This is a genomic window from Thermosporothrix hazakensis, assembly GCF_003253565.1.
GTDB lineage: Bacteria > Chloroflexota > Ktedonobacteria > Ktedonobacterales > Ktedonobacteraceae > Thermosporothrix > Thermosporothrix hazakensis.
Window position 1 is genome coordinate 1 of record NZ_QKUF01000003.1, and the last position, 57671, is coordinate 57671.

Here is a 57671-nt window from a genome sequence, read left to right on the forward strand (position 1 = left end):
TCCTCACTATCTTCGTGTATTCTCGCACAACGATTGTATTCTGTCAAGCGAAGGGGAACGTTCTGACTCTGATGGCTTCCTGCGCCATCCATCCCCCTGGCTTCAGCCAGGGGCCTTCTGCCGCTTTTTGGTAAACCCTTGTGAGCATGGTGGTTGACCGCCATGCTCGTTTTTTTGCCTGCGGGATATACATGCAAGTATCCAGGAGGACAGGCGCAATGAAGAAAGCAGTAGAAAGAGCGGGCCTCTAGAAAACGTGCTACTCTATGCCATAGACGAGTTACCTAATACATGGTAAAATGGCTGTTGTGTAACTTGTGAGAGAACGGATATTTGGTGAGGTTCTGGTTGTGGCGCGAGTACCGTCAGTGATCGGGGGCTTTTTACAGCTACAGGTATCTGCTCAAAACTCCTTGCAATGCATCGAGCTAGGATCGCCTGCCTGGTTTGAGTGGTTGGAAGATGAGTGCAATCGTTCGTTCTCCTTCAAAGATGGAACAGTCTCCTATACTGCGAGAAGAGAGCGCCAGCGCAACGGCTGGTACTGGTATGCATACCGCAAACAGTCAGGCAAGCTGCGCAAGGTCTACCTCGGAAAGAGTCCCGAACTTTCTGCTGAACGACTGCTTCAGGTAGCTACTCGCCTGGTTGAATCAAAAGAAGAGCAAGTATCCCCTGTCCCGGACGAGCATCATGAACCGGTAGGCCGTACTATCGAACATGATACCGAGTTCCTGATGGCTCATTTGACGCCTCTTCTGGGACGAGAAAAAGAACTCCAGACCCTTTGTGCGCTGTTACGGCGGCCTTCCGTGCGCTTGCTCACACTTGCCGGAATGGGAGGAATTGGCAAGACGCGTCTGGCGATACAGCTTGTGTCACGCTTGCGGGAAGAATACCCGGATGGCGCATATTTTATCCCACTCTCAACCATTACCGACGGCGTACAAGTGATCCTGGCAATCGCCGATGTGCTCGGATTGCGGGATGTTGGTGCCGAGCCTTTTTTAGAGTACCTCGCTCGTTCGCTGGAAAAAAAGCGCCTGCTCTTGCTCCTCGACAATTTTGAGCAGGTGATTACTGCTGCCCCGCTTCTGGTCGAACTGCTGGCACGTTGCCCTTATCTCAAGGTGGTAGTGACAAGCCGGATGGTTTTGCGAGTGAGGGGCGAATATGAGTTTCTGGTGCAGGCGCTGGCTGTGCCTACTGATGAGCAACTACATGATATCGAGCATGTGCTGACATACGGAGCGGTGGCGCTGTTTGTGCAGCGGGCTCGGGCTGTAAAAGTGGACTTTGCCCTGACTCCTGAAAATCTGCCGGCTGTTGTTGCGATCTGTCGGCGGCTTGAGGGGGTGCCGCTGGCGCTGGAACTGGCAGCGGCGCGCTGTAAGCTCTTATCTCCTCAGGCGCTACTGGCTCGTTTAAGTGGACATCATCGTATTCCGCACGGCACGACAGACGCTATCCTTCCCTATCAACAAACCCTGCACCTGCTTTCTCGCCCTGCGCAGGACTTGCCCGAACGTCAGCAAACCCTTCGCAATACTCTGGATTGGAGTTATAACCTGCTGACAGAGCGAGAACAGCGGCTATTCCGTTTGCTTTCACTGTTCGCGGGTGGTGGCTCCCTGGAAATGATTGAGCAAGTGTATCGCGCTATCGATGCGACGACGTCCATTCTTGACGATATCACCTCACTTGTCGACAAGAGTTTGCTCTATCTGATCGAGCAGGATGACTTTGAGCCCCGCTTCTCGATGCTCGAAATTGTGCGTGAGTACGGATTGGAACGGTTACATGAGACAGGAGAAATAGCCGTTACCCAACGGATGTTCGCTTATTATTGGCTGGATTTTACGTTGAGTGCCGAAGCACATATGACGGATGAGCAATTGCACTGGCTGAACAGGTTAAAGATGGAACATAAGAATATTCGTGCTGCTCTGCTGTGGTTTGCCTCGCAAAAAGATTGGGAGCATGCGCTTCAGATGGCTACGGCGCTCACCTGGTTCTGGTGGGCGAAGGGGTATCTGGGTGAGGGACGTCGGGTGCTGGAATGGCTGCTTTCAAGCTGCGAACAGGTGACGCCTCACACCAGAGCAAAGGCGCTGCTGGCTGCTGGCACACTCAGTGGGTTGCAGGGCGAATACAGGCATGCGGAAACGCTCTGTCTTGAGGCACTGTCTTTTTTTGTATCACATGGAGATCGGCGCGACCATGCCAATGCACTCTGGATGCTCGGGCATATGTCCATTATGAAGAGTGATTACCCGAGAGCGCAAGCCTATCTCCACGAAGCACACGGGCTTTTTGAAGAGCTGCATCACATCTGGGGGGTGGCCTCAACGCTTGAGCGGTTGGCCTCGCTGGAGCGTGACCGGGGCGATTATGGGCGAGCGCGTGAGCTGGCTGAGCAGAGTGTGGCGCTCTTTCAGCAACTCTCGGCTCCCTGGGGGCTGGCGCGGGCGTTCTGGATTCTGGGATTGATTTTGTTCTCGCTTGGTGATTTTGCCTTCGCCTCAGTACAGCTTGAGCACTGTTTGAAGCAGGCTCAACTTGTTGGTGATCGCAATACTCTGATCTTTGCCCAGGCACTTTCTGGCTGTATACAGATGTTTCAGGGTGAGGTACAGGCCGGTGAGGAGCGTGTGCGGATGGGGAAGCAGACGGCGCGAGAGGTCGGAAATAAGCGGGGGATTGTCTGGACTGTGACTATTCTCGGGTTGGGGGCTGTGCTTCAGGGTGACTATCAGCGAGCCCGAGAGCTGTTTGAGGAAAGCCTTTCGGTCCTTGCGCAGCTCAGCTTCGAGTATAAAATCTTTACAGCGCTGGGCTTGCGTGGGCTTGCAATGGTGATCGCGAGCCAGGGCCACGCGCTCTGGGCGGCGCGGCTGGCAGGTGCGGCTGCGTCCATTCAGCAGACGATCGGTGCGCCGGTGACACCTCCAATGGTTGAGGCAGTCATTGAGCGTTTTCTACTCCAGGCGCGGTTGCAGGTTGGCGAAGAGACCTTTTTGCAGGCTTATGCTGAGGGCTGTGCCATGCAACCGGCACAGGCATTGATCGCCAATGATGCTCAGTTGCGCCAACCTGCGGTTAGCACCCCAAAGGAAGCGGTTGCGCACACTGCCCTGACCACGCGCGAGATCGAAGTTCTGCGCCTGCTTGCGCTCGGGCTCACCAGTCCCCAGATTGCCGAGAAACTGGTGATCTCGGTACTGACTGTAAATACCCATGTACGCTCTATTTACAGTAAGCTCGGAGTGTCTTCACGGAGTGCAGCAACGCGCTATGCAATAGAGCACAAGCTGTTTAAGCTATCCTGATATCTCGACAAAGAAAAGCTCTTCTCCTCACTTCTACGGAGCCTCTCTCTCGATTGTCTTTTTGCTCGTGAGCGAAATTACCTTATTCTGGGGACGTAAAAGTTTCTGCTATCAGGTATATTTCTTGCATGTGCTAGAAACGCAGCAGTGGAAAAGCAAACAGGAATGTAAATGGCTGATTGCATAGAAAGAAGACACGGTGCATATCGAAATACCGAGTGTCTGACTGTCGTCGGGCGGATGTTGCAGGTGGGCGACTTCGTGCCAGATTGTACCCTGGAATATCTGGATCTCATTGATATGGTGGTACGCCAGACGCGCCTGACCGACTCACAAGGGATGATTCGACTGCTCTCGATTGTCAATTCGCTTGAACGTCAGCCCTGTCATGATGAGACGTTGCATTGGGAAAAATTGCGAGACAAGCTGCCGGCAGGAGCATGTATTTTTACTGTCAGCATGGATTTGCCTTACTCACAGGCCCGCTGGCAGGCTATGCATGGCGTGATTCATCAGACGCTCTCTGCCTGGAGAAATGAACAATTCGGCCATGCGTTCGGTGTGTGGCTGAAAGAATGGCGACTCCTACAGCGGGCTGTTCTGGTGATCGACCAGGAAAATCGTGTTGTCTACACCGAATATATTCGCGATCAGATGAAGGAACCTGATTATCAAGCGGCACTGGATGCAGTTCTCGGTGTTGTTTTTGCGAAGAGCGAATCGTTTGGTAGTGTAAAGGATATATAGATGCAAGAGACAACATCTCCGCAATCTGTTTCCCGCGTCTCTAAGCTTGCAGCAAACTGCAAGAAGGAGCTTGAAGATGCAGACTATCGATGCGCCAGAGGCAACCAGCTGGCGACCGTAGCCCTGTTGCGACTGGCGACCCATGAGCAGGATGAGCAGGCGTGGGGGGCACTTGAGCAGTGCTTCAAGCCGCTAATGCGTGCATGGCTGAGGCGGCATCCCCATGTGCAAGGAGCCTTGAATGTGCGCGATGAGGAGGAGACTATCATCACTGCTTTTGCCGAGTTTCGGCGCGTGACGCTTGAACGGCGTCTGGTGTTTTCGTCTCTGGAAGCTATTTCGCGCTGTCTGGGGGCCTGTTTGAATGCTGTGATCGGGGCGTTGGCACGATCGCGGCCCGTGGCTGAAGTGTATCTGCCCGAACAGCTCTATCAACGCCTGGCGGAACGAGAACGGCGGATCGCCTATCTGCTCTTTCACTGTGGCTTGAAGCCAGCAGACATTATGCAGGCGTGTTCATCAGAGTTCCCCGATGTGAATGAGATCTACAGGCTTGGCGCTGCGGTCATGCGACAATTTCATACCATCACCCATACATCCTAGAAATAAGCAACGAGGATCACAGCGCCGTGGTCCTCTTTCAATGCCTCGGTTCGACAGTGCTCCTCAGAACAGGTTATAATGTGCGCAAACGTACGCAGGGATTCCTGCTGTGTGTGGAAAACGGACGGGCGGCTTCTGGTCCCGTTCGGGTGCAGATTGTTGAAATATAGTGTGATATTGCGGTGATGGAGTTTTGCGACAATGCCTACCTCTGCTAACAGGGTTCGTTCGTTTGCGACGACGATTTTCACGGAGATAAACAATCTGGCTGAACAGCATCAGGCGTTAAACCTGGGTCAGGGGAAGCCTGACTTTGATACGCCCCCGGATATTGTTCAGCATGTGGTGCAGGCGCTCGAAAGTGGACACTTGAATCAATATGCGCCTGGTTTCGGTACGCCCGCTCTCTGTCAGGCAGTTGCTGACCATGCGGCCCGCTTCTATCAAATGGATATTGACCCCCGCCGAGGTGTGGTGGTCACGTCGGGAGCGACTGAAGGCTTGTTGGCCTCGATTCTTGGTCTGGTCGATCCCGGCGATGAAGTGATTGTGATCGAGCCTTTTTATGATTCGTATGTGCCAGATATTATCATGGCGAATGCCGTGCCGGTCTACGTCCCGTTGCATCCACCAACCTGGACCATTGATCCCGACGAACTCCGGGCGGCCTTTAACAAGAAGACTAGAGCCCTGCTGCTCAATACGCCGCATAACCCGAGCGGACGTGTATTGACATATGAGGAACTCTCGTTGATCGCACAGCTCTGTATCGAGCATGATGTGCTGGTCATTGCCGATGAGGTCTATGAGCACCTGACTTTCGACAACAAGAAGCATATTCCTATTGCCAGCCTGCCCGGTATGTTTGAGCGGACCGTTACCGTGAGCAGCGCCGGAAAGCTTTTTAGCGCTACTGGCTGGAAAATCGGGTGGGTTTATGGGCACCCGGATCTGATAACCGGCGTCTGGCGGGCACACCAGTTTATCACCTTCTCAGTCCATCATCCGACACAGGAAGCTATCGCCTACGCGTTGAATCTGCCCGATACATACTATCAGGGACTCCAGACAATGTATACAGCCAAGCGCGATCTGCTGTTGTCCTCATTGACTGCCTGTGGCTTAAAGTGTGCTGTTCCCGAGGGAACCTATTTTGTCATGGCGGACTATCGCGATGTATTTGAGGGAACGCCAGTCGAGTTTACGCGCTATCTGATCGAACAGGTCGGCGTGGCCTGTATACCTCCCGAGAGCTTCTATAGCGCTGAACATGCCTCCATCGCGCAGGGATTGGTACGCTTTGCCTTCTGTAAAACTGATCCAGTGCTTGAGGCGGTAAAGGAGCGACTGAGTAAGCTAAACGGGTGATGGCAGCGCGGATCAGGGGGATGAGGATAGCTCATCCCCGGCAGTGGGTTGCATCGATTGCCCGCCCTAAATACCGCGACCGCGCACCGGTAACACGATGCCGTTGACGCCATCTCCGGCCGATGAGACCAGAAAAAGCGCGGCTTCAACAATCTGCTCCCTTGAGACCCAACGGTTGCGGAACTCTTCTTCTGAGGGGGCTAACTCGTCCAGATTGGATTGAGTAGCAACAAGTCCCGGACCGAGTGCATTTACCAGAATGTTGTGCGGCTTGCCCTCTCTGGCAAGGGTGGCAGTGAGCGCATCAACGCCCGCTTTTGCACAGTTGTAGGCAAGGATGTTGGGGCCTGAGGCCAGTGCGTCGCCCGCCCGGCTAAAATTGAGTATTTTGCCTCCGCCCTGCTGTTTCATCAGCGGCCAGACGGCGCGGCTGCACAGGAACGTGGTGCGCAGGTTGTTGTTCAGTTCTTGCTCCCAGTCTCCAAGCGTGAGCTCTTCAAAGGGTCCATAGGTGGTCAGGCCGCCCGCGAGATTCACCAGAATATCGACTCGACCATAGGCCTCAAGCGTGCGCTGGATCAATGTCTGTGCGCCTGCTTCTGTTGTCAGGTCGGCTGCTACTCCGAGAACAGTTGCGCCGGATACCTGCAATTCGTGGGCGCGTGCGGCAACGCGTTCAGCGCTGCGCGAACTGATCGTCAGACGTGCACCTTCTCGGGCAAAAGTGGAGGCGAGGGCAAAGCCGACCTGCCCCGATTGGCTGACCCCGGTAATAATAGCTACTTTTCCTGCCAGTTGCATAGGCTGCTTCCTTTCTGCTTAGCGTGAGAAGGCGTAGCGCAAGAAAAGGTGGCTCTCGCTGCGTTTGAGCGAAACAAGTGTGCCCCAGAGAGGTGCATCTGGCGCGAAGTGGTGTCCGCTGACCAGTCCGGGGCGACCGTCTCCGTCTTCACGTCCGGCAATCTGAGGTGCCAGTGTGAGGAAGAGTTCGTCCAGACAGCGAGCAACAAGAAAATCATTCAGGAGATGTGCACCGCCTTCTATCAAGAACAGTGTACCGGGCTGATGAAGCCGAACAGCAGAGATCATCTCATGTGGATCGAGAGGGCCGCGTTCCTTGAGAGCGGCGATGCTGACCGTGTGGGGAAAAGAGTGTTTGCGCAGGCGCTGTTCCCCTTCCTGAGTGGTCAGGAACAGCACCGGTATTTTCCCCTCGTGCAGAACCGGGGCAGTTGGATCAATATCGCCGTGAGCCGTAATGAACACATTCAGCGGATAGCGGGGCTTCTGCAAGCGCTCGCGGAGCTGAGCGAAGCTGTCCGCATACTCAGGACAGGATTCCTCAGCTGCCAACCCTGTCAGGTTCTCCGCACGGAGTGTGCCCGCTCCAAGAATAACCGCGTCAGCCAGCGAGCGCAGGACGCCCATTAGCAGACGATCTTGCGCGTTAAAGCCGCTGATGTCGCCCCCTCCCATGTGCCCGGGTGCGTTGAGCGAGACGACGCCATCCAGGGTTGTCACAAAATTGGCAATCAGGGCAGGAGAGTGATTCGAGGCAGGCAGCGTGAAGCTCCCGACCAGCGAATCAAGAGGAGGGGGAAATGATACGGCTGCTCCTTGCGTGACATCAAACAGCGTTTCAAATGGTGTGAAGTGCTTCATGATCGAATCTGACAGGCAGAGAAGAACTCGGAGCGGAGTTCTGGATTGGCTTCATATTCGCCGCGCCAGCTTGTGGTACGAGTCAGTGCCGATGTTTCTCGTACGCCACGCATTGCCATGCAGAGGTGATTTGCTTCCAGATAGACAGCGACACCATGTGGCTGTAGGATCGTTTCAAGCGTGCTGGCAATTTGCTGTGTCAGACGTTCCTGAACTGAGAAGCGCTTGGCGAAGACGCGTACCAGGCGAGTCAGCTTGGAAAGTCCGATAATATGTTGATTGGCGATATAGCCAACGTACGCATGACCGAAGAAGGGAAACGCGTGGTGTTCACAGAGCGAGAAGAAGGGAATTGGTCCCTCTATCACCTGGCTGCGGCGGCCATCAACACCATCAGGATACTCCGCATCAAAGACTTTAATCAGCTTGGGATCACCATCATAACCCTCAGTTGCGTCAAACATCGCCTTGAGGAAGCGCTGTGGTGTCTCGCGAGTGCTTGGGGTATTGACGTCCATCCCCATAGCGGCAAAAATCTCTGCAATATACCCCTCGAATTTCTGCATGTCTTCAACAGAGATATGACGATGCTTGAGATGGATGGCTTCTTGAAAGTCCAGATCGTCAAGATCTATATTCAGTGTCATTGTTTTCCTCTCCTGGCCGAAGATTCCCCCCTCTCTGGTCGCGACAATCTCCACTTTCTGGTATCGGCCTGATTGACAATATCTGAGTTTAATTCAGTGTATGAAAAATGAGGGGCATTGTCAAGAAAGTCAAGTAGTTCTTTGACTTTCTTGAGACCTGTACAATAAGAAGGACGATACCCTTGCTCACCTGTACTCGGTTAGAACGAGATGAAGCAAGCACCCGAATAGTGGCACGTTTTGGAATGAAAACTCGTGTCAACGATGAATAATGCGATAAAAGGATTGCTTGCTCGACTTGGAAAGGAGTAGAAAGGTATGGGCGATGTAGCGTCTATTGAGTCTTTCCTTATCTTTGTCGGGATGGTGGTTCTGGTTGCGGTGCTGTTTACAGTTGGTCAGTGGCAGTGGTTCCGCTGGCAGCGTGTACGTGATGTACGGCGTACAACGAGGCACGCAAAGCGGAGTGCCCGCCCGATGAATATGATTGAGCCACAGTTCGTTGATCCCTATACAGTGAGCGATCCGTTTCAGTACAGGTATCGTCGGCTCGATGACGATTCGTTTTATAGCGATGATACCGTTCCGGTTCCAATTCCTTCGCAATATTCTCGTTATTGCAGATATGAATGAAAGCAAATCAACTGCTTGTAGAGATGGTTCCTCTCTTGATCTTCCTTCGTTGCACTATCAGGAAATAGGCGCTTCTTTGTGATAAAGAAGGAAGCGAGAAATTTCCTGATAGTGTTCTCTGTACAAGCCCTGCCTTGAAATGGTAGAATGCTTGTAAGGAGCATATCCCCGGGAGACAAGGCGGCCTCCCTGAATGTTCCCCGTACCCAGAAGCCTCTACTCTGTTGTTTGTTTTGAAGTCAGGAATAGCAGGGATTGTTCTTTTGGGAATGTGGTATAGCCAACCGCATGTGCGTATCTTCACGCGGTTGGGTTTCTACGATGAATGAAGTATTGGTGTATGCCGATACACTTTCTGCAATTGAGAGGAACTAGTATGGCTCGTATTAAATTCGCGTACATTGGTGGTGGAAGTACACGCGCTGCTGGAACAATGGCGTCCTTCATGGAGCAGGGGGAGAACTTCAATGGTTCTGAAGTTGTGCTGATCGATCTCAATGAAGACACGCTTAAGGTTGTGCAGAAGATCAGCGAGAAACTTGCTCGCGCGAAGGGTCTGGATATAAAGGTCTCAATTACAACGGATCGCCGTGAGGGCTTGAAGGATTGTGATGCGGTGCTGACCAGCTATCGCCCTGGTGGCTTCGAGGCGCGTTATCTGGATGAGAGTATCCCGCTGAAACACGGTATTATTGGGCAGGAGACCCAGGGCCCGGGCGGTTTCTTTATGGCGCTGCGCTCTCTGCATATCATGAAGGGGATTATTCAGGATATGGAGGAGGTCTGTCCGAACGCCCGCCTCTTCAACTATACAAACCCCATTAACCTGATCTCACAGGCGGTGACAAAGCATAGCAGTATTCCAACTATCTCTTTCTGTGAGGGCCCGATTGTGACTAACGCGGGCTATGCCAGTTGGGCTGGATTGGACCCCGAGAAACTCGATGCAGTCTCCATCGGCCTGAATCATGGCTCCTGGACGGTTCGTCACCTGTATGAGGGACAGGACTTTATCCCCATGCTGGCCGAAGCATATGAGCGCAAGCGCCAGAACGGGGAGCTGGAACAAACATCACCCTGGATGCGGCGTCTGGTAGAACTGGCAATTCAGGCCGAGTCGCTGCCGAGCCATTATTTCCAGTATTACTACTTTACCAACGAGATCTATCAGGAATTGCTGAACAAGCCAACGACACGCGCACAGGATATTATGGCCTCCGTGCCTGATTACTGGGCTCACTATCGTGAGGAGGCGGAGAAAGAGGTTCCGCACCTTGACCCGGCTCGTTCTCGTGGCGGTATCCATGAACTGGAGCTGGCACTTGACGTGATGGATGCAATCTACAACGATCGTAAGGAAGTCTGGTATGTCAATGTGCCGAACAATGGCGCAATCAAAGAACTCCCCGATGATCTGGTTGTTGAGCTTGTAGGCTTTGTTGATAAGAACGGCGTACAGCCATTGCAACAGGGAGCTCTGCCGCGTCATTTGAGTGGTCTGGTGAAAGAGCTTGGTGAATACCAGTATCTCACGGCTGAGGCTGCATGGGCCGGTACCCGTAAGGATGCGATCAAGGCGCTTGCCAGTAACCCGCTGGTTCGCTCCTTCGCGAAGGCTGAGGCTCTGTATGACGAAATGGCTGCTGCGCACAAAGCTTACTTGCCCGAGCGTTTATTGCACTAAACCTTTGGAGGGGTTGAGGCATGAAGTGCGTACTGGCAGTTGATGGCGGCAATACCAAGACCATTGCACTGGTTGCTGCCCTTGACGGTACAATTCTTGGCTATGGCCGTGGAGGTTGTGGCGACATCTATAACAGCGGTGGCGACATCAAGGAGTCGTTGGCGAACATTGACTATGCGGTGACAACAGCGCTGCGGATGGCTCAAGCAGAGCCAGCAGATCTGGTAAGTGGTGTCTTTAATATGGCAGGCGCTGACTGGCCCGAAGATTTCGCTGTCTTGCAGGCCGCGATGAGTGAGCGCCTGTACGGACGCGAGATCCTGATCCAGAACGACGCCCTGGGTATTCTACACGCAGGAACCACCGGTAATGTCGGGGTATCTGTGGTTTGTGGAACTGGTGCGGCGACGGGGGCTCGCGGTCCTGATGGGCGTGTCTGGCATAGCAGTTTCTGGCAGATTCAGGCTGAGGGAAGCGTTCAGTTGAGTCGTAAGGCGCTGGAACGGGTCTTCCTGGCCGAACTCGGGCTGGAAATCCCTACCAGCCTGACTGCTCGAGTGCTGGACACATTTGCCGTTTCCTCCATCGAAGAACTGCTGCGTCAGATGACCAGTCGGGATTTTCGAGGCAAGCGGCCACGTAGTGAGAGCCTGACACCGGTGCTGCTGGATGAGGCTGAAGCCGGGGATGAGCTGGCCTATCGGCTGGTGCGGGATCACGGCTATGCGCTTGGTGATATCGCGAATGTCGCTGCTCGAAAGGTGGGCATTGAGGGAACTGCATTCCCGCTGGTGCTGGGCGGTGGCGTGTTTCGCCATCCTTCGTCTCTGTTAGAACGTGCCATCGTAGAGCGAGTACGCACTGTTTCTCCAGAGGCATGCCCGGTGCGAGCACGCTATGAGCCGGTTATAGGGGTGCTCTTCTCGGCTCTGGAGCTGGCCGGGATTGCCCTTGATCAGGAGCTTATTGCGCGGCTGGAACCGACAATTCCAGATCATTCCCTGTTCGATACCGTGAACGGGCGCTTATAGAGCCATAGAAAAGCAACAGAGAGTGCAACACTAATCTTGCGCTCTCTGTTTTTCTTTGCCTCATTTCAGAGTGATTTGTCCGATCAGGACACAGTGGTCACTCCCCCGCGAGGAACAGTCTGTTTTCAGGCTGAGAGGCTGGATATTCGGGCTGGCAAACATATAATCGATGCGGAGCAAGGCCCAGAAGCGGTTGAGTTGTCGAAGCCCCCAGGAATGCCCGCTTCCGTTGCCTACCAGTCGATGCATATCTTGCAGCCCGTTCGAGAGATCTTTGTATGCCACCTCACGGTCTGTCGTATTCATATCACCGAGCAGCAGCACATGCTCTCCCTGTTTCAGGTGTGACTGGATAAATTTTTGTAGCTCCTGAATCTGGCTATCCCGGCGCTTTGGGCAGAAGGTACAACCGTAGACAGTATTGACGGCAGAAATCGGGTGGGCATTCACCACGAAGAGCGTGCGCCCCTGGCCGAGATCGAGTCGTGCCCAGAGAATGCGGGGAATGTCCCAGATAGCTCGCGAGCCGTCGGGGGCCTCAACTTCTCCGTAGTCGAGGATCGGATATGTGCTCAGCAGAACTTCACCCGGAGGCACTCCCTGATCAGGCCGATAGAGGTGGTAGGGATAGCGTGTGAGCACATCGTCTGCCATATCGATGCCCCGCCAATCTGCTTCTTGAAGCGCAACAATTTGCGGCTGTTCTGTATTGAGCACGTGGCGAAGTGACCCACTACGCGCGTTATTACCAAGAAAATTCCAGGTCAGAACGGTAATAGGCTTCTCACCTGCTGCTCCGGCCCCGAAAGCGAGGTGAGGGCTATAGAGCAGTCCAAAGACCAGTATGGCGAGCAGAAACACGATGCGCAAAAAGGCGGTTTGTCTGAAAAAGAGAAAAGGGAAAAGAAGTAGAAAGGGAATAAACAGGTAAGGCGCAAAGATAGAGAAAAGGGCAAGTACTCCATCTCGTTGCTGTAAGATAGATTGTAAAAGCAAGAGAAGGATCAGGAGACCAAAGTACACATACGTTGCGATTGTAAATGCTTTAAAGCGATGTTTTTGAAGAAGGGTTGTGAATAGAGTCATAGAAGAGACATCCTTTTAGGGATAGAGCTTTTTTCTGTCTCGCAGTGATTCTCCATCTGGTAACGTATGTTATTCCTCACGGTTTGTCAAGATGGTTCCGCATAATATCCATCTCTCCTGCTCTGTCTGTTTACCCTTGTCTGCTCGCCATCCAACAGGACTGCTCAGGCCTTAATTGCCTGAGTGCCCGTCAGTCAATTTCAGGAAGATTTTCTCAAGATCCTGCTCTGCCTGATATACTTCATCAGGGATAAGTCCTTGCTGACTCAAGAACAGGTAAAGATCACGGCCACGCCCGTTAGGGGCCTGGGTGACGATCTCCCCCTTTTCGTTGTTGTAGGCTCCCTGACCCCATGACTGCGCGCGGATTGAGGCGAGCGCCTGCGGCATTGGGTCGATCTTGACGATGAACTCCCCATGTCCGCGGGTCAGTTTCTCAACTGCGGTCTCAGTAATCAGTTTGCCAAAGCTGATGATCGCGACATGGCTACAGATTTGCTGTACTTCTGAGAGCAGGTGACTGGACATCAGAATCGTTTTGCCCTCTGAGGCGAGCCGATGCAGGAAATCGCGCATTTCGACGATACCAGCAGGGTCAAGGCCGTTGGTTGGCTCGTCCAGAATCAACAGGGCAGGATCATTCAGCAGGGCGATAGCAATGCCCAGGCGTTGCCGCATACCAAGCGAATAGGTTTTGACTTTGTCTTTCTGCCGGTCGGCAAGGCCGACAAGTTCAAGGATCTCATCAATGCGTCGAGCAGGGACGCCTCCCAATGCCTTTGCAAAGACCTGAAGGTTGTCGCGAGCAGACATATAGCGGTATAATGCGGGCGTCTCAATCAAAGCTCCTACGCGGGGTAGTACTTTCGACCTATTTTCTCGAGCATCCTGTCCAAGAATTTCAACTCCGCCCGAAGTAGGTGTAATAAGGCCTAAAATCATACGAATGGTGGTCGTTTTGCCCGCACCGTTTGGGCCCAAAAAGCCGTAAATCTCGCCTCTTCTAATATCAAGATTGAGCTTGTCAACGACGACGCGTTGCTTGTACTGTTTATAAAGGTCTTTGGTGCGCAGAACAACGTCAGAAGAGCGCATAGACGGGGATGCAGAGGTCGCAATGACCGTTGATTGGTGATATTGTTGCATCATGTTGTAACAGAATCCTTTCTTTTCTCTAAGGATTATTTCAGAGTGATCTCAGGGTCGTGGGGTAGAATAACTTCTGTCCCTTTGATCTCGCTTTTTGCGTTTCTTTGGCGCTAATGTGCCCCTGCAAATAGGATAGGGGAGCGGTGTCGCAGAGGTATCACATATTTGTCTCAAAATTGTCTCAACGGGAGTTGAGTGGGAGCAGGATTATTCTGACATCTTGTCAGCTCATATGAGAATTTGATAAAACAATTAGGAGTCGATTATTCTATATGTGACTATAAAATGATAGATAGTAACACTGTATTTGTGACCAAGCAGCCTGTTCTATCGTTTTCGTTGTTGGTATCATTGCTTCATACACTCTTTGTTGCTCTGTATCTTTCAGGGGGTTACAGCCCTCTTCTTTTGTTGCTCTTGAAACGAGGCTGGAGCCTGCTAGCAAGACTTTTATCCTATTTGCTGTTCATTCCGAGCAGTTTTCTTTTTGTCTGAAAGTATATAAATTGGTGGATAGGAATATTTCGATATACTGGAATAGTCGCTACTGTGCTATGTGTTGTAATGTTGTGTATCTAAATGCTTTGTTTCCGTATAATGGATAGCGTTAATAACGTAATTTCTCTAGTAAGTAATGCTGATGTTCATGCCTATACTAATGGACGACTTGACAAAAGCTTAAATCACTGGTAAAGTATCCTTAGAGGAGAAGATGCAGTTATGTAACGTGCCGTCTGGCGTACTGAATAATGTCTGTACGATTCTTCGACGGTGGCTCTTTTTCCTTTACGCTTAGTATAAGTACCTGCCCTTCCTTCTATCTTGGAAAGGTTTCAGGTGCAGAACATTCTAAGCATGAGGAAATGTGGATGAGTGTGGATAGTAGCCATTTTTCCTCTATCTGGTACTCATTCTGACTATGCTCCTTTACAAGTTTCTTACAATGTTATACAATGCATACACAATGTTTTCTTGTGTATGTTTTCTGGCAATTTTTACCGCGCATGCTTGTCGCAACAGCGATAGCAGTGGTGCATGTGCGGGATACAAACCTTAAAGGAAGTGAGTAGATAACAATGAGTGAGCTTTTAACTGTTTCAGAAGTGGCCCGCATTCTTCGTGTTGACGATACTACCGTTCGCCGTTGGGTGAAGCAGGGAGCCCTTGAGGCCGTCGTTCTGCCTCATGTGAATGCACGTCAGGCATATCGCATTAAGCGTGAGACCCTGAACAAGGTGCTCGGTTCCAGCACCTCCACCACGGCAACCGCCTGAGTTGCAGGAAGAGGGCGCTAACGGGAACTCTCCCGGGCGCATGTGGGCATTGGCTACGGGGAGAGTAGCCGGATGTCTGACTCTTTAAGCTCGTAATTTGTGAGCGTCTTGTACGCTCATCGCCTATACAACTTTTTCGCTGTTTCTTGCAACGAGGTCTGGGTGGTCGAAGAGGGGCTCTCTCTAGAGGCATCCCCTCTCGCCTGTTTTCTATCCGGGTATGGGAGTGATAGGTCTAAATGTGCAAATATGGTAACACTTCGCGAGCAAAGCGTTCGATTTGGACTTTACGCTCCGGCCAGCGAGGGGCCATAAATTGCAGGGCCAGATGTGCTACCCCGATATCCCGGTACATACGGAGCATTTCGACCAGTTGTTCTGGACTTCCGCGTAAGACCTCCGGATCCTGGGGGACCGCCTGAGACGTTACTTCTATCGGGCGACAGCAAGCAAAACAAATATGGGCAGGATCGCGACCAGCCTCGGCGCTCAAGTGCTGTACAGTTGCGAATCCTGCCTGTAGCTTTTCTGGCGTAATTCTGACAAAATAGGGAAACCAGGCATCCCCAAAGCGGGCGGCTCTGCGCTGTGCGTGGATCCCTTCCCCGCCAACCCACAACGGCACCCCTTGCATCGGTTTGGGGAAAAATGCAATATCCCGCACCTGATAGTAGCTCCCCTCAAAGTTGATATGCTCCTTCGTCCAGAGTTGCCGCACAAGCTCTAGCTGTTCATCGGTCATCCTGCCTCGCTCGTTGAAAGGAACACCGAGTGCCGCGAACTCCTCGCGCATCCAGCCAACTCCTACCCCCATAATCAGCCTGCCATGTGAGAGACAATCGATAGAGGCGGCCACACGCGCCCAGTAGAGCGGGTGACGATAGGGAAGCACCAGGACACTGATCCCCAGGCGAATATGGTGCGTATGTCCGGCCAGAAATGCCAGGCAGGTCAGCGAGTCCAGAAATGGTTTATCTGGTGGAACGATAAAATGCCGATTCTCGCTGTATGGATAGGCGGTGGTGATCTCCCAGGGCGTGACAACCCTATCTGCCGACCAGATCGCGGCAAACCCCAGGGCTTCGGCGCTCTGTGCTGCTTCAATCAGTGTTTCTGGTCCGGTTGCGCGTCCCGAAATTGGAAGAAAAACGCCAAGTTCCATGTCTCCAGACTCCTTTCTTGTGACAGGTCTGCAAGGGGCTTTCTATCTATGTTTTACTACTGAGAGAACTCTTTTCTGTCTGGTTTCTTGCCTTTTTGCCGCTTGCCTGTAGTAAAGTCTTTCTGTTGAGAAAGCGCCATTCTCTTTTCTTTCTGTCTTGAAATATAGCATTCTAACGGGAGTTGGCAGGCATAAAAACAGGGTTATGCAAAGAGACTCGGAAAAACGTTTTCTATCGCCCCTAAAAGGCCAAAAATGGTTGTGTTTGTTCGGCTTCGGTACTGCTACACCCCTTTCCTCTTTTTCTGGCAATTTGAGGCTCTACGGGCCATTCTGAGAGGGAACCCCTGAAACGGTGAATATTGACCGGATAGGGAAACGGAGATCCGATCGTTCTGAACGTCCTCTATCTCTCATTCGCGGCGCCTCTCCTTCGGGAGTGGCATTGTTGCACTTCTGTTTCTAGCATAGCATAGAAATGCTGTTCTCTTCAGATGGGGTGATAGAAAAAGAAAAAGCCGCGTTATCGAGAAAATGGATAACGCGGCTTGAGGTTGTGAGGGTCAGGATTGAGCGAGCAGGTTGTTCAGCCGATTGACAAAGCCGACCGGGTCTTCCAGTGGCTCGCCACTGCTGAGCTGTGATTGCTCAAAGAGCACATGCGCCCAATCTTGAAAACGCTGTTCATCTGTTTCTTGCTTGATCTTCTGAATAATGGCATGTTGCGGGTTAATTTCCAGAATCTGCTTGTCCTGAGGAAGCCGTTGCCCGTTGGCCTCAAGCAGGCGTTTCAGGCTTGGATCAATGCCATACTGATCAACGACAAGACAGGCCGGGGAACTCGTCAGGCGGTTCGTGGTGCGTACATCTTTGACTTTATCGCCCAGAACTGTCTTGAGCCGCTCAATCAGGTCTTTCGCTTCGGAGGCGGTCTTCTGCTGCTCTTCCTTCTCTTTTTCGTCAGTAAACTTGCTCAGATCAATCTCGCCTTTTGAGACTGATTGGAGCTGTTTACCGTCAAATTCGCGCAACTCGGTCTCAATAAAGTGATCGATCGGATCGGTGAATAGCAGGACCTCGATACCCTTCTGTTTGAAGATTTCCAGCAGCGGGCTGCTCTTGGCCGCGGTGTAGCTCTCGGCGATCAGATAGTAGATCTTGTCCTGCCCCTCTTTCATGCGTTTCACGTAGGTTTCGAGTGAGACATCCTGCTTGTCGCTCTCAGAGAAGGTGCTGGAGAAGCGCAGGAGTTTGGCCAGCGTATCGCGATTGCTATGATCCTCAATGATACCCTCTTTGAGCACGCGTCCGAACTCTCGCCAGAAGGTCTCGTACTTCTCCGGCTCTTTGGTTGCCATATCGTTCAGCAGGCCCAGGATCTTCTTGGTGGCATTAGAGCGCATCAAATCGATCAGGCGGTTCTGCTGCAAGATCTCACGCGAAACGTTCAAAGGTAGATCGTTTGAGTCGATGACACCACGTATAAAGCGCAGGTAGCGGGGCATCAGCTTTTCAGCGTCGTCCATAATGAAGACGCGGCGTACATAGAGCTTGACGCCATGATGATGTTCGCGGGTCCAAAGATCGAACGGAGCCTGCCCGGGAACATAGAGCAGCATTGTGTATTCCTGTGTGCCCTCCATCTTGCTATGCAGATAGGTGAGAGGGTCACTGAAATCGTGTGAGATATGTTTGTAGAACTCTTTGTATTCCTGATCACTGATCTCGCTTTTTGAGCGGGTCCAGAGCGCAGACGCCTTGTTGACGACCTCTTCTTCGCCCTGTTTCTCTTTGTCCTCAACGGGCATATAGATCGGGAGCTGAATATGATCGGAATACTTGCGAATAATGGAGCGAAGCCTGTAACCATCGAGGAACTCGCTCTCGTCCTCGCGCAGATGTAACGTGACCTCAGTACCACGGGTCGGTTTCTCGACGGTTTCGAGGCTATATTCGCCTTTTCCATCTGACTCCCAGCGCACGCCTTCGCTGGCAGGTGTACCGGCTCGCCGGGTGGTCAGGGTGACTTTGTCTGCCACAACAAAGGAGGAATAGAAGCCTACGCCGAACTGGCCGATCAGATTTGCATCCTTCTGTTTATCGCCGGTGAGCGACTTGAAGAACTCTTTTGTGCCAGAGCGGGCGATGGTGCCAATGTGTTCGATTACCTCATTGCGGCTCATGCCGATACCGTTATCACAGATAGTGATCGTGCGGGCCTCTTTATCATACGAGACGCGGATCTTGAAATCGGCATCCCGCTCATAGAGCGAGGGATCAGAAAGCGCATCAAAACGCAACCGGTCGATTGCATCCGAGGCATTTGAAATGAGCTCGCGCAAAAAGATCTCTTTATGGCTGTAGAGAGAGTGGATCATCAGATCCAGCAGTTGCTTGACCTCAGCCTGAAAGCCAAGCGTTTCCTTTTGAGCCTCTACCGTCATGTACAATACCTCCACCGTAGCTTTGAGAGCTGTATTTTTCGATGTCTTTATGTAGGGTCAGGGTGAACTGTGGAATGAACAATGTGACCCCTACAGATGCACAGGGCATCTGCGCGGGGCCACGTGCGTCTGATCCGACGGTTTCTGAACCGGTAGCTAGTATGTCAAAGGTTCTGGGTTTAGTATTCGGGCATGCCTGCGGCAGCCGCGGGCTTCTCTTTTTCTGGAATATCAGTAACCAGCGCCTCGGTGGTCAGGATCATCGCGGCGATGCTGGTTGCGTTCTGTAGAGCAGAGCGAGTCACCTTGGCCGGGTCGATGATACCAGCTTCGACCATATCCACATAGGTATCATGGAGGACATTATAGCCGAAGCGCTCATTGGAGTGCTCGCGCTGGTAACGATGGACACCTTCAACAATGACCGAGCCGTCTTTACCGCCATTCACAGCAAGCTGACGCAGAGGCTCTTCAAGGGCGCGACGCAGAATGTTCACGCCGGTTGCAGCATCACCCTCAAGCTGTAACGTATCCAGCGCCCGAATTGCGTTCAACAGGGCGACTCCGCCTCCGGGGACCAGACCTTCTTCAACAGCAGCGCGGGTCGCGGACAGGGCATCCTCAACGCGCGTCTTGCGGTATTTCAGCTCAACCTCGGAGCCTGCGCCAACCTTGATAATGGCAACACCACCGGCCAGCTTTGCCAGACGCTCCTGTAGCTTCTCGCGGTCATAGTCGCTGGTGGTCGCCTCGATCTGGGCCTTGATCTGGCGCACGCGGGCCTGAATGTCTTCTGTCTTGCCGTGGCCCTCGACAATGGTCGTCTCCTCTTTGTGGGCAACGACGCGGCGAGCCTGCCCGAGATCGTTGATGGTGGCGCTGTCGAGGCGGCGGCCCATGTCCTCGCTGATGACGGTTCCGCCAGTCAACACTGCGATATCCTGAAGCATGTCCTTGCGGCGATCACCGAAGCCGGGCGCCTTGACGGCCAGCACGTTGAGAATACCGCGCAGTTTGTTGACAACCAGGGTTGCCAGAGCTTCACCGTCGACATCTTCCGCAATGATGACGATATCGCGTCTGCCACTCTGCGTCAGTTGTTCCAGCAGGGGCAGGATATCCTGAATGGCGCTGATTTTCTTGTCGGTAATCAGGATGGCGGGATTCTCAATCACGGCCTCCATCTTCTCCGTGTTGGTGACGAAGTAGGGAGAGATGTAGCCACGATCAATCTGCATGCCTTCTACGTACTCGGTCTCGAAGTGGGTACTGCGAGACTCTTCGACAGTAATCACGCCATCTTTGCCGACTTTATCCATGACCTCGGCGATCAGCTCACCGATTTGCTCATCAGCGGCGGAGATAGAGGCGATCTGCGCGATCTCTTTCTTGCTCTCGACAGGGATCGCCATCTTATGAATGTACTCTACAACGGCTTCGGTGCCCCTGTCGATACCATATTTGAGCTGCATGGGGTTGGCACCGGCTGCCAGATTCTTCAGACCCTCGGTGACGATAGCCTGCGCCAGTACGGTTGCGGTGGTGGTGCCGTCTCCGGCGACATCGTTGGTACGGGTGGCAGCTTCTTTGAGCAACTGGGCACCCATGTTCTCAAACGGCTCTTCAAGCTGAATCTCTTTTGCGACAGTGACACCATCATGCGTAACGGAGGGAGCGCCGAATTTCTTATCCAGAGCAACATTACGGCCTTTCGGGCCAAGCGTCACCTTAACTGCTTCGGCCAGGATGTCGATGCCCTTTTTCAGTGATCGACGGGCTTCATCGTTGAAGACGAGTTGCTTCGCCATAAATAGTTATTCCTCCTGAACACGACGTTCTAAACAGAGCATTGCGCTTGTCAGTATGACGACGTGCTAAACACAAACAACTTCTACCTTATCCCAGAACTGCCAGGATATCGCTCTCCCTCATTACAAGGTACTCTTCGTTCTCGATCTTGACTTCTGTTCCACTATATTTCGCGAACAGTACCTGATCCCCTTCCTTGACTTCCATCGTAACGCGAGTCCCATTCTCCAGCAGTTTCCCGCTGCCCACTGCAACGACTGTACCCTGCTGGGGTTTCTCTTTCGCGGTATCAGGAAGAACGATACCACTGCGGGTGACTTCTTCTTTGGCCGCAGGTTTCACTAAGACGCGATCACCTACAGGACGAATAGTAGGCATGAATTCCTCCTTTTGCTTCAATCGATGTTGAAGCGTGCCTCAATTTTCTTCTCTATCTTCATTGTAAAGGAGAAGGTGAGGAGGCAACCGGTTTAGTTATGGATCTGGTGAATACTTTCAGCGTTCCTGATCGACAGACGGCATCACTTCGAGGATGCCTGCTGTTCCGCAATACTATATAGCATATGGAATATTAGAAAGCCGTAAGAGAAATATTAGAATAATGTTGGAATTTCTTCTCCCGGGAAATACTCCGCTTCAAGCTCCCTGACTATAGTCCTGTGCTCACTGAGAATTTCTAGCCAGGAAGCATGACCGGGCCCCAAAGATTTGTTATGCTTACCGGGGGCTCGTTGACGCAGATAAATACTGTGATGTTTCCGCCTCCACCATGACGTATTTTGCTGGTATGTAGAACGTAAAGAAACATATTGAACTGATAACACGTGTACAGATCAAACAGGGGAGTCTTTTTGTATGTCTGGTGTACGTGAGAATATAGCCGCTAAGGGTGTACTGGCGTATAATAGCGAGACAAATCGGCTGGAGCTGGATGGATATGAGTTGCAGCGGGGCGAATCTATCGAGATTCATGTTTTGGGATCCTGGATCCCGGGACAAATCGCTCTGGATTCGGGCGGCTGGTATCTATTTACGCTTGACCATGTGGGGATTCGGTTGCATAGTGGCTTGCCTGCACGCTTTTGTGACTCGCGGCGCTCGCTGGTAACAAAGAATGATAGCCTCCAACCCTCCTTTACTCCGCCTCCCTATGTGCTGATAGTCGATGATGACCCGGGCCTGCTGGATGCTTTGCCGCGCACCGTCTCTCTGCGTATTCCGGGCATTCGTATCGATATTGCCTCATCCTCGACCGAGGCTTTACGCCTGATACATGATAATCGTTACGATGCGATCATCAGTGATATCAAGATGCCGGGGATGGATGGCTTCGAGCTGCTGGAGCAGGCACGTAAGGTACGACCTGAGGTCCCTGTGCTGCTGATTACCGGTCATGGTGAGCATGATCTGGCGATTCGAGCGCTACGCGGTGGTGCATATGATTATATCCCCAAGCCCGTTGATCGTGATACGCTGATCGCGGCATTGTTGCGAGCAATTCAGGCATGTCAGTTACGGCGGCGGGTGGAAGAGCAACAGTTAGCGCTGGAAATCCATGCTCGCTCGCTTGAGTTGCAGGTACAACAGCGAACCCATGAGCTGTTTGAAGCCAATGCTACCAAAGATAAGGTTATCAGTCTGGTCAGCAGTGATTTGAAGGTGCCGCTTGCACGCTTAAAAGAGATGACCCAATTGATTCGACGCAAGCTCAGCAATGCGGACGTCGCCGAACTGGTCAGCCGGGGGTTTGCAGATATTGAGAGTCATCTTGAGCGGACCGAGGAGCTGGTCCAGGAGCTTCTGAACACATCTCGCATTGATGCAGGAAAGTTTATCGTTCACCGAGTACGTCAGAATCTGGTTGAGCTTTGTCGTACCTTCCTTGAGGAGTTCTGCACTGAGCAAAATGCATGTGTGACCTGTCAGTTTCTGGGTATGGAACTGGAAGCGGATGTAGATGCCGATCGCATCGCGCAGGTGTTACGCACGCTGCTCTCGAATGCATGTAAGCATGCCTCGAAGGAAGCTCCCATTACGATCACACTTCAGCAGTCGGGAGACGAGGCGATTATCAGCATCCGGAATGTGAGGAACGTGGAGGGGCCTGGCTCAGGGCTCTATGTTGCCCGGAAGATCATCGAGCGCCATGAAGGGCATCTGGAGATTCAGAGCTTTCCCCATGATCGCTGTGCCTTCTTCCTGATCCTGCCTTTACCTGCTGACGTACCGATGGCGCAACAGCAAGCTTCCCCGATGTTGCCGCGCACGCTTGCGGTCTGGACACTATCCGAACAGCTTCATGAGGAGGCATCTGGAACAAAACCTTCTCAACCGCCTGTATAACACGTCCCTCCTGGAAACAATTCATCTTTGTCTGTAGAAAGCCTCCGGCTGTGAGGAGGTTGAATATATCTGTCTTTTTTTTCCTTTCTTTCCTCACTTCCTGCCCCTCTTCTGAATTGCATCGGTGTATTTATGTCTATTAAAATTGCAATGCCCTGCTATTGCTTTGTGATGTTCTTTCTTTGCAAAGAAAGTAGATCAGTTCATTGCATTTTCTATCAATTTATGCTACAAAGTAGGGTATTATTATATGCATGGCGGTAAGGCATCTGCTTTACGCCCTGGACGGTTTGTTTCCGTTGAAATTGTGGAGGTTCTCCTATGGACGATGCCGTCTCTCGAAGCGAACGTCCTGTCACAGCCGCTACACAGGACTGGCAAGCGATCGAGCAGGACAATGATTTTCGTGCACTGGTCCGGACAAAACGCAATTTTATTCTCCCCGCAACCGTTTTCTTCCTGGTCTATTACTTCGCTTTTTTGATTATTGTTGGCTACGTTCCTGAATTCGCGAATGCGTCAGTACTGGGCAATATTAATGTTGCCTATCTGTTTGCCCTCTCGCAGTTTATTGTGACCTGGCTCTTAATGGGACTCTACGTCTGGCGTGCCGGGAAATTCGATGCGATGGCGCAGCGTATTCTTGAGAAAGTACGTGGAGGGCAGGCATGACAAAAGAGATGCAGACCCTGCTGATGTTTGGGGTCATTGTTGTGATCACACTGGTTGTCACGTACTGGGCCTCTCGCCGTATGCGTACGACCACCGACTTCTATGCAGCCGGGCGGCGCATTGGTGGGCTGCAAAATGGTTTGGCCGTTGCTGGTGACTATATGTCCGCCGCGTCGTTTCTAGGAATCGCCGGGTTGATTGCTTTCTTCGGATATGACGGCTTTATGTACTCGGTAGGCTTCCTGGTTGCCTACCTGACCGTGCTGTTTCTGGTCGCGGAGCCGCTGCGCAACACTGGAAAGTTTACGATGGCCGATGTGCTTTCCTTCCGTCTACGTCAGCGCTCAGTGCGCACTGTGGCGGCGCTCTCAACGCTTGCGGTTACGTTGATCTATATGATCGCGCAGATGGTAGGAGCGGGTTCACTGGTTAATATTCTGGTGCCGACGCTTGACTATAACCTTGCCATTATCATCGTTGGCGTCCTGATGATCTGTTATGTGGTCTTCGGCGGTATGCTTGCGACGACATGGGTGCAGATTATCAAGGCCGTGTTGCTGATGGGAGGAACGTTCCTGCTCTCATTACTGGTGTTGTCGCATTATAACTTCTCTATTTCGGCCTTTTTTGATGCGATCAACCATGTGACGGGTCAGTATTGTACCGCTGGTGGTGTATTGAAGAATGGTCAATGCACGGTGGGCGTGCCTGTGACCAAAACGTTCTTGCAGCCGGGACTGAAATATCACGGCACCTTTGGCCAACTTGACCTGATCTCTCTGGGTCTGGCGCTGGTGCTTGGCACTGCGGGCCTGCCTCACATACTGATGCGCTTCTATACTGTGCCCAATGCACGCACGGCTCGCTCGTCTGTGGTCTGGGCAACTGTCTTAATCGGCATTTTCTACATCTTAACGACATTTCTGGGATTTGGTGCGGCCCTGCTGGTGGGAAAGGAGCACATCAAAAATCAGAACCTTGCGGCACCGTTGCTGGCTGAAAGCGTTGGTGGACCGATTTTCCTGGCCTTTATTGCGGCAGTTGCGTTCGCGACGATTCTGGCCGTGGTGGCCGGTCTGACCATTGCGGGCTCTTCGGCTTTTGCACATGATATCTGGGTCAACGTGATTAAGGGTGGCAAAGAGAACGAGCGCGAACAGGTGCTTGTCGCGAAGGTCACGGCGGTGGTGATCGGTTTGGTCTCCATCGGGCTGGCGCTGCTCTTGCGCAATAGCAATGTCGCTTTCCTGGTAGGGCTGGCGTTTGCGGTTGCCGCAAGTGCGAATGTGCCGGCGATTGTGCTCACCCTGTTCTGGCGGCGCTTTAATACTGCCGGGATGATAGCCGGGATGCTGGCTGGACTGATTTCCTCTATCCTGCTGATCGTGGTCAGTCCGGCAATTATGGGGATTGATCCTCCTGGTACGCCTGCCAGTGCTGCGCACCTGATTCAGGCTCCGGCCCTGTTCCCGCTGGAAAATCCCGGCCTGATCTCGATCCCGCTTGGTTTCCTTGTCGCTATTGTTGTTTCTCTACTGACACGTGACGAAGCGGCTCGGGAGGCCTTTAGCGAGACGAATGTGCGAGCAAATCTTGGCATTAATGCTGAGGAGTAGAGCGCCAGAGGCTCTTCTATGTACCGGCCTGTCCTACCCGGCAGGTCGGTTTTGCTCTTTTTCCTATAGAAATATGCTCGTTTGCTCGGTAGAATGTGATACTATTATCAGTAGCGCTCCTGTTTTTGCGATTTTAATCCTTGACAGATAACCTTTTATCTTGTGAGAGCGGTAGAAAGGAGTTACCACATTCTATGGTTTCTTCCCACACAGAAGTAACGAGCGATCAGTATAAGCCTCGCAAAGAAGATCGGTTTAGTTTTGGCCTCTGGACAGTAGGGAATCGCGGGCGTGATCCCTTTGGTGATTTTGTGCGTCCCGAGCTTGCCCCGGTGAAAACAGTACAGAAGCTTGCCGAATTGGGAGCCTGGGGGGTCAGCTTCCATGACAACGACCTTGTTCCATTTGGAGCATCTGCACAGGAGCGTGACCGCATTGTCCGTGAGTTCAAGAAAGCACTCGCAGACAATGATATGGTGGTGCCGATGGCGACCACAAACCTCTTTTTCCATCCGATATTTAAGGACGGGGCCTTTACTGCGGTTGATCCTGCCGTGCGGGCCTTTGCTTTGCAGAAGACAATGGCGGCGATCGATCTCGGTGCTGAAGTTGGCGCGAAAACCTATGTCTTCTGGGGCGGGCGCGAGGGCGTCGATGCGGAGGCCTCAAAAGATCCGGTGGAGTCGGTTAAGCGGATGCGTGAGGCGCTTAATTTCCTGATCCAGTATGTGAAGGATCAGGGCTATGAGATGCGCTTTGCTCTTGAACCCAAGCCCAATGAGCCGCGTTCGGATACTTATTTGCCAACCATCGGACATATGCTGGCCTTTATCAACACGCTGGATGATCCCTCTATGGTTGGCGTGAATCCGGAAGTGGCTCATGAACATATGGCTGGCTTGAACTTTGTGCATGGCGTCGCTCAGGCACTGGACGCGGGCAAATTGTTCCATATTGACCTGAACGATCAGAAGGGCCCGCGCTATGATCAGGATTTCCGCTTTGGTAGTGAAAATATCAAGAGTATGTTCTTCCTGGTCAAGCTGCTTGAGGAGAAGGGCTACACGGGCGCACGCCACTTTGATGCGCACGCCTATCGCACCGAGGACGAGCAGGGAGTCTGGGATTTCGCGCTCGGTTGTATGCGAACGTACAATATGTTAAAAGAGAAGGTGCGCCGTTTTAACGCTGATCCTGAGATCAAGGCCCTGCTACAGCAGTTGCATGGTGGCGATCAGACATATGGTGGCCTGTTAGGGGAATACAGCAAAGAGAAAGCGCAGAAACTGAAGGGGACTCAGTTCGATGTTGATGTGCTGGCAAATCGCGGGTATCAGTATGAGAAGCTCGATCAACTCACGATTGAAATTCTTCTGGGTACTCGCTAGCAGGTAGGCGCTTCCTGACAGTATTGTATTTTCCTGCGAGAAGGCGTCCAAGAGCGAGGCTGGACGTCTTCTTTCTCTCATCATCGGTCGAGATATTGCATAATAAACAGCAAAATGAGATGATACAGCATAGAAGCAGGCGTCTTTGTCAGGGAGGTATCTTTTGTTATGGTAGTGCCATCAGATGAGCAGATAAGACGGGAGGAACAGGCCGCCGATATGCCTTCAACCCCTACATATTCAATTGTTGCCCCTGTTTTTGATGAGGAGGAGACGTTACCCCATTTTTATCAGACAGTGGTGAACGTGATGGAGGAGGTTGGAGAGCCGTTTGAGCTGGTGCTGATAAATGATGGAAGCCGTGACGGGTCGTATGAGATTATGCGTCAGCTCCATGCGCGTGATGGGCGGGTTCGGGTGATTAACTTCTCCCGCAACTTCGGACACCAGATCGCGATCTCTGCCGGGCTGGATTATGCCCGAGGCAAAGCTGTGGTAATTATCGACTCGGATTTGCAGGATCCGCCTGAAGTTATCCCTGAACTGATCGAGCGCTGGAAGGAAGGAGCTCAGGTCGTCTATGCGCAGCGAAGCCATAGACGCGGTGAGACGTTTTTTAAGCTCTGGACGGCGGCGCTCTTTTACCGTTTGATTGAACGCATTACCTCTGTTCGGATTCCTCGTGATACCGGTGATTTTCGCTTGCTTGATCGGCATGTCGTTGATGTCCTGGTCCAGATGCGGGAACAGCATCGCTTTATGCGTGGGCTTTCTGTCTGGGTTGGATTTCGTCAGGTCATGGTGCCCTATGAGCGGCATGAGCGCTTTGCTGGAACTACCAAGTATCCTCTGCGCAAGATGGTTAAGTTCTCGCTTGACGCGATTACCAGTTTCAGTCATTTGCCTTTGAAGCTGGCGACCACTTTTGGCTTTATTCTGGCAATTATCAGTCTGCTTGGTATTCTGGTGGCGGCTGCTATTCGCCTGTTTACCGGGCAGATTGTGGGTCAGGCGTCAACTCTGATCCTGGTCCTCTTTATGGGGGGCATTCAGCTCATCTTCCTGGGCATTATTGGTGAGTATCTCGGGCGTATTTATGATGAGGTTCGCAGGCGTCCGCTCTATATTGTGAGCGAGGTACTTGATTCAGAAGAAGGGAAGAAATAAGGATGTGGGAGAGCCAGTAGAACAGCTCTCCCAATTGTTTACCTTTCCTCACGGTTGATTGCTCCAATGGCCTTACTGACATCGGAAGGCTTATTGTAGTTTTGCTCAGGAAGCCGTTCCAGCACATCGCAAACATTCTCATCTGCCTTGTTCTTTTTGGCGCAATCAACGAGATCCTTTTTACTGGCCGGATAATTGACCCCTTTCAGAAATTTCTCGGCCTGAATCGGGTTTATCTTTGCCATATCGGTTTCTCCTTTTCTGCTCTTCAACAACTGACACGGTTCTCCTTTTTCCTGTCACGATCCCGTGTAGAAGAGCGTAACAGGGAGAACTCATGCAGTTGGTAGAGAGATGCCAAAGTGCTGAAGTAGCGCCTGATGATAGGCATTTCGATCTGCTATCGAGTATTCGATCCGCTCTGTTCCTCTGGTGACAATGAGGCGGTCGTCACGCAGCGTAATGCGCCCATCAGGCGTGACACGAGAACAGACAGCTCGCTGAGTGAAGTGAGATTGTGGGGAGGTCTGTTGATACTGACACATCTCGTTAAACGCTTCCAGCGGCTGTGGTTCTAACGTGAAGCGATGTTCAATGTTCCAGTCCTTGCCGAGCGGACGCCGATACAGCACATAGTATGGCGTTTCTCCCTGCTCGATACGATAGCTGCCGTTTGCCTGTTCCTGTTCCTCGTCGAGGACAAAGCGAAGCGGCTCAAGGAAGCAGTCTCCAAAGCCAACATCAGCCAGCCAGTCTTCAGGGCTATCAACACAGCGAACTCGCAGCAGCATATGGTCAAAATCGGGGCCAAAGGAGCCCTCTCCATTGCTCACCCCGGCGGAAAGTCGATCTACTTCAAATCCAAGCGTACTTAATAACTGCGCGAACAGACCATTGAGCTCATAGCAGAAGCCGCCCCGTTGCTGCTGGACGATTTTCTGATACAGCGCCGTTTCATCCAGCACGATGGGCCTCTTGATGTGGATATCCAGATTTTCAAATGGAACTGTTTCCAGATGCTTCCGATGTAGTTCGCGGAGCACGGCAGTTGTGGGCTCAAGCGAGCCCGTATAGCCGATACGTTGACAGTATGCAGTGATATCAAGAGACATATATTGACTTTCCTTCCTGAATACAAAGAATTCTGCTCACACTATATCAGAGAAAAAATCCTGTTCCTACGGACAAAAGGACAGAGATGCATCTTTGTTTACGCCATCAATGTGAGTGCAGAATTATCAAAAATGATAGTAAAATAAGAGTATATGAAGCGAGGTAAAGGGATGTAAGAAGGGAAGATGCCATGAACGAGCCAGAATGCTATTGTCAGATCTGTGGAGCTGCCAATGCTGCAAATGTTGAAAGATGTTTTGCCTGCGCTCAATTGCTGCGAGGAGAGGCAGAGAGACTGCTACAGCAGCGCTATCGCTTGCTCGAACAGATCGGGAGTGGTGGGTTTGGGGCTGTGTATAAGGTTGCGGATACTCGTATGCATGGGACTATCCGTGCGCTCAAGCAGGTCAATTTACGAGGCCTGACCCCGGAGCAGGCAATTGAGGCCACAGATGCATTTCATCGAGAAGTGCAAATTCTTTCTCTGTTGCGGCATCCGCATGTACCCCGTCTCTATGACCACTTTTATGATGCCGAACACTGGTATCTTGTGCTTGAGTATATTCAAGGGGAGACGCTCGAACACTATCTCGAACGCAAGCGCCCCCTTCAGGCCTTTGCCCCATTCCTTCCGCTTCCCGAGATTCTGGATATAGCGCTTCAGGTTTGCGAAGTGCTGGAATACCTGCATGCGCGGCAACCGGCCATTGTGTATCGTGACCTCAAACCCTCGAATATCATGCTGACCCGAGATGGTCACCTCTATCTGATCGATTTCGGGATTGCCCGTCGGTATAGGCCTGGGCAGGAAAAAGATACCATCCCGTTTGGCTCTCCAGGCTATGCCGCGCCCGAACAATATGGCAAAGTCCAGACGACACCGGCTTCGGACATCTACAGTCTGGGGGCTCTGCTCCATTTTCTGCTTTCTGGCGATGACCCGGCGGAACATCCCTTTCAGTTTACCCCGTTGCGGCTGGAACAGATGCAGAGGCTGGCGTCTCTGGTGATGCAGATGGTTGAGCTTGAAGTGCAGCGTCGCCCTCAACAGATTGCCGATGTTCGGGCACAATTGCTCTATTGCAGTGACCATGCACTTTTCGCATTGCCTTCACAGCGGCGGGCCCTCCTGTCAGGGTCATTCTCATCGCCGATTGGATCGGGGAAGCAGGTGCAGCAACTTGTCTATCCATCGGCACTGGCAGCGAGCACACAGGCGAAAATAAAAGTGCTGTGCCGTCGGCTTATCATTCGGGGTGTGCTTGCTGGAACAGCAGTCGCCTTGCTGGCAAGCTCTCTGGGCTCATCCTGGTTTCAGCTACCGATAATTCCTCAGCAGAACGACGCTGGAAAAACGCTCTACCTCAACATGGCGCTCGCGCCCGGCGGAAGCTATCTTGCATATAGTACGGACATGGGCGAAGTGATACTGAAGGATTTCAGGAGCGAGTGGGAGCATGTGCTGTTTGCCGAGCGTTATTTTCTTCTTTCGGCGTTGAACTGGTCCGCAGATGGGAGGTCCCTTGCTTCAGCAAACACAGGTGGCTATGTCTCGATCTGGGAGGCGGCCACCGGTAGACAGCTTGCTTACTATCAGGCGCGTGTAGATGGAAGATCTGAGGAGATGCGGACACTGCTAGCCTGGGCTCCCGAGAATACCATGCTTGCGGCTGCCCATCTGCTGGATAAAAGCCTCAAGCTCTGTGTGTGGAATATCAAGCGGCAGGAGGTGACGGTGCTGCTTGAGGGGACAGAAGCAAGTGAGTTAGTGGCGCTTGATTGGTCCCCTGATAGCTCACAATTGGCGCTTGGCTATCGCAATGGTCTGGTGCGGCTGCTTGACGTTGCCAGCAAGACAATCGTTGCCTCCTGGCATACCATTAATGATCCAGCCTCTCAAAGTGTGTTACGAGCCATTCGCTGGTCTCCTGAGGGCAGATATCTGGCTGTGATGGGACCGGAGCAGGCATTAGCGCTCTGGAATGTTCATACAGGGGTGCGGAGTCTGGGGATTATGCCCGGTGTGATAGATGGTTCTCTGCTGTTGTGGTCTGCAAATGGGCGCTACCTTGCGGCGGTCTTTCTACCCGACTATCTGCTGCTCTGGGATACCGCTTCGGGGTTGACCTTCCAGACGCGACGGGTGCCGGGACTGCAAGCCATTGCCCTGGGCAAGGGGACGGATGAACTTCTGCTGATGTATAAGACATTGCAGCTTGAACGCTGGAAATATGTTTGAAGGTCAGGCAGGGAAAAGGGACCTCCTTTCCCTGCCGCTTTGCGGGTTATGCCTGAAGGAAACTATCGCCATGCTCTTCATAGAGGTGCTGCGCATTGACCGGCTCAAAATCGCCTTCCTCGGTGCGCGTGTACTCGGCGCGGATCTCGCCGCGAGAGATCGCCAGCAGGCCTGAGGCCAGACGGTCAACATCATCTTTGGTGTTGCTCAGGCTGAAGCTGGCACGTACCATGCCGGGAAGATCGACCGGAAGCCCGGCAATAAGGCGGTCTCGTGCTTCTGCTGCGTCCTCCTCGGAGATACCAAGCAGGTGAGCCACATAGAGATGAGCACAGAAGCAGCCGCTGCGTACGCCAACACCCCATTCGTTTGCCAGAATAGCCGCGACCTCTCCATAATGGCGCCCTTCCATGTTGAAGCAGATCACACCAAGTCTGTCTTCTGCCCCGCTCAAAAAATGCTCCCAGGAAGGGCCATAGAGCTTGAGCCCGGGAATCGCTTGCAGTCGCCGAATAGCGTATTCTGTTAGCTCACGCTCGTGTTCCGCGACGCGATCCATGCCATAACGCATGAGCTCTTCGAGTGCAGCCGCCATTGCGACCACACCAATGACGTTCGGAGACCCCGCCTCTTCCAGATCGGGGCCGGTTGCCCATTTGATGCCCGAGTTGGTGACAAGACAGGCGGTGCCGCCTCCAACAAGCATCGGTTCCCCATCAACAAAGAGTGTTGCTGGAACAACCAGCGCACCAGTGCCATAGGGCGCATAGAGCTTATGTCCTGAGAAGGCCACAATATCGATGGCATCGGCAGTGCCCGGAGTGCCCATATCCAGGGTGCGGTGGGGTGCAAGCTGTGCGGCATCGACGGCGATCAATGCGCCATGTGCGTGAGCAAGCCGCGCGGCGCGCCGAATATCGGTGATCAGGCCGCTGACATTGGATGCTGCGGTAATAGTGACAAGACGTACCTTGCCATTATGATGCTGAAGCCGCTGTTCCAGGGCCTCCATATCAAGACGCCCTTCCGCTGTGACATCAATGATCTCGTGGGCGCGACGGAACCAGGGAAGCAGGTTCGAGTGATGTTCCATACGAGTGCTCAGGACCAGCTCATCCGGTTCAAGCTGGATGCGATGGGCAAGCAGATTGATCGCTTCGGTTGTATTGCGCACAAATATTACGACATGTGTCGCAGGGGTAGCTCCAACAAAGCGCATCACTGCATCTCGAGCCTTTTCGTAAAGGTGAGTGGAGAGGCGGGATTTATAGCCAGAGCCGCGATGGACGCTGGAATACCAGGGAAGAAAATCATCTACCGCCTGCCGAACTTTGATCAGTGGTGAGGTGCTGGCAGCGCTATCGAGATTGACATAACGTACTCGTTCGCCGTTGTAAAGAGGAACTTCTGTCTTCACGCCTACCACGCGTGGTCGCTGTGCATTGGGTCGTTTGGTTTGCCGGGTATCCGCTGTCATTGTCATTGGTGCGTTTCCTTCCAAAATATACTTGTTCCTTCTTTTGGGGGGAGGGAATGCTTCCTTGTATCGAAGTATACTCTATCCAGTATTGAAATATCAAGTATCACTTCTATGTGAATTGCATAGGAAGTAGAGTTGATAGAGTTGATAATGTAAGTCAGCTTTTGCCTGTCCGTCCCTGCCTCTGATTCGAGAAAAGGTAGAGGCAGAAAAAAAGACACAGGAACAAGCGATTTTCCTGTGTCTTTTGCTCGTCTTTGCAAGTTGCAGGCTATGCCTGCTTGAGCGTCGCCTTTAAGCGGATATCGACGGCGGCCAGCGCTTTTGAAACCGGGCAGTTCTTCTTTGCATCTTCGGCGATTTCCTGGAATTTTGCCTCGTCGATGCCCGGGACAACAGCAACGGTTTCCAGCTCAATGGGGTTGATTGCGAAGCCCCCATCTTTTGGCGTGAAATGGACGTTGGCAGTCGTCTGGACGCTGGTTGGATTGTAGCCAGCCTTGCCCAGAGCCGCGTTCAAGGCCATTGAGTAGCAGCCTGCGTGCGCTGCCGCGATAAGCTCTTCGGGATTTGTGATGCTGGTATCATCACCCATGCGTGAACGGAAGGAATAGTCGCCCTCGAAGACACCGCTTCCGAGCTTCATATGTCCCTTTCCGTCTTGCAGGGAACCTTTCCATTCAGCGGTTGCTTTACGAATTGCCATAGTGCAAAATCTCCTTCACTATTAAGCTGATATATCAATAGGAGAGTTCAGGCATAACTACTGTATCTACTATATCACGTCATGAGTTGGAACAGCTATGGCATCCACCGAATGGGAGAGGCGCTAGTGCTGGGTGTCCTCCCGGAGCGCCAGCAGGCCTAGTGTATAGGTCAGGCCGTCTTCAAGCAATCCCGCAATGGGATCGGGAATGTGTGTCTTTTTCGCCAGAAATGAGCGAGCATGGGTTCCCGCATACGCGCCCAGACCTGCACCCAGCGCTCCTAATAGCGCCGAGGGCAGCCGCAACTGCCCGGTGCCTCGACCGAGACTGTATCCTCCGAGAGCACCAAATCCCAGTCGCGCGAGCAAGGGCAGCCCTTTTGTACGTGGGGGCAGGATAGGCAACTTATCACCGATGAGCTCGCCCGAGGCAAGTAAGGTTGTCAGGTTGCGGGTAAAACGAGAAGTAAGTAAGGTGATGAGCTGATTGTCCGATTGAATCTTCCGGGCTTTTGTCCATTCCAGAAGGACGGGACCCGCCATTGAACGAAGTCCGATAGCGAAGCCAAGCAACGCAGACCGTAGCAGTGTCTTTTGCGGCGTGAAATGTGCATATGAGGCCTGTTTCTTCATACTCTCCCCTTCCTGTTCTTGAGATCAGCTGCTGATTTTCTCCTGTCAGGGGCTAACACGTCGCTCAAGGTGTTGCTGTTTCTGTGATTCTAAAAATAGAAACTCGCTCTCCAATTGAGAAATACGTGCTGCATTTGTTGAAACGTATGTGCGTTAATCGGAAAAGACGAAAAGAGATAGACAGAAACATTGACAAAAAGGCCTCTCTGGTGTATTTAAACCATATTGGGTGTATGAGCTACATGTATCTCTCTTTCTTTGCGAAATGAATATATTTGTATTGATGAGCTTTGTGAAATTTTTCTCTGTAATATCGTATTAGGTAAAGTTAGACTTGCTTTTGGAACAGGAGGTAAGAGAAGAAGCAGAGAAGATGAAAGGATTTCATTAACATACTGCAGGGATAATGCAATCTGGCGGGCTGAAAGCCGCAGTGTTTCCGAAGGAGGATAGAATGCTTCAAACGCCCGGACGACGTGTCCCCATTGTCTCCTTTTTCTCTTTTATTGCTGTTGTACTTCTGTTTACAGGCTGCGCTCCACAAGGAACACCCACCACAAACAAGCCCGGCGGCCCGGTACAAAAGGGAGGAACCTGGGTCGTAGACCTGTTTAACGAGCCCGATTCCTTAATTCCGAATGCCTCTTCACAGACCTTTGCCTATCTGGTGGATCAATCCCTCTATGCCCCCTTGTTTGTGGGTGATACCGAAGGCCATATCCAGCCGGGAATTGCAACCGAGCTGCCGACAACCGAGAATGGTGGGATCAGTTCCGATCTCAAAACCTGGACCTTCAAACTACGTCCTGGTCTGAAATGGTCGGATGGGCAGCCTCTGACCGCTGAGGATGTTGATTTCACCTGGCGATTGTGGATGAATCCGAAATTCGCCGCCGCTGATACAGTTGCGTTCCGTCTGATCGAGTCCACACAGATTTCATCTGACAAGCTCTCGATTACCTTTAAGCTCAAAGAGCCATACGCGCCGTTTATTGCGTCCTGGACTGATGGCTATCATGCTCCCATGCCGAAACATCATTTTGAGAGTATGGATCCCTCAGAGATCAAGAAAGCGGAAGGCCTCAATCCGAAGGTAGTCAGTGGGCCCTTCAAGATGAAGGAGAGCAAGCCCGGCGTTCAGTATGTAGTGGTGCGCAACGAGAACTATTATCGGGCAAGCGAAGGATATCCCTATCTGGATAGTGTGGTCTTTCGAGCTGTCCCGAACCAGGATACGATTTTGAAAGACCTGCAAGCGGGCACCGCTGATTCAGCCTGGTTCCTGGATGTGACCAAGCTGGATGCATATAAGGCATTACAGGACTATGAGGTTGTGCAGTACCAGTCCTCGTACTATGAGGCGATTCACTTCAACTTTAATAATCCCGCACTGAAGGATGTCAACGTGCGTAAAGCGATCAATATGGCGATTGATCGTGATGAGCTGGTCAAAACGGCGCGCCTCGGGCAGGGAAAGCCGCTCTGTGTTGATCATGGTCCGGCCTATGATCCTGGCTATCAGCCTGACATTCAGTGCCCGAAGTTTGATATTGATGGGGCAAACAAGCTGCTCGATCAGGCAGGATGGGTCAAGGGAAGCGATGGGGTCCGGCAGAAGAACGGGCTCCGGCTGGAATTCCAGTATTCCACCACGGCTAAGAATCGCTGGCGTGAGCGTGACCAGTTAATTAACCAGGACAACTTCAAGAAGATTGGCATCAAGGTGAACATCTCGAACTATCCGGCGAATACCTTCTTTGGCTCGCTCCTGCCTGAAGGCAAGCCTGGCAAATACGATCTCGCCGAGTGGGGTTCTAGCTATAGCAATGACCCTAATAACTCGTCAATGTACGCCTGTAGCCAGATTCCGCCGAAAGGCCAGAACTACAACTTCTATTGTGATCCTGAGTTTGATAAATTACTTGCTCAGCAGGTAGCGACGGCTGACAAGGAGAAGCGGCAGCAGATCTTTAACCAGCTTCATCAGAAGATGATTGATGACGCCGTTATCGCGTCGATGTTTGCCCTGGTTGATCTGGCCGTCCATAAGAAAGGGACAAATAACTATAAACCCAGTCCATTTGGGCCTTCTGAAACCATTAACGTCTGGGAATGGTGGTGTGATGGCGGTAAGTGTCCACATTCCTGAGTGTACGATTTGAATTTCCTGCTGTTTCCTCAACCCGTTGTGTCTCCGGTCGGTGCCATCCGCCCGGGGGCACACTCTAGTATCGAATCGTAAACCTGTTCATGGGAATGGTCAGAAGCGATTTTCACCCGTATTCATGGCCTCTTTGCCCTTAATGGGCGGTAGGAGCGTGTGACAACGCTTCGCATTCCTTCCACTCCTCTCTCATCGAGGAGGAGGCTTGCGACAGTCCTCAAAGACTGCTGAGGGTTGAAACTGGGAGTAAAAAAGTATGGGCCGATATATCATCAGGCGTTTGTTACAGGCAATTCCTCTGTTGTTACTGCTTTCCATCTTTATGTTTGCGCTGATTCACCTGTTGCCCGGTGGACCCGAGGCTATTCTGGTGAACCCGAATATGGATGCAGAGGGACGCAAGGCGCTGCGTGCCAGTCTTGGGCTTGACGACCCACTTCCTATCCAGTATTTGAAATGGCTTGCGAACGCGGTGCGGGGTGATTTTGGCTTCTCTTTCTTCACCAATCAGCCCGTTTCGACGGTTATCGCGGAGCGCTTCCCCCCGACAATAGAGCTGTTTCTGCTGGCGCTGTTGCTCTCGCTAATCCTGGCGATTGTGCTTGGTACCATTTCCGCGTATCGGCAGGGTCGCTTTATCGATTATGCGATTACAACAGTGGCCTATTTTGGCATCTCCATGCCAATTTTCTTGCTTGGTCTGCTGATGCAGGAAATCTTCTCTCGCCGCTTGCAGTGGCTTCCCCCTTCGGGCATTACGACGGCTGGAATGTCCTATGATGCATTTAACGGCTTTCTGGACCATATGCTTCATGTCGCAATGCCGATGCTGGTTCTGGCGATCACCTTTACGGCCCGGTGGAGTCGCTATATGCGCTCAAGTATGCTGGATGTGATCAAGCAAGACTACATGCGTACAGCTCGTGCAAAAGGTCTGGCAACAACGCCGCTGCTGGTTCGACACGCGTTACGCAACGCGGTCATCCCGCTTATCACGGTGGTTGCCATTGATTTTGGCAGTGTGGCCGGGGGGGCGACGATTACGGAGGGCGTGTTTGCCTGGCCCGGGATGGGTCAGCTCTTTCTCCGCTCATTGGATCAGCGTGACTTCCCGGTGTTGCTGGCGATTCTCATGCTGAGCGCTTTCTTCGTCATCCTTTCCAATCTGCTCGCTGATATCCTTTATGCAATTATGGATCCCCGCATTCGCTACTCGTGAGGAAGGTTCGCCCAGGTACGATGAGAGGAGAAGGTATGATGGATACTCCAATAGAGAAAGAAAGAGAAGACGAACTGGAAGCCCTGTTAGAGGTTACTCCTGCTCTGGCACAGAAGCGCAGAAGCCAGGCCAGAATTATTCTCGATCGCTTCCTACGCAATCGTACAGCAACGATCGGGGCGTCTTTTCTGATCCTGCTCTTTCTGTTTTGTTTTATCGGCCCTTTCCTGACCGGTCACACAAATCCGAATCAGCCCAATCTGTTGACTCCTGACGCGGCGCCAAGCCTGGCCTATCCCTTTGGGGCAGACGACGTCGGGCGTGATCTGCTGGCACGGGCCGCAGTAGGTGGGCAGGTGTCCTTGCTGGTCGGACTTGCTTCAATGCTGGTTGCGATTCTGCTAGGAACGGCAATCGGCGCAATTGCGGGCTATTATGGCAAACTGCTGGATAATATTCTGATGCGCATCACTGATGTGTTCCTGGCGGTGCCGACGTACCTGTTGCTGTTTGTGCTCTCTGCCTCGTTTACGAACGGGTCGGTCTATAGCATCATCGTGCTAATCTCCATTTTCGGTTGGACAACGGCGGCACGTCTGGTGCGCGGCGAGTTTCTGGCCCTGAAGGAGCGTGAATATGTGATGGCGGCACGAACAGTAGGCGCGAAAGACTTTCGGCTGATGTTCCGTCATATTCTGCCCAACGCCATTGGCCCAATCATTGTCAATGCAACGCTTCTGGTCGGTCAGAATATTATTCTTGAGTCGGTCCTGAGCTACTTTGGCTTCGGGGTACAGGCTCCTTTCCCGAGCTGGGGTAGCCTTATCAGTGATGGACAGGGGCAGATTAACACAGATCCCAAGCTCGTCTTCATTCCCGGTATCCTCATTTTCCTGACTGTGTTGAGCTGTAATCTGGTTGGCGATGGCTTGCGCGATGCCTTTGACCCGCATATGACAGAGCGTTAGGAGCGAGAGGTGAGAACATGGGCAAATATCTGCTTGAGGTACAGGACCTCAAAACATACTTCAAGGTGAAGCAGGGATATGTGCGGGCTGTTGATGGGGTCAGTTTCGCGATCGCACCGGGGGAACGCGTGGCGATTGTTGGCGAGAGCGGTTGTGGGAAAAGTGTCACGGCGCTCTCGATTATGCGGCTGGTGGCGCAACCTCCTGGAGAGTATAAGGGGGGGAGCATTCTGTTTGAGGATATGGATCTGCTGGACCAGCCCGAGAGCGTGATCTGTAAGATTCGCGGGGCGAAGATTGGTATGATCTTTCAGGATCCGATGACCTGCTTGAATCCAACAATGACGGTAGGCAAGCAGATCGCGGAGGGGCTGCGTCTGCATCTGAAAATTCGTCCTGATGAGGCGCGGAAACGAGCAATTACCCTGCTGGAACAGGTAGGGATCCCGGCGGCAGCAGAGCGTTATCACTCCTACCCGCATCAGTTCAGTGGGGGCATGCGGCAGCGTGTGATGATCGCGATCGCGCTGGCGTGTAACCCGAAACTCCTGATTGCCGATGAGCCGACCACAGCTCTGGATGTTACCGTCCAGGCCCAGATTCTGGAATTGATGAACGGGATCTGCCGCGAGTTCGGCACCGCTTTGATGTTGATTACGCATGACCTGGGCGTGGTCGCGGGTATGACGGATCGCGTAGTTGTGATGTATGCCGGGAAGGTCGTTGAAGAGGCTCCCACAGAGGAACTGTTTGCCAATCCACGGCACCCCTATACGCTCGGGTTGCTGGAATCAGTGCCACGTCTGGATCAGGTGAGGGACGAAGAGCTTCGCACGATTGAGGGTGCGCCTCCCGACCTGCTTGCGCCTCCGCCTGGTTGCCCGTTTATGCCGCGCTGTGCTTTTGCCCGAAAGCAGTGTCTGACTATGCCTCCACTGGATCCTCTCCCCAAAAACGAGCAGCATCGTAAGGCCTGCTGGTTTGATATCACGGATCCAAAAGTGCGGGAGTATGCTGAGCGGCGACGGGCAGCTATGGAAGCGCTCAAGGCGAAAGCGCTGGAAACGACCGGGAACAAAACGGTGACGAGCTAAAGAAGGAGCGTGTATGATGGCTGATACGCTGGTTGAGAAGCAAACGCTACTGCAGGTGGAGAACCTGAAATTATACTTTCCGCTCTATCGTGGACTGATTTTGCAGCGCGTCACCGGGCATGTGCGGGCCATTGATGGCGTCAGCTTCAGTATTGAGCGCGGCCAGACGCTCGGGCTGGTCGGCGAGAGTGGTTCGGGCAAGACGAGCGTGGCGCGAGCGCTTGTGCGCCTCTATAAGCCGACTGAGGGCCGGATCTATTTTGATGGCAAGGATCTGGCTACACTTGAGGGCGAGGCTTTACGCAACATGCGGCAACGCATCCAGATGATCTTTCAGGATCCCTACGCGTCGTTGAACCCGCGCTTCACGATTGCCTCATTGATCGCGGAGCCAATGGTTATCTACAGGTACGGCTCGAAGCAAGAAATACAGGATCGTGTGCTAGAGCTCTTGCGGGTTGTGGGGCTGCGTCCCGAGTACGCTGATCGCTATCCTCATGAGTTTAGCGGCGGACAGCGGCAACGCATTGCGATTGCTCGGGCGCTGGCTATTCAACCCGAAGTTGTGATCGCTGACGAACCGGTGTCGGCGCTGGATGTCTCGGTTCGTGCTCAGGTCTTGAATCTGCTGCGCCAGTTACAGCGGCAATTCTCCCTGACCTACCTGTTTATCTCGCATGACTTGAGTGTGGTGCGTCATTTCGCTGATCGTATCGCTGTGATGTATCTCGGTAAAATAGTTGAGCTTGCTGACCGTGACGAGCTTTATGCCGTACCCAGGCATCCGTATACGAAGGCGCTCCTTTCGGCGGTGCCGATCCCCGATCCGAAGGTAGAGAAGCGAAGAAGCCGGATTATCCTGTCCGGCGATCTACCGAGTCCGATCAATATTCCATCGGGGTGCCGCTTCCATACACGGTGCCCGATGGCACAGGAGATTTGCCGTAAGGAGGAGCCGCGTTTTGAGCCGAAGGGAAATGGGACGCATTACGCCGCCTGCCATTTCTCCGATAAGGTTTCAGGTACTGAAGATGCATAAAAAAGGGCTGGCATATTGCCAGCCCGCTACTGTACTTTGACCGTTCCGAGTGGATAACTTCCGTCGTTCTGGCGCCCCTGATTTGCCAGCTCAAGCGGCGCATAGTACTGGTTGGGGTCAACAACTTGAACAGTAACGGTATAGTCTCCTTTTGCCAGATTTGCAGGCAGCATGAACTGATCGCTCGCGCTGAGTGGCTCACCCGGAAAGACCGAGCGAAGATCGACCTGTGAACTTTGTTGCCAGGCGACAACTCCACTTGCGTTGCGCAACTGGAGCAAAACCTGCCAGGGATGATAGGTCGGAGCGATGTTGGTATTTATCCATTGTGCTGTGACGGTGAATGGTTGCCCAACAAGCAGCATTCCGGGCAAGCTGATGCTCTTGAGAGACAGCCGGTAGCCCGAGACTCGGTAGATCTCTGTCAGCAGCGCCTTTTGTTGCGCGTTCAGTCCGTCAAAGCCTGAGATGTTGCCGCCGCCATCGCCAATAATCGAAGCGTGATAGGTTTTGACATCCTGAAGTGCCTGCGTGAAGTCGGCATCCGGGCAGAACTCGAAGTACAGGGGCGCTGTCTGCCAGCGAGCGCCTGCCAGCGGGTTCCCGTCCAGCACTTCTTTACCTCCACCAATACCGGGTGTGCCCAGACAGTCAATACGAATGCCGATCGGGTATGCTCTTTGCAGGCTAAGCGCGTAATTGAGCGAGTCCTGATGGCTGACCATCATAAAGAAGCGCTTGTTCGAGAAGGCCTGCACCTGAATATCGATCAGTGCCTGTCGGTTTTCCGGGGTCATTGTCTCCCCGCCACAGGCCTCATTCCATTCTCCCCAACAGCCATACAGGCTCATATCCAGCCAGCTCAGGCGTGGATCGGTATTGTAGCGTTGTGCCAGCGCTGTAAAAAGGGCGCGAGCACTTTCAAGGTACCGCTGGTCATTATAACTCACGCCTTTCATGTAGTCCGGGAGGCAGTCGTGTCCGGGAAAATTGGGCATAATGCGGAAACCGAAGGTATAGCCTGCGGCGGCGGCTGTTGCCAGTGCCTGATCGATCAGACCGTAGTTGATCTGACCCTTTTGAGGCTCCACTTCACGCCAGCACCAGCGTGAATAGCGATCGGTGAGCGGCCAGCCGGGTGGGGGAGCCTCTCCGCCGAAGTACTGAGGGCCGCGCATGGGATTGCTCAATTCCGTGCTGGCTCCTAGCAGTGGCGGTGTAAAGGAGACCGTAGGGCCAACCGTCGACTGTGGCTCTTCTTCTGGCTGGTGCCCTTCGACAGTCAGGCCAAAGGTCGTGATCTTCGGTGCACAGGAAGGCTGACAGGTTGCTGTTGCTGTGACACTCGCGGCGGGGTGAGAGGGTTTGGTTGGTTGTCCGAGAAGTTGTAGCGCGATTCCCCCTCCGACTAATAAGACCGCAACGAGAACAAGTGCAGTACAGATGAGAAGTAGCGGTCTGGTTTTGCTGCGTCGTGCTGCCGTTTGCTGTTGCTTACGCCCCTTCATGGCGATCCCCCTTACAGCGTGAAAAATCCCTTATCCCTACATAGGATACCCGCCAATTGATGTATTTAAATGCCTTTCCAGGTGAATTAGTACTAAAAGGCACTTCAATGGGGAGGATGCCAGAAGAAGAGACGCGCGAGAGGCCGCGCGTCTCCAGAAGGCTTGTTTGCTGTTTTAGTGAGGCAGGAAAATCAGCAGGAGCAAGAACAGAACGGCGAAGATGTATACCAGCGGGTGGATCTGACGCCATTTGCCCTGTGCCAGCTTTAGCACTGGATAGAAGACAAAGCCAAGCGCAATACCATTTGCGATGCTATTGGTCAGCGGCATGGTCAGGATGACCAGGAACGCGGGGAAGGCTTCATCAAAATCACTCCAGTTGATATGCTGAACATGTCCAACCATCAACGAGCCAACGATCACCAGCGCCGGGGCGGTGATGGCCGGAACTGAAGAGACCGCCTGCACAACCGGGAAGAAGAACATTGAGATGATAAAGAGCACGGCAACCGTCAATGCGGTCCAGCCACTGCGGCCACCGGCTGCGATACCGGCTGCGGACTCAACGTAGGCAGAGGTCGGCGTGGTACCGAAGATGGAGCCAACCAGCGTTGCGATTGAGTCGGCGACAAAGGCGCGACCCGCACGCGGCAGGTTGCTGCCATCTTTCATCAGGCCCGCCTGTTTTGCCAGGCCAAGTACAGTCCCGGTCGTGTCAAAGATCGTGACCAGCACGAAGGTGAAGACGGCGGCATAGAGTCCGTACTGAATGATATCGCCGATCGCGCTGACCGGGTTCCAGACGACCAGTTCAGGGGTAGGTGGCAGCTTGACGACTCCATCAAAGTGGAGGTTCCCCAGAAAGAATGAGATGATACCGATAATAACCATGCCAATAAAGAGAGCGCCATGCACGCGGAATGCCATGAGCGCAACGGTAACCAGCAGACCGAGCAGCGCCAACAGGACGGCCTCGCTATGCAGGTTGCCCAGGCGCACCAGGTTAGTGGGATCAGCGGCGATAATCCCGGCCTGACGCAGACCGATAAAGGCAATAAAAAGCCCGATACCTGCGGTGATTGCATGCTTCAGGTTATCGGGTATGGCGTTAATCAGATGAGTACGTAATGGTGTAAGTGAAAGGATCACGAACAGGATACTGGCTATAAAGACCGTGGCAAAAGCAATATGATAGTCTAATGGCTTTCCCTGATGCGTCGCAACGGTAAAGGCAAAATAAGCGTTCATACCCATACCGGGGGCCACTGCAATCGGATAGTTGGCATAGAAAGCCATCAACAGACAACCGACGATAGAGGCTGCAATTGTCGCGATAAAGACAATATCGAAGGGAACGCCAGCCTGTTTAAGCAGCGTGGGGTTCACGACGATGATGTAGGCCATCGTTACAAAGGTGGTCACACCTGCGAGAATCTCGCGCTTGAGTGAAACTTCTCCGTTCTTGAGAGATTGAAACATCGACACAGTTATGAATCCTTACCAAAATAATAAACTCTCCTCCTATCTCGACGCTGATAAGAGGAGGGTACACCTTTTCTCAACAGCAAGATTCTATCGCATAGCGCTATAGAAAATCAAGGGAAGGGAGCGGCCAGCCCGGGTGAGCGAGCTGCATGCTCTTCGCATGAATGCGAACTCTGGAAGGGGGTGAAATTGCATGCAAGGAGTCCCCCAAATGGATGGCTTGCGGTATCAGGAAGATGTGGGCGGTCGTCTGGCTCCAGAGGCGTGTTGAGCAATATGGATAGAGTGAGAGAGGGAAAAGAAAAAAGCCTGGATCCCATTCTATCCAGGCTTGTGGCGGAACCGACGGGATTCGAACCCGCGATCTCCTGCGTGACAGGCAGGCGTGTTAGGCCTCTACACCACGGCTCCATGCTTACTCTTTTGTCTGAGCGGCGTTTTTTCTTCGCGTCGCCTTGACGGGGATAATAATAACAGACTACTCTGGCCTTGTCAAGCGTTTTTCACAAGATCTTTGAAAAATTTTCCACGATTTGCCCCGGTCTTCTTCAGCTAATTCCTGTTGCGCCTCCGTATACTGATATAGATACCTGTCAATTTTGTTTCTGCACTGCATCTTAAAAAGGACTGTGTTTCTCTCGGAGGACATATGAATACTCGCACTGCTTCTCAGGATATCACGCTGCGTGTTGTTTGCCCTATCTGTGCGGCTCTCTATGTTCCTGCCGCTCTTTCTCCTGTTGATCAGTTACTGGCGACTCCTGAGAACATGGCGGCCTCGTTGCTCAGTATTTCCTCTTTTTGCTATCGCTGTCGTCGTCCTGCCTGTCCCTGTTGTTGGGTTGAGCCACTCCAGCTATGTGCTGCCTGCGTATGTGAGACGGACCCACGCTACATGCTGCCACCAATTCCGGATGTCTCAATGCCCTTTGCCTCTGTGCCGTTATCTCTCTTCTGTGTGGAGGCAGGGCGTTTTGTTGAGCTGCATTTTGATGAGTCTATGCCGATAGAACAGAGTGAGGAAGAAGAGCGCATCAGCACTTTGCCCTATACAACGGTAGAGTTGCGGCAGGCCATTCAGCGGGCAAAGAGAAAAGAGCCTGATGCGCTGGAAGAGCAAACGACGGTTGTTGTGCGTCGGCGCCACTCATATCGTTTCTTCTGGCTGTTTTTTATAGGTGTATTTGCAGTTATAATAGGACTAATTGTTGCTTCTCTTCTTCGAGTGGAAGTTAATTCGTTTGTGAATCATGTGCTTCATATGAATGTGCGAGAACTCATAGCCGCGCTCTGGCTATGGGTAATACAGTATTTTCGTTAGAAAGGAAGTCTTTATGCATTATGGGATATGATATTCTTGTTGATGGATATAATGTTATTAAAAATAATGAAATGTATCGCCAGCTTGAGCTGAAGAGGCTCGCTCTGGCACGAGAAACCTTGATTCGTAACCTGAAGAACCGGTACCTTCACTATGATGGGCGGGTCACCGTCGTATTTGATGGAAGTGATAAAAGGGAACAGGTAACGCACGAAGAGCATATTTGTGTTATTTATACCCGCTATGGTGAGACTGCAGATAGTGTGATCGTTCGTCTGGCTGCGGAAGCCAGAGCCGCTGGACGGAAAGTGATGATGTACAGTGATGATGCAGAGGTGAAAGAAGCCGTCACCGAGCAGGGAGGCAAGTCACATAGTACGGGCACCCTGACAAACCACCTGAGCGCTCCCCCCCGTGATCTGGCGCGGCGTGTTGCTCACCGCCAGAAGGTTCGCCGCATGTATGGCCTTGATCCCCATTGGAAGTATATTGAGGATGATGAGGAAGAAAATCGTTCCCCTCAGCGAAAGAAGAAAAAGAAACGGCGATGAGCGCAAAAGGGTGGCCCAGGAAACCATTGTCCCTGGGCCTGTTGCTTTTATTTGGTGCCTGCCGAGGTAATTTCTTTGGTTTGGGTTCCGGGGGCGGTAGCAAGCTGATTTCTGGGGGCGCTGGAATTGGATTTCCCCAGGCGGGTACGAGTTACCCAGGTGAAGGCCTCAAACACAATCTTCTTTGACATCTTCGATTTACCAACGCGACGATCCATAAAGACAATTGGCGTCTCAACGATCTTAAAGCCATGCTTCATGACACGGTAAGCCAGCTCAATCTGGAATGCGTAGCCCTGCGACTCGACAGTGTCGAGATCAATCGTTTCCAGTACGCGCCGCCGATAGCAGCGGTAGCCTGCGGTGCAGTCCTTTACCGGGATACCAAGCATGAAGCGTGCAAAGATGTTGCCACAGCCGCTGATCATCCGTCGCACAAATGACCAGTTCGGGGTGTCGCCGCCCGGGATGTAACGTGAGCCGATGACAAGATCGGCGTCTTTGATTTCGCGCAGGAAGTTTGGCAGGTATTTGGGGTCATGCGAGAAGTCGGCGTCCATCTCAAACGCTGCGTCATACTCATGCTCGATCGCATACTTGAACCCGGCGATATAAGCGGTCCCCAGACCAAGCTTTCCGGCCCGATGTAGCACGTGCACGCGAGGATCTTCTTTGCTGATCTCATCAGCCAGTTTACCGGTACCATCAGGGGAATTGTCGTCCACGACAAGAATATCGGTTTTGGGAGCATATGAGAAAATAGAATCCAGCAAAGACCGTAAGTTGTCGTATTCGTTATAGGTTGGAATAATAATCAGTGTCTTCATAAAAATCTTCTCTCCGCTACTGACCGTGCCGATTGTTGTTCGGCTGCCGGTAATTTGCATTATTTTGTATGAGTTACCTCTGCTAGCCCGTTCTTTGTATTTCCCGCCTGCGTTGTTCGATACAGGATGAGTGCTATTACACCCAGAAAGAGCCCGAACCAGAGGGTACAGAACCGGATCAGGATCGTTGCTGCTCCTGCGATTGTCGCTGATGCTGTCACCAGAAACTGGGTAAGCCCCACTATACTACCATCGGTAGTCCCTAGCCCTCCTGGGAGCGTAGAAGCGGAACCAACGAGCGAGGAGACCGCAAGGATAAAGATAGATTTCAACAGGAGGTCTCCACCCGTGCTGACTCCTGATCCGAGATAAACGAAATAAAGTGCCAGACATTCCCCGGTCCACGAGATGACGCCGAGCAGAACTGCGAGGCAGAGTGGCTGCCAGCGTAGCAGAAGAAATGCGCTTTCATAAAAATCTCGTAACCAGTGAACGATAGGCGAGACAAGCGGTATCCTCTCTCCGTGACGCAGAAGCGCAAGAGAAAGTTTTCTGTTTTGAATAATAATAATACCTCCGAGCCCGCCAATAAAGAGAATCAGTAATATTTGCCATCCGAACCGGTACTGCATCAATCCTACTCCAGCAAGAAGGAGCATTGCAATACCATCGGTGAGCCGCTCAGCAACGATGATTGGCGCTGTCTTGCGGATTGCCGTCCCTGTACGCTCTTTTAAAAGATAGGACTTCAGGAGTTCTCCCACTTTGCCGGGCGTAATTGCCATTGAGAGTCCGGCAAGGAAAATCAGCAGGCTGGGCCAGAGCTTGAGCGGAATCGCAAGCAGATGGAGGTAAAAATGCCATTTAACGAAACGAAGCGCATAGTTGCAGAGCGTCAACCCCAGGATCAGCGGTAGTATCTCCCAGTGAAAATGAAGGAGTGCCTGTAGCAGGCGGGAGGCATCCGCATAAAGGAGAATGGTGACTACAACGGCAAAAGCCAGAAGCAGCGAAACCAGTATTCCAGATCTGAGCTTCTTATCTCTGAACAAAATGGGCTCCGTTTTTAGCCTGGTATCACATACAGGATACCGATTATGAGAATGGTACAGATCAAGACGGTTAATAACAAATGTCGGTCACGAAGAAGGACTTCCTCTGGACTTCCTCCCTCCTGCTTCATATAAACGAGATAAAGGTACCGAAAGATACCATATAGGACCAGCGGTATAGTTACTGTGAGTCGCTGGTTCCCGGTCGGGCCCTGGACGGTATAGAGGCTGTAGGCCATGATCGTGCAGGTGACGACAATGGTAATCATCTGGTCCAGCATCGGAATGCTGTATTCTTTCAAGATTTTGCGGTGGTTGCTCGCGTTCCCCTCAAGCAGTACCAACTCATTGCGGCGCTTGCTGAGCGCCAGGAAGAGCGATAGCAGACAGGTGACCATGACGAGCCAGGGAGAGATATGCACCGGGGTTGCGAAGGCACCGCCAAGGATACGCAGCACGAAGCCGCTGGCAATGATAAAGATATCGATCAGGACTACCTGCTTGAGCCAGAAGTTATAGAGCACCATCACGGCCAGATAGGCGGCAAGCGTTAGCACAAAGAGCAGATTGGCCCCGCCGATGCTTTGATAGCTGTCGTGACGTGGTGGATAGGGAATAAACAGGAGCAGCCCGGCAAAGAGCATTCCACCCAGAAAGAGCCCACTGAGTGCGGCGAGCGCCCAGGGAATAGAGACTTGCCCGGAGGCAAGCGGGCGTTTTCGTTTGGTCGGGTGATGACGGTCATTTTCGATATCACAGATATCGTTCAGTATGTAGATACAACTGGAAATACAGCAGAAAGTCAGAAAGGCCAGACAGGTTCTTTCAAACTCGGCCAGGTTGAAAAGGCGCTGCGCAAAAACAATACCGATAAAAACGGTGATATTCTTTGTCCATTGTCTGGGACGTATCAGGAGAAGCAAGGCCCACAGTCGTTGACGCAATGCAATGTGCTCTGATTGTGGCAGAAGGCACCGGGTGTCTTGAGTGTCTTTTGTCCGTTGCTTTGTTGTCTTGTTCAAGAATTCCAGAGCCTCCGACAAGATATGCTTTGATGAATGGTGGTGGTACCAGGAAAAGGGGGTGACGCTGCATCGAGACACCTTTATTTGTGTTCAGTATATCGAATTAAGGAAGAGACCACTTGCCCGGCTGGACATGGCCTCTTGTCAGAACGTGTGGCAGTTGTATGGCATCTCGTGACGTATCGCGTGCTAGTAGATACGGCGCTTCAGGTCCGCGAGCCGATGAAGCGTGATCCGATGTTTGTCTGTGCTGATGAATTGTTTGTCGGTAAAGTAGCCAAGCACTTTATTGACGCTTTCGCGGGAGGCACCGACCATTGAGGCCAGTTCCTGCTGTGTCAGGCGCACATCGATACGAATGCCTGTTTCGACTTTCACACCGTGGGTATTGGCGAGTTCAAGCAGTTTTTTCGCGACACGCCCATAGACATCAAGGAAGATCAGGTCTTCTACCTGCTGGTCTGTGTTGCGCAGACGTTTGGAGAGGACTTCTAATACCTTGATTGCTATCAGAGGGTTCTTCATGATGGCTTTGTGAAAGTCGGAGCGTTGGAGGGTATAGCATTCTACTTTCTCCAAAGCAATTGCATCAGTGGAACGACCTAACCCGTCAAGTAGAGCCAGTTCGCCGAAATACTCGCCTTTGCCAAACACAACAAGCGAGATTTCCTGCCCCTCTGGACTGATCAGGCAGATTTTGACTTTTCCTTCCTTGATGATATAGAGGACCTGTCCTGGATCATCCCTGTGAAAAATGACTTCACCTGAACGGAATGTCCGTTTCCGAGCGACGTTTGATAACTCCTGTATATCTGCGTCACTAAGTCCCGCAAAGAGGTCTACTTGCTTGAGGTAGGTGATTTCGCTTTCTGCCTCCATCGCTTTTTCCTTCTCTCCGTAGAACTTGATCTCTTCTCTCCGTGCAGCCATGATAGCATAACAATTGCCGACATGCAATTAGGGAGATATCGCCTGTTGCTCCGTTCCCCGGAGGAAGGGGTCTCTGTGGTAGTGACCCTGGATGTGTGCTATAATAATCAGAGTTAATAGGTAGGAATTACATCTTTTCTTCGTTATCCATTCATCTTACGAGAAGGAGAGCAGCACTGAGCATGCAAAAGCCAGAAGTGCTGCTATGAGGATAAGCAATGCCCGAGACTCTACAAACAATTACTCCAGACATGGTGATCCATGATGTGGTAACGAAATATCCTGCCACTGTAAAGATCTTTCATGGACATGGGCTGCCCTGTACTGCCTGTTCCGTTGGCGCTCGTGAAAGTATTGCCGGTGGCGCACGTACCCATCGCTTCTCTCCTGAGAAGCTGGATCTCCTTGTAAAAGATCTGAATGCCGTGATTAAGGGTGAGCCTGTTTCTGTCGCTCCAAAGAAGGCACCTGTTGGCCGCGGTATTCCTATCAACGTGCTTGGTGGTGGCGATGCCAATCGTCCGATCAAGCAGGTGATCGCGATTATGAGCGGTAAGGGCGGCGTCGGCAAGTCGCTTGTGACCGGCCTGCTGGCTGTCTCGCTGCGTCGTCAGGGACAGCGCGTCGGTATTCTGGACGGTGATATTACTGGCCCGAGCATCGCGCGTATGTTTGGCACCACCGGTCACCCCACAAAGACCGCGAACGGCGGCATTGAGCCGTTGAAGAGTAAAGGCGGGGTCAAGGTCATGTCAATGAACATGTTCCTTGAGAATGAGAGCGACCCCGTGGTCTGGCGTGGCCCTATGGTCTCCAGCGCGATCAAACAGTTCTATAGCGACGTCGATTGGGGACAGCTTGATTATTTGCTGGTCGACCTCCCACCTGGAACCTCCGACGCGCCGATGACCGTCATGCAGGCACTGCCGGTTGACGGTGTGGTGATTGTGTCCTCGCCGCAGATGCTGGCGACGATGGTCGTTATGAAGTGTGTTCACATGGTGCGCCATCTCAAGGGAACCATTGTCGGCGTCGTTGAGAACATGTCCTACTTCGAGACTCCAAACAACGAGCGCTATGAGATCTTTGGGCCGAGCAATGCAACCGAGCTCGTATCTGTGACCGGTGCGCCGCTTCTTGGTCAGTTGCCGATCGACCCTGCGCTGACCTCTCTGTGTGACTCTGGCCGAGTTGAAGAATACTACTCGGAGGCCTATGAGGCACTGGCAGCGAATTTCGTCAATACACTGAAGATTAAGCGGTAATGAAGCATACTCTCCATGTGAGAGCGATTCTCGAAAATGAAGAGTCGCTCTTTCGCATGGAGAGCAACAATCCCCGGAGGCACTATGTTGTAACACAAGCGATACCTTTATCTCTATCTGCTTTGCCTGTCTGAAGCCCGGTTCTGGCGCTTCGGTATCTTTTCCTCTGCCTTTTTTCTCCGCCCCCGTGCTCCTCCTGTCTTTCTCTCTATCTGGTTGTGTTAAGAAGAAGAAAAGAGAGAAGAAGGAGAGATGCATGATACTCAAACAGCTTGTCGACATTCATACTGAACATATCCCGCAGCTTCAGCTCTTGATTAACTCCCATCTGGGGACGCTGGTCCCTGGTTGGGCGCTTCCTGTTTCCTTTATTGCTTCCCGGCTGGAACGCGATCCGTGGCAAATTGTGCTTGATCCCTGGGTCCAGGAACGGAGAACGCTTGGCGTGCTGGTACAGGATCGTGTCGTTGCGGCTGCCCATCTGCTCAGATACCGTGATGATGAGACGGTTCCTGAGAGTTATCGCAATGTCGGTGACGTGGCCTGGCTTCTTTTCTGGCCGGGTGCTGCGGACGCGGCCAGAATGCTCCTTGATGCGGCACATCAACAGATGGAGGCGTGGCGAGTGCGCTTTTGCTATGCATGGGGCCAGGGGCTTCCCATAGGACCATTCGCGGGCATCCCTGATGTCTGGGGGCATATTGAGGCCCTTTTCCGAGGTGCTGGCTATCAGGGAGGCGAGGACCATGACACGAACCTGATTCTCTATGCCGGTCCTGTTGGGGTATATGATGCAGATCCCGATGTGCGTCGAGAGGTAGGACGAATTGAGGGAACCTGTTTTCAAATGGTGAAAGAGGAACAGGTGATAGGGCATTGTGAGTTTATCTCTGACCTGTCGCGCGGTGGCCTGTTACCTGCGTTGCGCGGTTGGGGAGAACTGGCTGAAATCGAGATCAGTGAGCAGTGGCGTAATCAGGGATTGGGGGCCCGATTACTACAAACTGCTCTGGTCTGGCATCGATTAGGTGGCGGTCAGCGCGTGATTATTGCTACCACCTGGAATGAGCACGCGGCTGGTTCCGGGCGGTTCTATCGGCGGTTTGGCCTGCACCTGCTCGCTCAGACACGCGTTGGCTGGAAGCGAGGGTAACCCTGCTTTTCAGGATGATGGCGGATTCTTTGCCTGCTCTGGCGCTTTTGTCGGGCCCCAGAGCGGGTAGGGAATCCCTGCCAGTCGGTTGATAAGAAAGGCTTGAATCGTGATCAGAATAACAGCTATCATGATGATAACAAGCTGATAAGGCGTTTTCAGGATGCCCAGTGAGACAATCAGGGTTGTCGCGCCCGCGGGAGGATGAGGCACTTTACACAGAACCATTGCTCCGGCGGTTAGACCAAGTGACAGCGCGGCTGCAATAATGCGAGGCCATGTTACTCCAACTGATAAGGCAGGACCAGCATCTGTAAGCCCTGTAACGACCAGGCTCAGATAGCCCGCGATCAGTCCAATGGCATGCCCACAGATGGTATTACGGGGAGAGGCCGGGGGAGCCATTGGGGTATAAAAAAAGAGAAAGGCTGTGGGGCCAAGCGAAGGAAAGATAAAGGGTGTCTTGGTAATATCAGCTACCGCGCTCATAATGGCAATGCTGATACAGCCGTTGACAAAGCTGAAGAGTGACAGCACGCCTATGTTTGAGTAGCGCTTAAGCAGCCAGGGGACGCGCATGCGATTCAGCAGACCGCGCACGATATCGGACATTTGCCCGCCGATAGGGTGTTCCTTATCTATCGAAGCGTTCGGCTGTGGCTGCTTTCGTATAGGATCATTCTCACGCATGGATCACCATTCTGAATTTTCAAAGAGTTATCGCTATCTCTTTTTAGTATAGTCACAGTCGATAATACTGGAATGCTTCAGACAGAAGCAAGAAAGGAGCGAGATGTGAGTCTGAATTGGAATGCTCGTGCCCTTCCGCAAGGGGCGATTATCCTGACCACACTGGATACGCATACTGCCGGAGAGCCATTGCGCATCCTGATTGATGGGCTGCCTGAGTTACCAGGCGAGACGCTGTTAGCGAAACGCGCCTATTTTGCCAGGACTTACGATCATCTGCGCCGTATGTTGATGTGGGAGCCCCGTGGGCATCATGAGATGTATGGGTGCGTGCTCACTCCTCCTTCGACCGCTGAAGCGGATCTGGGAGTCTTTTTCCTGCACAATGAGGGCTATAGTACCATGTGTGGTCATGGCGTGATCGGGTTGGTCACGGCTCTGCTGGAAACTGGTGCACTGGAACCGAAGGGGCCTAAGACACCAGTGACGTTGGAAACTCCTGCGGGGCTGGTCTATGCGACAGCTCATCTTACAGCAGATGGGCTTGTTGAGCGGGTCTCGTTCTTAAATGTCCCCTCATTCCTCTATGCGCGTGATCTGACAATTGAGCTTCCCGAAATCGGGGAGATAACGCTTGATGTGGCCTTTGGAGGGGCTTTCTATGCTATTTTGCCTGCCGAACGTGTCGGCTTGCGTGTTGTGCCTGATATGGTAACGCAATTGGCGGCAGCCGGAGAGGCGATCAAGAAAGCGGTGAATACACGTTTGAAGATCACGCATCCCACCGAAGAGGCGTTAAGCTTTCTCTATGGTACCATCTTTACTGATAGCCCTGAGGACCCCACACACCATAGTCGCAATGTTTGCATATTTGCTAACGCTGAGGTAGATCGTTCACCAACCGGGACCGGTGTGTCAGCTCGTCTGGCAGCGCTGGATGCTCGGAGAGAAATCACGGATGGTGAGCGCATTACCATTGAAAGTATTCTTGGGGCTCAGAGCACCTTTCAGGGGCGTGTCGCTGAGAGAACGACGTTTGGCACATATCAGGCTGTTGTACCTGAGGTCTCTGGAAGTGCTTTTGTCACAGGGCGACATGAGTTTTGGCTTGATCCACGAGATACCCTGGGACGTGGCTTTCTGTTCTGAGGGCAAAAAGAAGAGACCTCATAGTGTTGAGGTCTCTTTGGGCTAGATCTTCTGTACCTGCAAAAAATCCACCTTCACGTTTTTTTTCCCGATGAGGGTGGGTAGACTTACTGTAACCTGGTGGTTTCGTTCATCTACGCGGATAACTGTGCCCTGGTGAAAGGAGAGCGGCCCATAGGTTACACGAACCCGGTCACCTGGCTTGAGATTGGTCATTTTCCGAAGCATCTGTGTACATCACCCTCTCTATTGTATAAAGCGTCAAAACAGGGCTCTTTGAGAGGTAATACGATCTACAACAGATTCGGGTTGTGCCCTCAGATATTCTGTGCGAAAGAACCAAGCACTTTGCAGAAGATTGAGTGTTCCGCCAGGAAGGTCAGCGCTCTGCGTACAGCGGGGTCCTCACGATGTCCGGCTATATCCAGGAAGAAGACATATTCCCAGGGACGCTGACGTGTGGGGCGTGACTCAAGTTTGAGCAGGTTAATTTTCTCTTCCGCGAGGCCGCCGAGGCACTGATAGAGCGAACCGGGCTGGTGAGCGGTAATCATCAAGAGCATGGTTTTTGCTGCTGTGGTGGGGCGTGGGGCCGGTTCCCGTCCAAGCGCGATAAAGCGGGTGTAGTTATCTTTAATGGTCTGAATGTTACTTGCCAGAATCTCCAGCCCATAGAGTTCAGCGGCGCTGGCGCTGGCAACGGCTGCAACCCCTTCAAGTTTCTCCTCGCTCACCATCTTGGCGCTTCCAGCTGTATCATAGGTGGCGACAATCTCAACGTCCAGAGATCGCAAAAAGGCATCGGATTGTGCCAGTGCTTGCGGATGAGAGATCACTCGTTTGATATCACTGATTTTCTGTCCTGGAAGGGCCAACAGGCAATGATGCACCGGGTGACTGATTTCGCCGATGACAAAGAGATCATGCTGTCGAAGCAGATCATAGGTATCATTAATGCTTCCTGCCTGCGAATTCTCAACCGGAACAAGGCCATAATCGACATCGCCGGTTGCTACTGCGCGAAAGACCTCAGCAAAACTGCGGTAAGGGGTGGGCTCTACCGGGCGATTCTGCTGCTTGCCGAAATAAATCTGAGTGGCTTCATAGCCAAAGGCGCCGCGCTCTCCCTGGAATGCAACGCGTAGCGGTTTGACGTTGTGCTGTTCCTGCTTCTCTTCTCGTTGCCCCGATGCTTTCTCTGTTACTTGTGCCATGCCTGAAAAACTCCTTCTAAAAGCAAGCAAGCCCCATAGAGGGGCTTGTGCTTACTGCTCTTTTTCTATATTGAAAGAAATTGAGAGCGGAGCGGATTAACCGACTTTGTAATGCTCTTTGTGGTAATACTTCATTCCAACGCCCACCACCTTTACCGGCTGAAGGTCAGCAAGCATGATGCGCTCACCACAGGAGGCGCAAACACGGTTGGTCAGGTGGTTGAGCTGCTCTCTATTCGCCAGTGAGGCACGAGCTGTTTTTGAAAGTTCACCCTTCTTTGGCATGGTGTCTATTCCCCTTTCGCCTTAGCATTGTCTCTACTAACATTGTCTCTCTTAAAGAGAACAACCAAACTATAACAAATCTTCCCGGAGCGCTGCAAGCTCCCATTTCTTCTCTCGTGGCCTGCATGATGGCCTTTGTGAGCAGGGCAGGAGAAATTTGTTATTTCGTGAGAACGTGTCTGTCAGATTCGTTCAACAGTATATCATAGAGACACTGTACAGACAATCTCTGACCATGTTTCCCATACTGAAACCTCTTTTTCCCAAAACGGGCCAGAAGGTCTTTGGCTTCAGGTGCGGCGAGTGTCAAGGAACTACGTGATCTGTTTTGTTATGCGACACTTTCTGAAAAGTGTCTCTTTGTGCTACTTGATGATATGCTCTATGAAGCGGTTCACAGGACCCTGCTGGAAGGGGAGAAGAACGCGTGTCAGATGCAGAGAAACCCCGATGGCGGAAAACGCTACCGGGGTTTCTGGCTATCAGGCGGGATTGAAAGTACCCGAATGTGGCTCTCATCCGGGGTATGCTGTGAGAGCCTTACATCACGCCAATTCCTTTGAGAAACATCTGAATGGCAGTAATCAGGATTACCGGTAAGAAGATGTAGCGCAGCGTCTTGCTGCTGAGCTTCATCAACAGGCGCGAACCGATGAATGCGCCCGCGAGAATACCCAGTGCGACCGGAGCAGCAACCAGCGGCAGAATGTCGCCACGCGCGAAGTAAATGGCTGCGCTGGCCGCTGCTGTGACGCCGATCATAAAGTTACTGGTGGTGGTTGAAACCTTCATCGGCAGACGCATCACCAGATCCATCGCGGTGACCTTGAATACGCCGCTACCGATACCGAGCAGGCCGGAGAGCGTTCCGGCAATGTACATAATCAGCAGTCCAATCGGTGTACGTGTCACCTGATAGGAGATCTCCCGTTTCAGATAGCGGTCGGGATAGGAAGATGAGAGCTTCAACCAGTTGGCCCAGCGGTCATTTTTGACCCCCTGTGGCACTTCTTCGCCAATCTTGAAGATCATCGGAATAGCGGTGATAATCAGAATGATCGCGAAGAGGATCGAGAGAATACCAGGTGCCAGTAGCGTCGCAAGGAAAGCGCCACTGATTGCGCCAATGGTTGTGCCAAGCTCAAGGAACATCCCGATACGCATATTGGTGACACGATCCCGGACATAGGCAGCAGCGGCTCCACTGGAAGTGGCGATTACCGAGATAATGCTGGCGCCGATGGCGTATTGAATCGGAAGCTTAAAGATCAGGGTGAGCATCGGCACGATCAGAATGCCGCCTCCCAGACCAAGCAGGGAGCCAAGCACCCCGGCAAGAATCGCTCCGAGAAAAATAAAGGCCGAGAAGCTTAGCGAGAAATTATGTGTCAGTGCTGTTGTTGGCGCGGAACTCGAACTTCCCTCTGCATTGCCTGTCAACATGCTGAAGAGCAGAATTGCCAGGACAATACATGTGATGATGACATACTGAAGGTCATGTTCCAGCGCAAAGATGATGATAGAGGCTGTCACACGAATAACCGGTGTCAGGATCAGGATAAAGAGTCCCAGGGCAATGATTGATTGCGACTGAAGAGAGAGAAGCCCGGTTAGTAGTTGCCCGAAGCTTGATGGAAAGTCAAGTAAATTGCCCCCGGCAAGACCACCTGTCCCTAGAAACAGCCCTAAGCCAAGTATGATAATCGCTGCACTGAGAAGGACCCCACCCTGCAATATCCATCCAATAATATCGTTCGCCAGCAGTCGCTTATTTTCGATGGGCGATGCGGTATCCTTTCCTGTGATTGCATCCTGCGGTGGTGTTTGTGTTGTTTTCATCTGTCTATCCTCTGGCATTGTTGCAGTAGCATACTTTCATAATATTTATTTATGATTAGAATTCGGTGAACATGGGACTTTGGCTACTGCTTTCTCTTAATGAAGACACGTTTTTGGCTCTTTCTTTGTTCTATCAATAAGTGTATTTCATTTTTTCAATAAAATCCAATAGTTATTTAGCATAGAATTCATAACCAGAAGGAATAAATAATCAAATTTGTTCGTTGTTCGTCGGAGGAGTATACTGAGCTGAAAGAGAAGAGAGATATGCTCGCAAGGTTTGAAGAAGAAGTGGAATATACAAGGAGAGGGGCATAAATGAGCATAGACTCGACGTTATACTAAGTGGTTTGAAACAGAAGTTATAAGCAATCTTGTTTCTTCTTAGAAAGGTTGATCTCTTTCTATGGCTATTTTTCAACAGAAAAGAAGTGTTCGTCGTTCACTGAAAAAGCTTGCTCTGGGAGGACTTGTGGGAGGAAGTGTCGGGATTGTAGGCAGCATATTCGCTGTATCGATGTATATAGTTGATACTCTCATCCGTCCAAAGCGCCTGACCAGCTTTTATGAACTCTATACATTTACTCCGTTTGAGCTTGATCTTCCCGCTGAGGAGATTACATTTCCCCCTGTTGAGGGAGATCATCAGGTGACTGGCTGGTATATCCCCTATCCCGGGGCAACGACTACCATTATTGTCTGTCCGGGCTATCGAGGACGCCGTGCTGATGTGCTTGGAACCAGTGCCCATCTCTGGAAAGCCGGGCATAATGTGCTTGCCTTTGAATATTATGGTCATGGTTCGGTGGTGGGCAGTCCGGTGACGCTTGGGTATCGTGAGCTCAACGATTTTCTTGGAGCGATAGAATACGCGAAGCAGCGTGCTCCACAGACGCGACTGGGGGCGA

The 57671-nt window shown here is 52.2% G+C and carries 50 protein-coding genes and 1 tRNA gene (1 of these 51 running past the window's edge); 25 read left to right on the forward strand and 26 right to left on the reverse strand.

Going from position 1 to position 57671, the window contains the following annotated elements; genetic code table 11:
• Positions 1 to 350: 350 nt before the first annotated feature.
• The 4 genes from EI42_RS06705 (at position 351) to EI42_RS06720 (ending at position 6047) form a co-directional block, all read left to right on the forward strand.
• Positions 351 to 3329, forward strand: a complete 2979-nt coding sequence (locus EI42_RS06705) for a LuxR C-terminal-related transcriptional regulator (RefSeq protein WP_137686197.1) — start codon at positions 351 to 353, stop codon at positions 3327 to 3329.
• 171 nt (positions 3330 to 3500) lie between these two features.
• The gene (locus EI42_RS06710; protein WP_111320161.1) at positions 3501 to 4076 is read left to right on the forward strand and encodes a redoxin domain-containing protein; all 576 of its coding nucleotides are present in this window, start codon (positions 3501 to 3503) and stop codon (positions 4074 to 4076) included.
• The gene (locus tag EI42_RS06715) at positions 4077 to 4679 is read left to right on the forward strand and encodes a hypothetical protein (RefSeq protein WP_111320163.1); all 603 of its coding nucleotides are present in this window, start codon (positions 4077 to 4079) and stop codon (positions 4677 to 4679) included. It begins immediately after the preceding gene.
• Positions 4680 to 4880: 201 nt separating this feature from the next.
• The gene (locus EI42_RS06720; protein WP_111320165.1) at positions 4881 to 6047 is read left to right on the forward strand and encodes an aminotransferase class I/II-fold pyridoxal phosphate-dependent enzyme; all 1167 of its coding nucleotides are present in this window, start codon (positions 4881 to 4883) and stop codon (positions 6045 to 6047) included.
• Between the two features lie 66 nt (positions 6048 to 6113).
• On the opposite strand, the gene EI42_RS06725 is transcribed toward EI42_RS06720, so the two are convergent.
• From EI42_RS06725 to folE, 3 genes are read right to left on the reverse strand one after another with little or no spacing between them, the layout of a single operon-like run.
• Entirely contained in the window at positions 6114 to 6848 is a 735-nt protein-coding gene (locus EI42_RS06725) for an SDR family NAD(P)-dependent oxidoreductase (protein ID WP_111320167.1), read from the reverse strand.
• 18 nt (positions 6849 to 6866) lie between these two features.
• Positions 6867 to 7709 (reverse strand): RibD family protein, encoded by an 843-nt coding sequence (locus EI42_RS06730; RefSeq protein WP_111320169.1) that lies wholly within the window; start codon positions 7707 to 7709, stop codon positions 6867 to 6869.
• Complete coding sequence (gene folE, locus EI42_RS06735) at positions 7706 to 8356, reverse strand: GTP cyclohydrolase I (protein WP_111320171.1); 651 nt, start codon at positions 8354 to 8356, stop codon at positions 7706 to 7708. The genes EI42_RS06730 and folE overlap by 4 nt, the downstream gene beginning before the upstream one ends.
• 318 nt (positions 8357 to 8674) lie before the next feature.
• Between folE and EI42_RS06740 the strand changes: the two genes are divergently transcribed.
• The 3 genes from EI42_RS06740 (at position 8675) to EI42_RS06750 (ending at position 11704) form a co-directional block, all read left to right on the forward strand.
• Positions 8675 to 8989 carry a hypothetical protein gene (locus tag EI42_RS06740; protein WP_111320173.1) on the forward strand — a complete coding sequence of 105 codons (315 nt, stop codon included), beginning with the start codon at positions 8675 to 8677 and terminating at the stop codon, positions 8987 to 8989.
• 376 nt (positions 8990 to 9365) lie between these two features.
• Positions 9366 to 10673 (forward strand): family 4 glycosyl hydrolase, encoded by a 1308-nt coding sequence (locus tag EI42_RS06745; RefSeq protein ID WP_111320175.1) that lies wholly within the window; start codon positions 9366 to 9368, stop codon positions 10671 to 10673.
• Between the two features lie 20 nt (positions 10674 to 10693).
• A complete protein-coding gene (locus EI42_RS06750) occupies positions 10694 to 11704 on the forward strand; it encodes an N-acetylglucosamine kinase (RefSeq protein ID WP_111320177.1) in 1011 nt (336 codons plus the stop codon).
• Between the two features lie 60 nt (positions 11705 to 11764).
• On the opposite strand, the gene EI42_RS06755 is transcribed toward EI42_RS06750, so the two are convergent.
• Together EI42_RS06755 and EI42_RS06760 are read right to left on the reverse strand one after the other, a co-directional pair.
• Complete coding sequence (locus tag EI42_RS06755; protein ID WP_111320179.1) at positions 11765 to 12790, reverse strand: endonuclease/exonuclease/phosphatase family protein; 1026 nt, start codon at positions 12788 to 12790, stop codon at positions 11765 to 11767.
• 171 nt (positions 12791 to 12961) lie between these two features.
• Positions 12962 to 13939, reverse strand: coding sequence for an ABC transporter ATP-binding protein (locus EI42_RS06760; protein ID WP_111320181.1), 978 nt, complete (start codon positions 13937 to 13939; stop codon positions 12962 to 12964).
• A gap of 1076 nt (positions 13940 to 15015) precedes the next feature.
• Here EI42_RS06760 and EI42_RS06765 point away from each other — a divergent pair.
• Positions 15016 to 15213, forward strand: a complete 198-nt coding sequence (locus EI42_RS06765) for a helix-turn-helix domain-containing protein (RefSeq protein ID WP_111320183.1) — start codon at positions 15016 to 15018, stop codon at positions 15211 to 15213.
• A gap of 235 nt (positions 15214 to 15448) precedes the next feature.
• On the opposite strand, the gene EI42_RS06770 is transcribed toward EI42_RS06765, so the two are convergent.
• From EI42_RS06770 to groES, 4 genes are all read right to left on the reverse strand, one after another.
• Positions 15449 to 16375 carry an LLM class F420-dependent oxidoreductase gene (locus EI42_RS06770; protein WP_111320185.1) on the reverse strand — a complete coding sequence of 309 codons (927 nt, stop codon included), beginning with the start codon at positions 16373 to 16375 and terminating at the stop codon, positions 15449 to 15451.
• Positions 16376 to 16938: 563 nt separating this feature from the next.
• The gene (gene htpG, locus EI42_RS06775; RefSeq protein ID WP_111320187.1) at positions 16939 to 18819 is read right to left on the reverse strand and encodes a molecular chaperone HtpG; all 1881 of its coding nucleotides are present in this window, start codon (positions 18817 to 18819) and stop codon (positions 16939 to 16941) included.
• Positions 18820 to 18998: 179 nt separating this feature from the next.
• Positions 18999 to 20627: a chaperonin GroEL gene (gene groL / locus EI42_RS06780; RefSeq protein ID WP_111320189.1), complete on the reverse strand. Its 1629-nt coding sequence runs from the start codon at positions 20625 to 20627 to the stop codon at positions 18999 to 19001.
• Positions 20628 to 20715: 88 nt separating this feature from the next.
• A complete protein-coding gene (groES, locus tag EI42_RS06785; RefSeq protein ID WP_111320191.1) occupies positions 20716 to 21006 on the reverse strand; it encodes a co-chaperone GroES in 291 nt (96 codons plus the stop codon).
• A 477-nt stretch (positions 21007 to 21483) separates the two neighbouring features.
• Between groES and EI42_RS06790 the strand changes: the two genes are divergently transcribed.
• The 5 genes from EI42_RS06790 (at position 21484) to EI42_RS06810 (ending at position 27814) form a co-directional block, all read left to right on the forward strand.
• Positions 21484 to 22971, forward strand: coding sequence for a response regulator (locus EI42_RS06790; protein ID WP_111320193.1), 1488 nt, complete (start codon positions 21484 to 21486; stop codon positions 22969 to 22971).
• Positions 22972 to 23292: 321 nt separating this feature from the next.
• On the forward strand, positions 23293 to 23643 hold the full coding sequence (locus tag EI42_RS06795) for a DUF485 domain-containing protein (protein ID WP_111320195.1): 351 nt from the start codon (positions 23293 to 23295) through the stop codon (positions 23641 to 23643).
• A complete protein-coding gene (locus tag EI42_RS06800) occupies positions 23640 to 25259 on the forward strand; it encodes a solute symporter family protein (RefSeq protein WP_174843916.1) in 1620 nt (539 codons plus the stop codon). The genes EI42_RS06795 and EI42_RS06800 overlap by 4 nt, the downstream gene beginning before the upstream one ends.
• A 194-nt stretch (positions 25260 to 25453) precedes the next feature.
• Entirely contained in the window at positions 25454 to 26647 is a 1194-nt protein-coding gene (gene xylA, locus EI42_RS06805; protein ID WP_111320197.1) for a xylose isomerase, read from the forward strand.
• A gap of 219 nt (positions 26648 to 26866) precedes the next feature.
• Complete coding sequence (locus tag EI42_RS06810; protein WP_170142452.1) at positions 26867 to 27814, forward strand: glycosyltransferase; 948 nt, start codon at positions 26867 to 26869, stop codon at positions 27812 to 27814.
• A 38-nt stretch (positions 27815 to 27852) separates the two neighbouring features.
• Here EI42_RS06810 and EI42_RS06815 read toward each other — a convergent pair whose 3' ends face one another.
• Positions 27853 to 28059, reverse strand: coding sequence for a DUF2795 domain-containing protein (locus tag EI42_RS06815; protein ID WP_111320201.1), 207 nt, complete (start codon positions 28057 to 28059; stop codon positions 27853 to 27855).
• A gap of 90 nt (positions 28060 to 28149) precedes the next feature.
• A complete protein-coding gene (locus EI42_RS06820; RefSeq protein ID WP_111320203.1) occupies positions 28150 to 28926 on the reverse strand; it encodes an arylamine N-acetyltransferase family protein in 777 nt (258 codons plus the stop codon).
• A gap of 191 nt (positions 28927 to 29117) precedes the next feature.
• Here EI42_RS06820 and EI42_RS06825 point away from each other — a divergent pair, with 191 nt between their 5' ends.
• Entirely contained in the window at positions 29118 to 31166 is a 2049-nt protein-coding gene (locus tag EI42_RS06825; RefSeq protein ID WP_111320205.1) for a WD40 repeat domain-containing serine/threonine protein kinase, read from the forward strand.
• 46 nt (positions 31167 to 31212) lie between these two features.
• On the opposite strand, the gene EI42_RS06830 is transcribed toward EI42_RS06825, so the two are convergent.
• The 3 genes from EI42_RS06830 to EI42_RS06845 form a co-directional block, all read right to left on the reverse strand.
• A complete protein-coding gene (locus EI42_RS06830) occupies positions 31213 to 32649 on the reverse strand; it encodes an aminotransferase class V-fold PLP-dependent enzyme (protein WP_111320207.1) in 1437 nt (478 codons plus the stop codon).
• A gap of 268 nt (positions 32650 to 32917) precedes the next feature.
• Positions 32918 to 33352, reverse strand: a complete 435-nt coding sequence (locus EI42_RS06840; RefSeq protein WP_111320211.1) for an OsmC family protein — start codon at positions 33350 to 33352, stop codon at positions 32918 to 32920.
• A 123-nt stretch (positions 33353 to 33475) separates the two neighbouring features.
• Positions 33476 to 33985 (reverse strand): hypothetical protein, encoded by a 510-nt coding sequence (locus EI42_RS06845; RefSeq protein ID WP_111320213.1) that lies wholly within the window; start codon positions 33983 to 33985, stop codon positions 33476 to 33478.
• A 454-nt stretch (positions 33986 to 34439) separates the two neighbouring features.
• On the opposite strand from EI42_RS06845, the gene EI42_RS06850 reads away from it, so the two are divergent.
• From EI42_RS06850 to EI42_RS06870, 5 genes are all read left to right on the forward strand, one after another.
• Entirely contained in the window at positions 34440 to 36134 is a 1695-nt protein-coding gene (locus EI42_RS06850) for an ABC transporter substrate-binding protein (protein ID WP_111320215.1), read from the forward strand.
• 271 nt (positions 36135 to 36405) lie between these two features.
• Positions 36406 to 37368: an ABC transporter permease gene (locus EI42_RS06855; protein WP_111320217.1), complete on the forward strand. Its 963-nt coding sequence runs from the start codon at positions 36406 to 36408 to the stop codon at positions 37366 to 37368.
• 35 nt (positions 37369 to 37403) lie between these two features.
• Positions 37404 to 38336: an ABC transporter permease gene (locus tag EI42_RS06860; RefSeq protein WP_170142418.1), complete on the forward strand. Its 933-nt coding sequence runs from the start codon at positions 37404 to 37406 to the stop codon at positions 38334 to 38336.
• Between the two features lie 17 nt (positions 38337 to 38353).
• On the forward strand, positions 38354 to 39430 hold the full coding sequence (locus tag EI42_RS06865; protein ID WP_111320221.1) for an ABC transporter ATP-binding protein: 1077 nt from the start codon (positions 38354 to 38356) through the stop codon (positions 39428 to 39430).
• A 16-nt stretch (positions 39431 to 39446) separates the two neighbouring features.
• The gene (locus tag EI42_RS06870; protein ID WP_111320223.1) at positions 39447 to 40469 is read left to right on the forward strand and encodes an ABC transporter ATP-binding protein; all 1023 of its coding nucleotides are present in this window, start codon (positions 39447 to 39449) and stop codon (positions 40467 to 40469) included.
• Positions 40470 to 40495: 26 nt separating this feature from the next.
• Here EI42_RS06870 and EI42_RS06875 read toward each other — a convergent pair whose 3' ends face one another.
• From EI42_RS06875 to EI42_RS06885, 3 genes are all read right to left on the reverse strand, one after another.
• The gene (locus tag EI42_RS06875) at positions 40496 to 41977 is read right to left on the reverse strand and encodes a DUF4832 domain-containing protein (RefSeq protein ID WP_111320225.1); all 1482 of its coding nucleotides are present in this window, start codon (positions 41975 to 41977) and stop codon (positions 40496 to 40498) included.
• Between the two features lie 174 nt (positions 41978 to 42151).
• The gene (locus EI42_RS06880) at positions 42152 to 43456 is read right to left on the reverse strand and encodes an NCS2 family permease (protein ID WP_111320227.1); all 1305 of its coding nucleotides are present in this window, start codon (positions 43454 to 43456) and stop codon (positions 42152 to 42154) included.
• Between the two features lie 340 nt (positions 43457 to 43796).
• Positions 43797 to 43873 (reverse strand) — tRNA-Asp (locus tag EI42_RS06885).
• A 238-nt stretch (positions 43874 to 44111) separates the two neighbouring features.
• Between EI42_RS06885 and EI42_RS06890 the strand changes: the two genes are divergently transcribed.
• Both EI42_RS06890 and EI42_RS06895 read left to right on the forward strand, forming a co-directional pair.
• Complete coding sequence (locus tag EI42_RS06890; RefSeq protein ID WP_111320229.1) at positions 44112 to 44783, forward strand: hypothetical protein; 672 nt, start codon at positions 44112 to 44114, stop codon at positions 44781 to 44783.
• Positions 44784 to 44803: 20 nt separating this feature from the next.
• Complete coding sequence (locus tag EI42_RS06895; protein WP_170142419.1) at positions 44804 to 45334, forward strand: NYN domain-containing protein; 531 nt, start codon at positions 44804 to 44806, stop codon at positions 45332 to 45334.
• 47 nt (positions 45335 to 45381) lie between these two features.
• Here EI42_RS06895 and EI42_RS06900 read toward each other — a convergent pair whose 3' ends face one another.
• From EI42_RS06900 to EI42_RS06915, 4 genes are all read right to left on the reverse strand, one after another.
• Positions 45382 to 46161 (reverse strand): polyprenol monophosphomannose synthase, encoded by a 780-nt coding sequence (locus EI42_RS06900; RefSeq protein WP_111320695.1) that lies wholly within the window; start codon positions 46159 to 46161, stop codon positions 45382 to 45384.
• Positions 46162 to 46220: 59 nt separating this feature from the next.
• Positions 46221 to 47213 (reverse strand): lysylphosphatidylglycerol synthase transmembrane domain-containing protein, encoded by a 993-nt coding sequence (locus tag EI42_RS06905; RefSeq protein ID WP_111320233.1) that lies wholly within the window; start codon positions 47211 to 47213, stop codon positions 46221 to 46223.
• Between the two features lie 14 nt (positions 47214 to 47227).
• Positions 47228 to 48316, reverse strand: a complete 1089-nt coding sequence (locus EI42_RS06910; protein WP_281278961.1) for a decaprenyl-phosphate phosphoribosyltransferase — start codon at positions 48314 to 48316, stop codon at positions 47228 to 47230.
• A gap of 111 nt (positions 48317 to 48427) precedes the next feature.
• The gene (locus EI42_RS06915) at positions 48428 to 49117 is read right to left on the reverse strand and encodes a Crp/Fnr family transcriptional regulator (RefSeq protein ID WP_170142420.1); all 690 of its coding nucleotides are present in this window, start codon (positions 49115 to 49117) and stop codon (positions 48428 to 48430) included.
• Between the two features lie 269 nt (positions 49118 to 49386).
• On the opposite strand from EI42_RS06915, the gene EI42_RS06920 reads away from it, so the two are divergent.
• Positions 49387 to 50433: a P-loop NTPase gene (locus tag EI42_RS06920; RefSeq protein ID WP_111320236.1), complete on the forward strand. Its 1047-nt coding sequence runs from the start codon at positions 49387 to 49389 to the stop codon at positions 50431 to 50433.
• A gap of 256 nt (positions 50434 to 50689) precedes the next feature.
• Positions 50690 to 51586, forward strand: coding sequence for a GNAT family N-acetyltransferase (locus EI42_RS06925; protein ID WP_111320237.1), 897 nt, complete (start codon positions 50690 to 50692; stop codon positions 51584 to 51586).
• 9 nt (positions 51587 to 51595) lie between these two features.
• Here EI42_RS06925 and EI42_RS06930 read toward each other — a convergent pair whose 3' ends face one another.
• Entirely contained in the window at positions 51596 to 52276 is a 681-nt protein-coding gene (locus tag EI42_RS06930; protein WP_111320239.1) for an HPP family protein, read from the reverse strand.
• Positions 52277 to 52381: 105 nt separating this feature from the next.
• On the opposite strand from EI42_RS06930, the gene EI42_RS06935 reads away from it, so the two are divergent.
• A complete protein-coding gene (locus EI42_RS06935) occupies positions 52382 to 53425 on the forward strand; it encodes a proline racemase family protein (protein ID WP_246046354.1) in 1044 nt (347 codons plus the stop codon).
• A 42-nt stretch (positions 53426 to 53467) separates the two neighbouring features.
• Here the strand turns inward: EI42_RS06935 and nusG are convergent, their stop codons facing one another.
• The 4 genes from nusG to EI42_RS06955 all read right to left on the reverse strand — a co-directional run bounded on the left by nusG (position 53468) and on the right by EI42_RS06955 (position 56763).
• Positions 53468 to 53641: a transcription termination/antitermination protein NusG gene (nusG, locus tag EI42_RS33140; RefSeq protein WP_211326061.1), complete on the reverse strand. Its 174-nt coding sequence runs from the start codon at positions 53639 to 53641 to the stop codon at positions 53468 to 53470.
• A gap of 101 nt (positions 53642 to 53742) precedes the next feature.
• Entirely contained in the window at positions 53743 to 54639 is an 897-nt protein-coding gene (gene pheA, locus EI42_RS06945) for a prephenate dehydratase (protein ID WP_111320245.1), read from the reverse strand.
• A 96-nt stretch (positions 54640 to 54735) separates the two neighbouring features.
• Positions 54736 to 54924 carry a hypothetical protein gene (locus EI42_RS06950; protein WP_111320247.1) on the reverse strand — a complete coding sequence of 63 codons (189 nt, stop codon included), beginning with the start codon at positions 54922 to 54924 and terminating at the stop codon, positions 54736 to 54738.
• Positions 54925 to 55464: 540 nt separating this feature from the next.
• Positions 55465 to 56763: a TSUP family transporter gene (locus EI42_RS06955; RefSeq protein ID WP_111320249.1), complete on the reverse strand. Its 1299-nt coding sequence runs from the start codon at positions 56761 to 56763 to the stop codon at positions 55465 to 55467.
• Between the two features lie 406 nt (positions 56764 to 57169).
• On the opposite strand from EI42_RS06955, the gene EI42_RS06960 reads away from it, so the two are divergent.
• Positions 57170 to 57671, forward strand: the 5' portion of a protein-coding gene (locus EI42_RS06960; protein WP_111320251.1) for an alpha/beta hydrolase. The gene runs 530 nt beyond the window's last position; 502 of the gene's 1032 nt are visible here — the first part of the coding sequence; it begins with the start codon at positions 57170 to 57172; its stop codon lies off the right edge, out of view.

Excerpts from the sequence above, each read along its gene's own strand:
- EI42_RS06710 (WP_111320161.1), top strand. The coding sequence starts at position 3,501 with ATGGCTGATTGCATAGAAAGAAGACACGGTGCATATCGAAATACCGAG.
- EI42_RS06715 (WP_111320163.1), top strand. The coding sequence starts at position 4,077 with ATGCAAGAGACAACATCTCCGCAATCTGTTTCCCGCGTCTCTAAGCTT.
- EI42_RS06720 (WP_111320165.1), top strand. The coding sequence starts at position 4,881 with ATGCCTACCTCTGCTAACAGGGTTCGTTCGTTTGCGACGACGATTTTC.
- EI42_RS06725 (WP_111320167.1), bottom strand. The coding sequence starts at position 6,848 with ATGCAACTGGCAGGAAAAGTAGCTATTATTACCGGGGTCAGCCAATCG.
- EI42_RS06730 (WP_111320169.1), bottom strand. The coding sequence starts at position 7,709 with ATGAAGCACTTCACACCATTTGAAACGCTGTTTGATGTCACGCAAGGA.
- folE (WP_111320171.1), bottom strand. The coding sequence starts at position 8,356 with ATGACACTGAATATAGATCTTGACGATCTGGACTTTCAAGAAGCCATC.
- EI42_RS06740 (WP_111320173.1), top strand. The coding sequence starts at position 8,675 with ATGGGCGATGTAGCGTCTATTGAGTCTTTCCTTATCTTTGTCGGGATG.
- EI42_RS06745 (WP_111320175.1), top strand. The coding sequence starts at position 9,366 with ATGGCTCGTATTAAATTCGCGTACATTGGTGGTGGAAGTACACGCGCT.
- EI42_RS06750 (WP_111320177.1), top strand. The coding sequence starts at position 10,694 with ATGAAGTGCGTACTGGCAGTTGATGGCGGCAATACCAAGACCATTGCA.
- EI42_RS06755 (WP_111320179.1), bottom strand. The coding sequence starts at position 12,790 with ATGACTCTATTCACAACCCTTCTTCAAAAACATCGCTTTAAAGCATTT.
- EI42_RS06760 (WP_111320181.1), bottom strand. The coding sequence starts at position 13,939 with ATGATGCAACAATATCACCAATCAACGGTCATTGCGACCTCTGCATCC.
- EI42_RS06765 (WP_111320183.1), top strand. The coding sequence starts at position 15,016 with ATGAGTGAGCTTTTAACTGTTTCAGAAGTGGCCCGCATTCTTCGTGTT.
- EI42_RS06770 (WP_111320185.1), bottom strand. The coding sequence starts at position 16,375 with ATGGAACTTGGCGTTTTTCTTCCAATTTCGGGACGCGCAACCGGACCA.
- htpG (WP_111320187.1), bottom strand. The coding sequence starts at position 18,819 with ATGACGGTAGAGGCTCAAAAGGAAACGCTTGGCTTTCAGGCTGAGGTC.
- groL (WP_111320189.1), bottom strand. The coding sequence starts at position 20,627 with ATGGCGAAGCAACTCGTCTTCAACGATGAAGCCCGTCGATCACTGAAA.
- groES (WP_111320191.1), bottom strand. The coding sequence starts at position 21,006 with ATGCCTACTATTCGTCCTGTAGGTGATCGCGTCTTAGTGAAACCTGCG.
- EI42_RS06790 (WP_111320193.1), top strand. The coding sequence starts at position 21,484 with ATGTCTGGTGTACGTGAGAATATAGCCGCTAAGGGTGTACTGGCGTAT.
- EI42_RS06795 (WP_111320195.1), top strand. The coding sequence starts at position 23,293 with ATGGACGATGCCGTCTCTCGAAGCGAACGTCCTGTCACAGCCGCTACA.
- EI42_RS06800 (WP_174843916.1), top strand. The coding sequence starts at position 23,640 with ATGACAAAAGAGATGCAGACCCTGCTGATGTTTGGGGTCATTGTTGTG.
- xylA (WP_111320197.1), top strand. The coding sequence starts at position 25,454 with ATGGTTTCTTCCCACACAGAAGTAACGAGCGATCAGTATAAGCCTCGC.
- EI42_RS06810 (WP_170142452.1), top strand. The coding sequence starts at position 26,867 with ATGCCTTCAACCCCTACATATTCAATTGTTGCCCCTGTTTTTGATGAG.
- EI42_RS06815 (WP_111320201.1), bottom strand. The coding sequence starts at position 28,059 with ATGGCAAAGATAAACCCGATTCAGGCCGAGAAATTTCTGAAAGGGGTC.
- EI42_RS06820 (WP_111320203.1), bottom strand. The coding sequence starts at position 28,926 with ATGTCTCTTGATATCACTGCATACTGTCAACGTATCGGCTATACGGGC.
- EI42_RS06825 (WP_111320205.1), top strand. The coding sequence starts at position 29,118 with ATGAACGAGCCAGAATGCTATTGTCAGATCTGTGGAGCTGCCAATGCT.
- EI42_RS06830 (WP_111320207.1), bottom strand. The coding sequence starts at position 32,649 with ATGACAATGACAGCGGATACCCGGCAAACCAAACGACCCAATGCACAG.
- EI42_RS06840 (WP_111320211.1), bottom strand. The coding sequence starts at position 33,352 with ATGGCAATTCGTAAAGCAACCGCTGAATGGAAAGGTTCCCTGCAAGAC.
- EI42_RS06845 (WP_111320213.1), bottom strand. The coding sequence starts at position 33,985 with ATGAAGAAACAGGCCTCATATGCACATTTCACGCCGCAAAAGACACTG.
- EI42_RS06850 (WP_111320215.1), top strand. The coding sequence starts at position 34,440 with ATGCTTCAAACGCCCGGACGACGTGTCCCCATTGTCTCCTTTTTCTCT.
- EI42_RS06855 (WP_111320217.1), top strand. The coding sequence starts at position 36,406 with ATGGGCCGATATATCATCAGGCGTTTGTTACAGGCAATTCCTCTGTTG.
- EI42_RS06860 (WP_170142418.1), top strand. The coding sequence starts at position 37,404 with ATGATGGATACTCCAATAGAGAAAGAAAGAGAAGACGAACTGGAAGCC.
- EI42_RS06865 (WP_111320221.1), top strand. The coding sequence starts at position 38,354 with ATGGGCAAATATCTGCTTGAGGTACAGGACCTCAAAACATACTTCAAG.
- EI42_RS06870 (WP_111320223.1), top strand. The coding sequence starts at position 39,447 with ATGGCTGATACGCTGGTTGAGAAGCAAACGCTACTGCAGGTGGAGAAC.
- EI42_RS06875 (WP_111320225.1), bottom strand. The coding sequence starts at position 41,977 with ATGAAGGGGCGTAAGCAACAGCAAACGGCAGCACGACGCAGCAAAACC.
- EI42_RS06880 (WP_111320227.1), bottom strand. The coding sequence starts at position 43,456 with ATGTTTCAATCTCTCAAGAACGGAGAAGTTTCACTCAAGCGCGAGATT.
- EI42_RS06890 (WP_111320229.1), top strand. The coding sequence starts at position 44,112 with ATGAATACTCGCACTGCTTCTCAGGATATCACGCTGCGTGTTGTTTGC.
- EI42_RS06895 (WP_170142419.1), top strand. The coding sequence starts at position 44,804 with ATGGGATATGATATTCTTGTTGATGGATATAATGTTATTAAAAATAAT.
- EI42_RS06900 (WP_111320695.1), bottom strand. The coding sequence starts at position 46,161 with ATGAAGACACTGATTATTATTCCAACCTATAACGAATACGACAACTTA.
- EI42_RS06915 (WP_170142420.1), bottom strand. The coding sequence starts at position 49,117 with ATGGAGGCAGAAAGCGAAATCACCTACCTCAAGCAAGTAGACCTCTTT.
- EI42_RS06920 (WP_111320236.1), top strand. The coding sequence starts at position 49,387 with ATGCCCGAGACTCTACAAACAATTACTCCAGACATGGTGATCCATGAT.
- EI42_RS06925 (WP_111320237.1), top strand. The coding sequence starts at position 50,690 with ATGATACTCAAACAGCTTGTCGACATTCATACTGAACATATCCCGCAG.
- EI42_RS06930 (WP_111320239.1), bottom strand. The coding sequence starts at position 52,276 with ATGCGTGAGAATGATCCTATACGAAAGCAGCCACAGCCGAACGCTTCG.
- nusG (WP_211326061.1), bottom strand. The coding sequence starts at position 53,641 with ATGACCAATCTCAAGCCAGGTGACCGGGTTCGTGTAACCTATGGGCCG.
- pheA (WP_111320245.1), bottom strand. The coding sequence starts at position 54,639 with ATGGCACAAGTAACAGAGAAAGCATCGGGGCAACGAGAAGAGAAGCAG.
- EI42_RS06950 (WP_111320247.1), bottom strand. The coding sequence starts at position 54,924 with ATGCCAAAGAAGGGTGAACTTTCAAAAACAGCTCGTGCCTCACTGGCG.
- EI42_RS06955 (WP_111320249.1), bottom strand. The coding sequence starts at position 56,763 with ATGAAAACAACACAAACACCACCGCAGGATGCAATCACAGGAAAGGAT.